The organism is Nonomuraea sp. NPDC059023, from assembly GCF_042740095.1.
Classification (GTDB): domain Bacteria; phylum Actinomycetota; class Actinomycetes; order Streptosporangiales; family Streptosporangiaceae; genus Nonomuraea.
This window is the reverse complement of record NZ_JBHYIO010000037.1, coordinates 104,060-145,370: the sequence shown is the minus strand read 5'-3', so window position 1 is coordinate 145,370 and position 41,311 is coordinate 104,060. Positions and strand designations below refer to the sequence as shown.

40 protein-coding genes and 5 pseudogenes (1 of these 45 only partly in view) are annotated in these 41,311 nt (G+C 68.1%); 13 read left to right on the top strand and 32 right to left on the bottom strand.

Going from position 1 to position 41,311, the window contains the following annotated elements:
* Window positions 1–143: pseudogene (locus tag ACFWYW_RS45035) on the bottom strand (IS3 family transposase); the annotation flags it as partial.
* A 7-nt stretch (window positions 144–150) separates the two neighbouring features.
* Window positions 151–1,342: pseudogene (locus ACFWYW_RS45030) on the bottom strand (IS30 family transposase).
* Between ACFWYW_RS45030 and ACFWYW_RS45025 the strand changes: the two are divergent.
* Window positions 1,314–1,715, top strand: a complete 402-nt coding sequence (locus ACFWYW_RS45025) for a hypothetical protein (RefSeq protein ID WP_379626629.1) — start codon at window positions 1,314–1,316, stop codon at window positions 1,713–1,715. The pseudogene ACFWYW_RS45030 and the gene ACFWYW_RS45025 overlap by 29 nt on opposite strands.
* Before the next feature lie 227 nt (window positions 1,716–1,942).
* Here the strand turns inward: ACFWYW_RS45025 and ACFWYW_RS45020 are convergent, their stop codons facing one another.
* From ACFWYW_RS45020 to ACFWYW_RS44985, 8 genes are all read right to left on the bottom strand, one after another.
* The gene (locus tag ACFWYW_RS45020; RefSeq protein ID WP_379626587.1) at window positions 1,943–3,004 is read right to left on the bottom strand and encodes a hypothetical protein; all 1,062 of its coding nucleotides are present in this window, start codon (window positions 3,002–3,004) and stop codon (window positions 1,943–1,945) included.
* A 66-nt stretch (window positions 3,005–3,070) separates the two neighbouring features.
* Window positions 3,071–7,561, bottom strand: coding sequence for a LamG-like jellyroll fold domain-containing protein (locus ACFWYW_RS45015; RefSeq protein ID WP_379626589.1), 4,491 nt, complete (start codon window positions 7,559–7,561; stop codon window positions 3,071–3,073).
* A 690-nt stretch (window positions 7,562–8,251) separates the two neighbouring features.
* Window positions 8,252–8,476 (bottom strand): hypothetical protein, encoded by a 225-nt coding sequence (locus ACFWYW_RS45010; protein WP_379626591.1) that lies wholly within the window; start codon window positions 8,474–8,476, stop codon window positions 8,252–8,254.
* 179 nt (window positions 8,477–8,655) lie between these two features.
* Complete coding sequence (locus ACFWYW_RS45005; protein WP_379626593.1) at window positions 8,656–10,083, bottom strand: ABC transporter ATP-binding protein; 1,428 nt, start codon at window positions 10,081–10,083, stop codon at window positions 8,656–8,658.
* Complete coding sequence (locus tag ACFWYW_RS45000) at window positions 10,080–10,820, bottom strand: energy-coupling factor transporter transmembrane component T family protein (protein WP_379626595.1); 741 nt, start codon at window positions 10,818–10,820, stop codon at window positions 10,080–10,082. The genes ACFWYW_RS45005 and ACFWYW_RS45000 overlap by 4 nt, the downstream gene beginning before the upstream one ends.
* Complete coding sequence (locus tag ACFWYW_RS44995; protein WP_379626597.1) at window positions 10,817–11,434, bottom strand: MptD family putative ECF transporter S component; 618 nt, start codon at window positions 11,432–11,434, stop codon at window positions 10,817–10,819. Before ACFWYW_RS44995 ends, ACFWYW_RS45000 begins: the two co-directional genes overlap by 4 nt.
* On the bottom strand, window positions 11,431–13,188 hold the full coding sequence (locus ACFWYW_RS44990; protein WP_379626599.1) for an ABC transporter ATP-binding protein: 1,758 nt from the start codon (window positions 13,186–13,188) through the stop codon (window positions 11,431–11,433). The genes ACFWYW_RS44995 and ACFWYW_RS44990 overlap by 4 nt, the downstream gene beginning before the upstream one ends.
* Window positions 13,188–14,948: an ABC transporter ATP-binding protein gene (locus tag ACFWYW_RS44985; protein ID WP_379626602.1), complete on the bottom strand. Its 1,761-nt coding sequence runs from the start codon at window positions 14,946–14,948 to the stop codon at window positions 13,188–13,190. Before ACFWYW_RS44985 ends, ACFWYW_RS44990 begins: the two co-directional genes overlap by 1 nt.
* Before the next feature lie 163 nt (window positions 14,949–15,111).
* On the opposite strand from ACFWYW_RS44985, the gene ACFWYW_RS44980 reads away from it, so the two are divergent.
* Window positions 15,112–15,750: a TetR/AcrR family transcriptional regulator gene (locus tag ACFWYW_RS44980; RefSeq protein WP_379626604.1), complete on the top strand. Its 639-nt coding sequence runs from the start codon at window positions 15,112–15,114 to the stop codon at window positions 15,748–15,750.
* 16 nt (window positions 15,751–15,766) lie between these two features.
* Here ACFWYW_RS44980 and ACFWYW_RS44975 read toward each other — a convergent pair.
* The 4 genes and pseudogenes from ACFWYW_RS44975 to ACFWYW_RS44960 all read right to left on the bottom strand — a co-directional run.
* Window positions 15,767–15,967 (bottom strand): annotated as a pseudogene (locus ACFWYW_RS44975) (ISL3 family transposase); the annotation flags it as partial.
* Between the two features lie 162 nt (window positions 15,968–16,129).
* Complete coding sequence (locus ACFWYW_RS44970) at window positions 16,130–16,450, bottom strand: nitroreductase/quinone reductase family protein (RefSeq protein ID WP_379626606.1); 321 nt, start codon at window positions 16,448–16,450, stop codon at window positions 16,130–16,132.
* 54 nt (window positions 16,451–16,504) lie between these two features.
* On the bottom strand, window positions 16,505–16,657 hold the full coding sequence (locus ACFWYW_RS44965) for a hypothetical protein (protein WP_379626608.1): 153 nt from the start codon (window positions 16,655–16,657) through the stop codon (window positions 16,505–16,507).
* A 337-nt stretch (window positions 16,658–16,994) separates the two neighbouring features.
* Window positions 16,995–17,648: a hypothetical protein gene (locus ACFWYW_RS44960; RefSeq protein ID WP_379626610.1), complete on the bottom strand. Its 654-nt coding sequence runs from the start codon at window positions 17,646–17,648 to the stop codon at window positions 16,995–16,997.
* A gap of 167 nt (window positions 17,649–17,815) precedes the next feature.
* Here ACFWYW_RS44960 and ACFWYW_RS44955 point away from each other — a divergent pair.
* A pseudogene (locus tag ACFWYW_RS44955) lies at window positions 17,816–18,100 on the top strand (helix-turn-helix domain-containing protein); the annotation flags it as partial.
* 50 nt (window positions 18,101–18,150) lie between these two features.
* Here the strand turns inward: ACFWYW_RS44955 and ACFWYW_RS44950 are convergent.
* The 3 genes and pseudogenes from ACFWYW_RS44950 to ACFWYW_RS44940 all read right to left on the bottom strand — a co-directional run.
* Window positions 18,151–18,367 (bottom strand): annotated as a pseudogene (locus ACFWYW_RS44950) (cytochrome P450); the annotation flags it as partial.
* A 46-nt stretch (window positions 18,368–18,413) separates the two neighbouring features.
* Window positions 18,414–19,457 (bottom strand): lipocalin-like domain-containing protein, encoded by a 1,044-nt coding sequence (locus ACFWYW_RS44945; protein ID WP_379626612.1) that lies wholly within the window; start codon window positions 19,455–19,457, stop codon window positions 18,414–18,416.
* Window positions 19,421–20,812 carry an MFS transporter gene (locus tag ACFWYW_RS44940; RefSeq protein WP_379626614.1) on the bottom strand — a complete coding sequence of 464 codons (1,392 nt, stop codon included), beginning with the start codon at window positions 20,810–20,812 and terminating at the stop codon, window positions 19,421–19,423. Before ACFWYW_RS44940 ends, ACFWYW_RS44945 begins: the two co-directional genes overlap by 37 nt.
* 553 nt (window positions 20,813–21,365) lie before the next feature.
* Between ACFWYW_RS44940 and ACFWYW_RS44935 the strand changes: the two genes are divergently transcribed.
* Window positions 21,366–21,653 (top strand): hypothetical protein, encoded by a 288-nt coding sequence (locus tag ACFWYW_RS44935; protein WP_379626616.1) that lies wholly within the window; start codon window positions 21,366–21,368, stop codon window positions 21,651–21,653.
* Window positions 21,654–21,935: 282 nt separating this feature from the next.
* On the opposite strand, the gene ACFWYW_RS44930 is transcribed toward ACFWYW_RS44935, so the two are convergent.
* Complete coding sequence (locus ACFWYW_RS44930; protein ID WP_379626618.1) at window positions 21,936–23,144, bottom strand: cytochrome P450; 1,209 nt, start codon at window positions 23,142–23,144, stop codon at window positions 21,936–21,938.
* A gap of 102 nt (window positions 23,145–23,246) precedes the next feature.
* Here ACFWYW_RS44930 and ACFWYW_RS44925 point away from each other — a divergent pair, with 102 nt between their 5' ends.
* Complete coding sequence (locus tag ACFWYW_RS44925; protein WP_379626621.1) at window positions 23,247–23,918, top strand: TetR/AcrR family transcriptional regulator; 672 nt, start codon at window positions 23,247–23,249, stop codon at window positions 23,916–23,918.
* A gap of 166 nt (window positions 23,919–24,084) precedes the next feature.
* On the opposite strand, the gene ACFWYW_RS44920 is transcribed toward ACFWYW_RS44925, so the two are convergent.
* The gene (locus ACFWYW_RS44920) at window positions 24,085–24,672 is read right to left on the bottom strand and encodes a dihydrofolate reductase family protein (RefSeq protein ID WP_379626623.1); all 588 of its coding nucleotides are present in this window, start codon (window positions 24,670–24,672) and stop codon (window positions 24,085–24,087) included.
* Between the two features lie 414 nt (window positions 24,673–25,086).
* On the bottom strand, window positions 25,087–25,812 hold the full coding sequence (locus tag ACFWYW_RS44915; RefSeq protein ID WP_379626625.1) for a siderophore-interacting protein: 726 nt from the start codon (window positions 25,810–25,812) through the stop codon (window positions 25,087–25,089).
* A 178-nt stretch (window positions 25,813–25,990) separates the two neighbouring features.
* Here ACFWYW_RS44915 and ACFWYW_RS44910 point away from each other — a divergent pair, with 178 nt between their 5' ends.
* Complete coding sequence (locus tag ACFWYW_RS44910) at window positions 25,991–26,980, top strand: ABC transporter substrate-binding protein (protein WP_379641279.1); 990 nt, start codon at window positions 25,991–25,993, stop codon at window positions 26,978–26,980.
* Between the two features lie 34 nt (window positions 26,981–27,014).
* Here the strand turns inward: ACFWYW_RS44910 and ACFWYW_RS44905 are convergent, their stop codons facing one another.
* Window positions 27,015–28,157 carry a FecCD family ABC transporter permease gene (locus ACFWYW_RS44905; RefSeq protein WP_379611131.1) on the bottom strand — a complete coding sequence of 381 codons (1,143 nt, stop codon included), beginning with the start codon at window positions 28,155–28,157 and terminating at the stop codon, window positions 27,015–27,017.
* Window positions 28,154–29,152: a FecCD family ABC transporter permease gene (locus ACFWYW_RS44900; protein ID WP_379611130.1), complete on the bottom strand. Its 999-nt coding sequence runs from the start codon at window positions 29,150–29,152 to the stop codon at window positions 28,154–28,156. The genes ACFWYW_RS44905 and ACFWYW_RS44900 overlap by 4 nt, the downstream gene beginning before the upstream one ends.
* A gap of 257 nt (window positions 29,153–29,409) precedes the next feature.
* On the opposite strand from ACFWYW_RS44900, the gene ACFWYW_RS44895 reads away from it, so the two are divergent.
* Window positions 29,410–29,619: a hypothetical protein gene (locus ACFWYW_RS44895; RefSeq protein ID WP_379611128.1), complete on the top strand. Its 210-nt coding sequence runs from the start codon at window positions 29,410–29,412 to the stop codon at window positions 29,617–29,619.
* 238 nt (window positions 29,620–29,857) lie between these two features.
* On the opposite strand, the gene ACFWYW_RS44890 is transcribed toward ACFWYW_RS44895, so the two are convergent.
* Complete coding sequence (locus ACFWYW_RS44890) at window positions 29,858–30,676, bottom strand: ABC transporter permease (RefSeq protein WP_379611127.1); 819 nt, start codon at window positions 30,674–30,676, stop codon at window positions 29,858–29,860.
* Window positions 30,673–31,647 (bottom strand): ATP-binding cassette domain-containing protein, encoded by a 975-nt coding sequence (locus ACFWYW_RS44885; protein WP_379611126.1) that lies wholly within the window; start codon window positions 31,645–31,647, stop codon window positions 30,673–30,675. Before ACFWYW_RS44885 ends, ACFWYW_RS44890 begins: the two co-directional genes overlap by 4 nt.
* A gap of 99 nt (window positions 31,648–31,746) precedes the next feature.
* Between ACFWYW_RS44885 and ACFWYW_RS44880 the strand changes: the two genes are divergently transcribed.
* Complete coding sequence (locus ACFWYW_RS44880) at window positions 31,747–32,343, top strand: TetR/AcrR family transcriptional regulator (RefSeq protein WP_379611125.1); 597 nt, start codon at window positions 31,747–31,749, stop codon at window positions 32,341–32,343.
* A 54-nt stretch (window positions 32,344–32,397) separates the two neighbouring features.
* Here the strand turns inward: ACFWYW_RS44880 and ACFWYW_RS44875 are convergent, their stop codons facing one another.
* Entirely contained in the window at window positions 32,398–32,682 is a 285-nt protein-coding gene (locus ACFWYW_RS44875) for a hypothetical protein (protein ID WP_379611123.1), read from the bottom strand.
* A 192-nt stretch (window positions 32,683–32,874) separates the two neighbouring features.
* Here ACFWYW_RS44875 and ACFWYW_RS44870 point away from each other — a divergent pair, with 192 nt between their 5' ends.
* The 3 genes from ACFWYW_RS44870 to ACFWYW_RS44860 all read left to right on the top strand — a co-directional run bounded on the left by ACFWYW_RS44870 (window position 32,875) and on the right by ACFWYW_RS44860 (window position 34,637).
* Window positions 32,875–33,225: a hypothetical protein gene (locus ACFWYW_RS44870; RefSeq protein ID WP_379611122.1), complete on the top strand. Its 351-nt coding sequence runs from the start codon at window positions 32,875–32,877 to the stop codon at window positions 33,223–33,225.
* A gap of 129 nt (window positions 33,226–33,354) precedes the next feature.
* A complete protein-coding gene (locus ACFWYW_RS44865; protein ID WP_379611120.1) occupies window positions 33,355–34,050 on the top strand; it encodes a TetR/AcrR family transcriptional regulator in 696 nt (231 codons plus the stop codon).
* Window positions 34,047–34,637, top strand: coding sequence for a GNAT family N-acetyltransferase (locus tag ACFWYW_RS44860; protein WP_379611119.1), 591 nt, complete (start codon window positions 34,047–34,049; stop codon window positions 34,635–34,637). The genes ACFWYW_RS44865 and ACFWYW_RS44860 overlap by 4 nt, the downstream gene beginning before the upstream one ends.
* A gap of 199 nt (window positions 34,638–34,836) precedes the next feature.
* On the opposite strand, the gene ACFWYW_RS44855 is transcribed toward ACFWYW_RS44860, so the two are convergent.
* The 6 genes from ACFWYW_RS44855 to ACFWYW_RS44830 all read right to left on the bottom strand — a co-directional run bounded on the left by ACFWYW_RS44855 (window position 34,837) and on the right by ACFWYW_RS44830 (window position 39,837).
* Complete coding sequence (locus ACFWYW_RS44855) at window positions 34,837–34,968, bottom strand: hypothetical protein (protein WP_379611118.1); 132 nt, start codon at window positions 34,966–34,968, stop codon at window positions 34,837–34,839.
* A gap of 119 nt (window positions 34,969–35,087) precedes the next feature.
* Window positions 35,088–35,669: a TetR/AcrR family transcriptional regulator gene (locus tag ACFWYW_RS44850; RefSeq protein ID WP_379611117.1), complete on the bottom strand. Its 582-nt coding sequence runs from the start codon at window positions 35,667–35,669 to the stop codon at window positions 35,088–35,090.
* On the bottom strand, window positions 35,656–37,086 hold the full coding sequence (locus ACFWYW_RS44845; protein ID WP_379611116.1) for an FAD-dependent monooxygenase: 1,431 nt from the start codon (window positions 37,084–37,086) through the stop codon (window positions 35,656–35,658). The genes ACFWYW_RS44850 and ACFWYW_RS44845 overlap by 14 nt, the downstream gene beginning before the upstream one ends.
* A gap of 398 nt (window positions 37,087–37,484) precedes the next feature.
* Window positions 37,485–38,156: a choice-of-anchor P family protein gene (locus ACFWYW_RS44840; RefSeq protein WP_379611114.1), complete on the bottom strand. Its 672-nt coding sequence runs from the start codon at window positions 38,154–38,156 to the stop codon at window positions 37,485–37,487.
* Window positions 38,157–38,164: 8 nt separating this feature from the next.
* Window positions 38,165–38,854, bottom strand: coding sequence for a L,D-transpeptidase (locus tag ACFWYW_RS44835; RefSeq protein WP_379611113.1), 690 nt, complete (start codon window positions 38,852–38,854; stop codon window positions 38,165–38,167).
* A gap of 743 nt (window positions 38,855–39,597) precedes the next feature.
* Window positions 39,598–39,837 (bottom strand): siderophore-interacting protein, encoded by a 240-nt coding sequence (locus tag ACFWYW_RS44830; RefSeq protein ID WP_379611112.1) that lies wholly within the window; start codon window positions 39,835–39,837, stop codon window positions 39,598–39,600.
* 387 nt (window positions 39,838–40,224) lie between these two features.
* Between ACFWYW_RS44830 and ACFWYW_RS44825 the strand changes: the two genes are divergently transcribed.
* Complete coding sequence (locus ACFWYW_RS44825; RefSeq protein WP_379611111.1) at window positions 40,225–40,590, top strand: hypothetical protein; 366 nt, start codon at window positions 40,225–40,227, stop codon at window positions 40,588–40,590.
* A complete protein-coding gene (locus tag ACFWYW_RS44820; RefSeq protein ID WP_379611110.1) occupies window positions 40,587–40,961 on the top strand; it encodes a hypothetical protein in 375 nt (124 codons plus the stop codon). The genes ACFWYW_RS44825 and ACFWYW_RS44820 overlap by 4 nt, the downstream gene beginning before the upstream one ends.
* A gap of 24 nt (window positions 40,962–40,985) precedes the next feature.
* Here the strand turns inward: ACFWYW_RS44820 and ACFWYW_RS44815 are convergent, their stop codons facing one another.
* Window positions 40,986–41,311 carry the 3' portion of a DUF1772 domain-containing protein gene (locus ACFWYW_RS44815; RefSeq protein WP_379611109.1) on the bottom strand. 142 nt of this gene lie beyond the right edge of the window, so only the last 326 of its 468 coding nucleotides appear in the window; its start codon lies off the right edge, out of view; it ends in the stop codon at window positions 40,986–40,988.

Sequence of the window (41,311 nt, the reverse complement as noted above, 5' to 3'; positions counted from 1 at the left end):
CCGCGGGGCTTGATCAGCTCGGTCTTGAACAGGCCGATCTGCGATTCCATCAGGGCGTTGTCGAGCGCGTCGCCGACGGTGCCGATGGAGGCGTCGATCCCGGCGGCTAGTAGGTGCGTGGTGAATCGGAAGGACGTGTACTGCTTGGGCTCAACCGGTGGTCGCAACACCGCTGGTTGTTGGCTGGGAGAGTAGCTCATTGAGGGCCTCGGCGGGTGTTTTCCAGCCGAGTGTCTTTCGGGGCCTGCTGTTGAGAGTGGTGGCGACGGCGTCGATCTCCTCAGCCGTCCATCGGGACAGGTCGGTGCCCTTGGGGAAGTACTGGCGCAGCAGGCCGTTCGTATTCTCGTTCGTGTCGCGTTGCCAGGGGCTGTGCGGGTCGGCGAAGTAGATCGCGACTCCGGTGTCGATCCGTAGTTGGGCGTGCTGGGCGAGTTCCGTACCTCGGTCCCAGGTGAGCGAGCGGCGCAGTTGCTCGGGCAACGTGGTGATGGTGGCGGCGATCGCGTCCTTAACGGCCTCGGCGCCGCGGCCGGCCAGCGCCGGGCCGTTGTGCACTCGTGGTTGGATGCCGTAGCCGTCCATCCGGGGCAGGTGCAGCAGCAGGGTGAACCGTGTCGTGCGCTCGACCAGCGTGCCGATCGCGGAGCGGTCGGTGCCGATGATGAGGTCGCCTTCCCAATGCCCAGGAATGGCTCGGTCCTCGGCCTCGGCGGGCCGTTGGCTGATCATCACCTCCGGCGTGACGTGGCCGATGGCGCGCTTACGGGAACGTGCTCGAGGGACGCGCAGCGCGCGTCCGGTGCGCAGGCAGGCGACCAGCTCCCGCTTGAGCGCTCCACGGCTCTGAACATACAAGGCCTGGTAGATGGCCTCGTGCGAGATCCGCATCGTCTCATCCTCGGGGAAATCGAGCTTCAACCGATTGGCGATCTGCTCCGGACTCCATGCCTGCGCCCACCTCCGGTCCTGCCGCCGTGGCTTGTTGCGGCCCTTCCACCGCGCGGCCACCGGCCCAGGCACCACCGTCCCGTCCGGGTGACGGACCTGCCCCGACAGCCGCTGCTGCACGTACTCGCGCAACCGCTCGTTGGTCACCAGCTTGGCTGCCTTGGGCCGCAGGGCCAGCAGTTCTGCCTTCCGCTGCGCCACCGAGGCCCGGTACTCCAGCTTGCCACCCCGCGTTGCGGCGCAACTCCCTGGAGAGAGTCGACGGCGCACGGACCAGCCGCCGAGCGATCTGCCGCACTCCCACTCCCTCGGCCTTCAGCAAGGCGATCTCTTCCCGCTCGGCAAACGACAGATATCGACCGGTGCGCGGACTGACCATGAACGTCGGCATCCCGCCACGCTCCCGGAACCACCGGCTCCCCGTGGCCGACGACGCGCCGACCGCGGCGGCAGCCTCTTCGCTGGTCACCCCTTTGGCGATCTCACGCCAGAACGCGCGCTCGATCTCCCGCCGCAGCGAAGGCGCCCCCGGAGACTTCATCGGCGCCCTGCCGGTCAACGCCTTCATCCAACCCGCCGGCCTGCCCATCAACACCTCCACGATCAAGGTGTTGCGACGACCAGTTGAATCCGCCCTGTACACCTCAGACGAGTTCGGCCGCTTCCTGGCCAGCCTGGACATCCGCCGCTCGGTGGGGCGCACCGGGGTCTGCTGGGACAACGCGATGGCCGAGTCGTTCCTCTCCGCGCTCAAGAACGAGTGACTGCATCGCTTCGTCTTCACCACCCGGGCCAAGGCACGACGGCAGGTCATCCGCTACATCGAAGGGTTCTACAACCACCGGCGCCTGCACTCGGCGCTCGGCTACCGCCCGCCCCTGGAAGTATTCAACGAGTCCCTTACCAACCAAACAGCCGCATAAGCTGCGACCATAAGGCGGCTATCCGGAATCACCATGGCCCCTCAGTAGTGCTTGGGGTATTGCTGCGCCTATCTAGCGATGATCTTCTTGGTGATCTGTGCGCGCAGTTCTGGCCATCCCTTTCCTGTGGCGCTTTTGGCAGCTATGAGCATCTCGAAGCTGCCCGTATCCTCGGCGAGGGCTTGGAGGGCGAGCCTTGTGGCGATACTCGCCTGCCATCGCATCCAGCGGCGGTCTTCTTCACGGGGAGTGCCGCCTGGCCCGTTGAACCATTCCCTTCCCAGGTTGATGCTGTGTTCGATAAGGCCTGGCATCAGTTCCCCTAGCGCTTGGACATCCTGGTTCACGCCAGCGTTCGCAGCCTTTACTACTTCGGTTGATTTAGCGAAGTACCGTTGGGCCATGCGGTTGAGAACAAGCAGGCATATCTGGCGGCGCTGAGTCGTATTTGCCTCCGACACGTGCCCATATAGTTCGGAATCCACATGCCGAAGGGATAGAGCCCGGTTGGGGTCTCCTTCAATTAACCGATCGGCTAGCAGAGCGCGTTGTGTGCCGATTAACATTGAGTCACGCAACTGGAAGCTGCTCGCGCTTTCTACGGTGGCCATGGCGGCGGCGCGCTTGATTAGCCGCTCGTTACTTGGGGAGCCGATCAGGATTCGAATATGGTCCTCCAGCAGTGGAGGTATCTCGCCATAGATTGTTGCGTCGTCCATGCGGAATTCGGGGTAATGGACGAGTAGTTGTCCGTTCTCCGCGTAAACGAATTGCTCGTGCCCGCGAGCGTGCCAGGATACGTGCCACAGGCGTGCATCTCTGCTCAGCCATCGAAGCCACTCAATTTTGCTGTGATAAATCCCGTCGCGCTCCAAGATGGACACGCAATTGCTGTCGACGCTAATGAATAGCTCGACCGTGGGGTAAAGATCGCTCTCCCGTATATCGACGTCGCGGTATACAGGGGACGCTCCTAGGGATTCGACTACTGCTTGTTCGGCTGAGCCGGTGGGGTCGAGACGGCAAACGACAGACCAGCCGAGCCCGCCGCGCGCGAGCCACTCGTGTTGAACCAGAAGGTCCATGTAGTGCTCGATGGTGCTGTCGGCGTCTGTCCGCAGTCCCGTCATGGTGCCGAGACTAAGGGGTGGCGGGTCGTGCTCGCCACCCCTAGCCTTCAGGTCGCCAGGTGGCAGTTATGGCACTGGCCTGCCGCAGAGTTCTTCCTTAGTCGGCGGGTTTTCGAGAGTGGTGTTGAGTTTGTTGTAGTAGATGTCCCCGACTATGACTCTGTCCTTGATGAAGAATCTGTTCTCCAGGAGCGTCCCGGCCAGGCCGTTGTGGTCTGCGCGGATGGGGCATAGCGAGAACATGCTGGGTGCTGCGTTTGCGCGCTCGAAGCTTCCCGCGAACGGGTACTCGTCGCATTCTTTGCCGGCTGGTGCGTATGAACCCCAGATGCCTGTGCAAGCCTTCCATGTCTTCTTGTGTACGCTCTCTGCGACTTCGGAGTCTTCTCGGTGGAGGTAGTTGTCTTTCATTGCGCCAGGTCGGTAGCAGCCCGGCAGTCGCTTGTCAGGGTGTACGGGGAATGTGTCGTGAGCCTGGTAGCACGCTTTCCAGTAGTGCTGATAGGCGGTGTCGTATCCTTGGCCCAGTTTCCAGATCATCATGGGAGTGGCGGAGTTGAAGACGCAGCCGCCTTGCGGCTTGATGTAGGTGGCGGAGTCGCAGCGTACAATCGACCCGCCTTCCGATGCTCCGAGCGAGTTGGCGTATCCGTACCCCCCTTGAGGAGAGGGCCAGTCCGGAGAATAGCCGTACATCTTGAAGCCGCTGATGCTCATCTTTTCGAGGTTGTACACTGTCTCATCGAAGAGCGGGCTCCATTTTATGTGACGCTGCGATGGAGCCTTGCTGTCGGGGCACCTCAACCTGAACCGGGCGGAGCCGAAGTCCTGCCAAAGACCGATCGGCTTGGTGCGATAGTTGATCGTGGGGCTACCGCCCCACGAGGTTACGTGCTCGCAGCCGGTTCCGACGGGCTCGACCCCGAGAGTGAGGTGCTTGGCAGTAGCGCCGCCTCTTGTGCGGACGTCGTAGACGTGAACATCAACGAATATGTCGCGACTGGTGCCGCCGTTGTTGGTCTCGACGCTGTTGTTACCGTTGAAAGTATAGGCCATGATGACGATCTTTGCGTGGAAATCCATGATCGTGGGAGTGCGGCCGGGCTGGTGAAATAAGTCCAGGTTTGACGTCGAGCACCAGGAGAAGTGATTCCGCGCATACCCCTCTGGACGATTCGATCGGCTGAAGTTTCGCTTACAATCATCCGGCGTCATTCTGCCGTACTCGTAGATGGCCGGCGGCGGTTGAGGGTTATTGTCATCAGCCGCCATCGCCGTCCGTGCCTTTTCCAGCGATCGTGCCTTGGGTGCTGACACCACAGGTGCGTTCATGTCTGTCTGGATTTGTGCGGGGGTCTGGGCGCGGTTGTAGACGCGGACTTCGTCGATGAGTCCCTTGAAGTATTCGCCCCACTTGGTGTTTCCGCCCAGGCGGAGAGTGCCGTTGTCATCGATCAGGCTGCCGGTCATGGCCGTGGTCGCGACTTGGGTTCCGTTTACGTACATGTGGGCGTTGGAGCCGTCGTAGGTGACAGCCACATGGCTCCAAGTGCCGGCGGGTAGTGGGGATGGTCCGCTCAGGCTGTTGTGGCTGCTGCCGTCGGGCTTGAGCAGCCAGCTCGATGGCACACCGTCGCCGTCGGAGGAATACAGGCCGTAGGCCGAGCCGTTGGTGTGATCTTTCATGACCACGGTGCGGTAGCCATCAACGGCGGCCGGGTTCACCCAGGCTGACAGTGTCATCCCGTCGGTCAGTCGGAGCGATGAGCTGTGCGGCACGGTAACGGTGGCGTCCACACCGTTAAACGACAGCGCGTTGCCGTGCTTTCCGGTAGCCCAGGTGGTGCTCTGGGCGACGCCGGAGTTGTTGTTGCCCGATGCGTCGGCGACCGTCGAACCGGTGCCCTCTTCCAAACCGAAGGCAGCCACCAATCCGCTCTCTGGCTCGGGCTCAGGGCCCGGTGGCGCAATGGCGGTATTCATGTCTGTCTGGATTTGTGCGGGGGTCTGGGCGCGGTTGTAGACGCGGACTTCGTCGATGAGTCCCTTGAAGTATTCGCCCCACTTGGTGTTTCCGCCCAGGCGGAGAGTGCCGTTGTCATCGATCAGGCTGCCGGTCATGGCCGTGGTCGCGACTTGGGTTCCGTTTACGTACATGTGGGCGTTGGAGCCGTCGTAGGTGACAGCCACATGGCTCCAAGTGCCGGCGGGTAGTGGGGATGGTCCGCTCAGGCTGTTGTGGCTGCTGCCGTCGGGCTTGAGCAGCCAGCTCGATGGCACACCGTCGCCGTCGGAGGAATACAGGCCGTAGGCCGAGCCGTTGGTGTGATCTTTCATGACCACGGTGCGGTAGCCATCAACGGCGGCCGGGTTCACCCAGGCTGACAGTGTCATCCCGTCGGTCAGTCGGAGCGATGAGCTGTGCGGCACGGTAACGGTGGCGTCCACACCGTTAAACGACAGCGCGTTGCCGTGCTTTCCGGTAGCCCAGGTGGTGCTCTGGGCGACGCCGGAGTTGTTGTTGCCCGATGCGTCGGCGACCGTCGAACCGGTGCCCTCTTCCAAACCGAAGGCAGCCACCAGACCTTCCAGCGATGCGTTGGCTGTCGTGAAGGCCCAAGAGTGGGGGGCCATCACGTTGTCCGCGTAGTCAGTGGCTTTCGTAACCTCGACCGTGTACCTGGTGTCTGCTGCAAGCGGTGCAGAAGGGGTGAACGTGAGCGTCCTATTAGCGTAAACAGGCGTTCCCGCCACAGCGCCGCCATCCTGCTTCTTCACCTGGATGTCGCTGCCTCTAACCGCTTCGCCGAAGGTAGCCCTGATGGTCGTGATGATGGGAACACCAGTTGCATCACGAGCGGGTGAAGTCTCCACGACCGTCGGAAGAGTTGTATCGGGTTCCGGTTCGACAGGCGGATCCGACTCATGTGGCAGGGGCGTCTGCTGCTCCGCGTCCTGGATATCGAACTCGCTACCTGATTCCTTGGCTTGCTGCGCTTCCTCCCAACTCGGGCCGACGGGATCAGGACCGACGGATTGCGTAGCCCGCGCGCGAGCAGGATCGTTGGCCAGGGCCTCGATCTCGTCATAGGTGCTTGCCTCGGGCTCTGTGTATCGCCAAGCAACTGCGCTCACTGGTCGGTCGGCGGGCGTGTACTGGATGAACAGGACGGGGCCGCGGGGGGTGAAGGGGTAGGTGTCGTAGCCGCCATATTCGTGGGAGCGGTAGTAGCGCCAGTTCTGTGTGCTGTCGGGTTCGATGACGGAGTTGAGGCGGACGCCGAGGTCGGGGGTGCCGTTCATCCAGGCCTGGACGATGAGCTCGATGGAGTAGTAGAGCTCGCCTTCGCCCTCGGGGCAGCGGGTGGCGCTGTAGGCGCCGCGGTTGGCGACGTGGCCGGACAGCACGGTGGAGGGCTGGTTGTTCCAGCTGATCGTGCCGGTGTTCCAGGGGCTGGTGACGCGTTGCAGGTCGATGCCGGGACTGTCGGTGTCGCTGCAGGTGTGGGAGTCCTGGTTGTGCAGGCGCAGGTCGGCGTTGTGGACGGTGCCGCCTTCCAGCGGGGTCCCGCTGATGTGGAACATGATGTATGTGCGGTGCGTACGAGAGCCGCTGTGCGACTTGCCGGCCAGCAGCCATGGCAGAGTGGCGTTGGCGCTGCCGTCCGGCAGCACGTTGCTTACATGGGTGTCACCCGCGATCCCTGTCCCCTCCCATGTCTCCGACGCTGTGGTCACTGTCACTGGGTAGGTGGTGGTTGGATCGTTCAGGAAGGTCGCCGGCGCGGTGTAGATCACGTTGTTGCCGTCTATTTTGGCCTTGGCTTGGCTGATGTTGCCCTTGTCGGGATCTCTCATAGCTGCTGCATCGATCACTGGTGCGGCCGCAAGATCCGCGGCTTCTTCACCTGTCGCATTCAGAAGACCGGGGGTCTTGTCCGCCCCGATACCAAGCTTCGTTCCACTAGACAGGCGCATCGGCACACGTAACTCTAGGGCGTTGGTGGGTCGCTGGCGGATCACCACGTCGTGCCGGAACCCGCTGGGCATGACGGAGACAACCAGGTCGATGCCTGGCCCATATGCGGAAGGATATGTGGCTACATTCCCTTTAACAGTCGGCTTGGGCAGCGTGCTCGGAGAGGCGAAGGCCATGCGGCCTTTTTCGCCGGAGAAAGTCGCGACGGTAGAGTCGTTGCCACGCGATAGGACCAAATCGCCTGGAGCGGTCTTGGGTCGCAGCGCACCATCCTTTTCGACCAAGGTGAGGTCGATTGGGCGCCAGCCGTCGTCTGTCTTGACCCGGATCGGGACACTGGACAGTTCGGCACGCAGGGTCTTCCCGTCCGGATTGGCATAGTAGGTCGCAGTCGCCGAGCGTAGCGCCTCGACCTCGACTCGCTCGTTGACTTCCTTGGCCTTTGCCAACGCGACATCGGTCGGGTTCGGGGCGGCGGTCCGCGCTACCTTGGCGCTGGGAGGCGGGGATGGCGGCGGTCCTTGCGCGATCGCCGGAGCCGTAAGAAGCGATACCGAGAGTGTCAGAGCAGCGATCATGTAGAAGTACCGGCGTGCGCGAGACAGTAAGCCGGACGCTAATCGATAGGTAGACACCGTAGCCTCCCGTCGAGGTTGGCAAAACAGTCCCGATCATCACATAAGATACGAATAAATGAAAGAGCGCCTTTAGTAATGGGAAGGGCGCACTCCGTTAATGTCGGACCGCCGTGTAGAATAAATGTAGATGTACTGTTGTAGTGTGCCGCTCGAATATTGAGTTGCGTACGCTGGGCTGCAGTTAAGCAGCGTGTTGGTATTCGCTGATCATGCCTGCGACGATGGATCTTCGGCGGATGGACCGCAGGGCGTTGAGATGGGTCGCGTCACGGACGGTCTAGGTACCGAATATGTGTCACGGGGCTTGATCTGGGGTTTTGCTGTGTTCGATGGCTCGGCTCCTGCAGGATCGCAGGATGGCTCTGCGGCTGTGGTACTTGATCGTTTTACGGGTATTCGGTTGGATCGCGCTGCTCGCCCGATCGCAGGCGTGTCCGATGCCAAAGCTCTGCGCCTGCCGAAAATTCATCCGTGCAGTTCAAGCAGCATGTGCGTACTGGCGGAGGACTCCAGCCGTTACGGGAGTTGACGCGCTGGTCGGACACCTCGCCGTAGCCGGCACCGCACCGCTGCCCGACCTCGGCGTCCACCATCATCTGCGTCTGCAGGCGTGGGCATGACGCCGTCCCATCAGATCGCCGTGCCGGCCCTCCTCGACGTCAGCGGGACGGCAAGGAGGGCACGGTCCTCGGGAGCGAATCTCGCCCTGGTGCCGGCGCCAAACTGCCGTTCGCGAACGGTGATCTGGTGGCGGAGGGCGATGATCTCGATGTCCTTGTCTCGATCGCCCCTACGCAGGAGCCGCGACGCGGCGAAGGCGTTCGTGACGGCGAGACAGGCCAGGCGAACCAGCACGGCCGATCATCGTTCCGCATGCGTCTCCGTCTGCCGAGGGCCGGAGCCGGCGCACGCCGTGCAAGGCCAACTTCGCTGTGAGCTGGGCGGACGCAGGTATCAACAGGAGCATGGTGCGTCTGGCCCAGCCCCACCGACGCGGATGGCTCGGCCGGCCAGGTGATCGACACCTTGCTCGCTCACGCTCCGTCGAGGGCCCTGAGCCTGAGTTCCTGGTCGGCGGCGAGGGCCAGGAGTTCGTCGTCGTGGCTGATGACGAGCACGGTGATGCCTTCGGCGGCGAGCTCGCGCATGATCCGCGCGACGGAGTGCAGGTGACGGCGGTCGACGCCGGAGCTGGGCTCGTCGAACACGACGATCCGGCGAGCGCCGAGCCGGGCTGCGGCGACGACCAGGCGTTGCTGCTGCCCGCCCGAGAGGGACAACGGGTGCCGGTCCCGCAGGGACTCGAGGTCGAGGTCACGCAGGAGGCCGCCGACCTGCTGCGCGCCGGACCCGCTGAGTCTGAGCTCGGCGCTCACGCTGTCGGTGAACAGTTGCCGTTGCACGTCCTGCATGACGAGACCGCTCACGCGCTGGCGTTCGGCCCGGCCGAGCCGCCGCCCGTCCAGCGACACCTCACCCTCGTGCCGTTGCAGGCCGGTCAGTACGCGGGCGAGCGTGCTCTTGCCGGCGCCGTTCTGGCCGGTCACGGCGGTGATCGCGCCGGCTGGCAGGTACGCCTCCTCGATGTCGAGCACCCGGCGGCCGTGGAAGGCGCACCGGACGCCGCGCAGGGTCACGCCTGCCCCCGAGCGCCGCGCCGAAGGCGTGCCCGGGTCGACGCTGGGGCCCTGGGCGAAGACGCGGGGTGCCTCCGGGCGCCGGACGGGCTTGAGGGAACGCAACCCTTCGGCCGCCAGGGTGTCGTCGTCGAGGGCGGCGAACTCCGCACCCCGCCACTGCGCGTCGACGCGGCCCTCGCGCAGGGCGACGACGCGGTCGGCGACGCCGCGCAGGAAGTGCAGGCGGTGCTCGGCGATGACGATGGTCGCGCCGCTCGCGCGGAGCCGGGCCAGCGTGGCCGTGAAGCGCTCGATCGCGGCGGCGGACAGGTTCGAGGTGGGCTCGTCGAACAGCAGCAGCGACGGATCGTGAGCGGTCGCGGCGGCACATGCAACCTGCTGTTGCTGTCCACCGGACAGGTTCTGCAGCCTGCGTCCGACGAGAGGGCGCAGGTGGTGGCCGGTGGCGACTGCGCTCACACGTTCCCTGATGCGCTCGGCGGGCTCGCCGAAGTTCTCCATCGCGAAGGCGAGTTCGGCCTCGCACTCGTCGGTGAAGAACTGGCGGCGGGGATGCTGGAGCACGGTGCCGGTGCGGCGGCCGACCTGGTCGAGCGTCAGGTCGGCGACGGCCTGCCCGTCGAGGTGCACGGTGCCGTCGAGTTCGCCGTCGTGGAAGTGCGGGATGAGGCCGTTCATGAGCCTGAGCGCGGTGCTCTTGCCCGATCCGCTGGGTCCGCACAGCACGACCGTCTCCCCTTGCCGCACGTGCAGGGTGAGGCCGTCGAGCGTGGGGCTTGTCGCGCCGGCGTAGGTCCAGCGCGCCCCGTCGATCCGGATCACCACAGGACCGTGGCCGTGCCCAGCGCCAGCGCGGCGAGAACGGCCGCGCCGTCTGCGGCGGCGAGCCGCGGCGGGCGCATGGCGGTGGGGCGCGCGGTCGAGCCGAGCCCGCGTAGCAGAGCGGAGGCGGACAGGTCCTCGGCGACGCGCAGGCTGGAGGCGATGAGCGGGACCGTGAAGCGTTCGATGCCGAGCACGGGGTGGCGCAGCATGCCGCTCCATCCGCCGATCCCCCGTAGCCGCATGGCGTCGTACACGGCGCGGGCCTCGGCGAAGATCGTCGGCAGGAACCGCAGCATCACGGCCGCGGAGACGGTGATCGCTCTCGGCACCCGGGCGGCGCGCAGCGCCGCCGTCAGCTCCGTGGGAGAGGTCGTGGAGATCAGGTGCAGGGCCACGCCGCCGATGGCGACGAAACGGACGAGGTACGCGGCCAGGGTCGCGACCATGCCGACCGCCGGATGCGGGAGGAGTACCGGTAGCAGGTAGGCGACCGTTCCGATGGCGGCGGCACCGGCCGGCAGGGCGAGCGCGCGTACCCAGGCACCCTCGTTGAGCGCGAGCAGCACGCCGAGGACGAGCGCCGCGAGCACGAACGAGGCGCCCTGCGGGGCCATGACCACCAGGCTCGTCGCGAACACGAGCAGCGCTTTGGTCCGCGGGTCCAGCCGCAGCAGCGGGCTCGGGCGAGCCGCCGTCGCGGCGCGCCCGCGCGACGCCATGGTGCCAGTGCTCACGCCAGGCCCGCCTTCTCGAAGTGCTTGCGGGTCAGCCGCACGCCGAGCAGCCCGCCGAGCAGGCCGAAGACGATCGTGGAGACGTCGAAGGCGAGCAGGACCGGCGGGGAGAGCAACGTCTGCATCTGGCTGACGAAGTCGGCGCCCATCGCCTGCATCGAAGGTCCGGTGAAGTAGGCGTCGCGGTCGTAGAAGATGGGCATCATCGGCCCGGCGTACCAGGCGGAGTAGACGGCGTAGGCGAGCACGCTCAGGCGGCGTGAGGCGTACCGGCCGGCCCAGATGATCAGCTCCGCGGCCAGCGCGCATCCGATGGTGATAACGAAGCTGATCAGCGGATGCCCGGTGAGCATGAGGAACCCGCCGGTGATGATCGCGAAGACCGTGACCATGCCCGCGTGCCGTACCCGGGTGAGGAACAGCATGAACGGGACTCCGGCGGCCACGATGCTCGCGACGAGGGCGGCCAGCATGACGGCCGGGTTGAGGAAGCCCAGCATGTTGATCGCGAACACGACGGCGAGGTAGAGGGCGCCGAAGACGCCGATGTTGATGAGGTCTCTCGGGCTCATGCGCAGGTCGAGACGGCGCTCGGGCGGAGTGGTCGTGGTCACGGTGTTCCCTTCGAGGCGAGTTGCCAGCCGCGGGCGCGTACCCGCTCGTTCCAGAAGCGGGCGTAGGTGCCTCCCGCGGCGAGGAGCTCGTCGTGGTCGCCCTGCTCGGTGATCTTTCCTCGGTCGAGGACGAGGATGCGGCCGGCGGCGACCACGGTGGACAGGCGGTGGGCGACGACGATGACGGTGCGGTCGCGGGCCAGTTCGGTGATGGCGTCGGCGACGGCGGCCTCGTTGGCCGCGTCGAGGGCGGCCGTGGCCTCGTCCAGGAGCACGACGGGAGCGTCCTTGAGCAGGGCGCGGGCGATCGAGACCCGCTGCTTCTCGCCGCCGGACAGGGTCGAGCCCGCCTCGCCGACCCGGGTGTGCCAGCCGTCGGGGAGGCGTTCGACGACCTCGTCGAGCCGCGCGATGGCGGCCACGCGGTCGAGGTCGGCGTCGCTCGCGTCCGGCGCGGCCATGCGGAGGTTGTCGGCGATGGTGCCCTCGAACAGGTAGACGTCCTGGAACACCTGTGCCGTCAGCCGGGACACGCCCGCGCTCCCGAGCTCGCGGACGTCCCGCCCGCCGATGGCGACCGTGCCCGCGTCGACGTCGAAGAAGCGGCCGATGAGCTTCAGCAGCGTGCTCTTGCCCGCGCCGGACGGCCCCACGATGGCGGTGAAGCTCCCCGGCGGGATCGTCACGTCGACGCCGTCGAGGACGACCGGGCCGTCCTCGTAGCCGAAGCGGACTCCGCGCAGCTCGATGCCGGAGCCCGCGGGCTCGGCGGGGCGCTCCGGCTCGGGCAGCGGTGGCACCGCCAGCAGCGCGCGGACGCGCCCGATGGCGTCGGCGTTGACCTGTACGTGCCCGGCCAGCTCGCCGAGCTGGGTGATCGGGTCCAGCATGCGCAGGGTGACGATCAGTACGCCGATCATGACCGGAAGCGCGATGGCGCTCTGCAGGGTGAGTGCGACCGCGAGCGCGATGACGGCCGTGACCACGAGTTGCAGGGTGCCGAAGAACACGATCAGCCCCCACGCGCCGCGGATCGTCAGGCGGGACTGCGACCCTTCCTGACGGATCAGGGACTCCTCCAGCGTGCCCATCTCCGGCCGGTCGAGCACACCGTAGGCACGCAGGACCGGCTGCTGGCGGGCGTACTCGACGATGCGGGAGGACGTCGCGCCGATGTCGTGCTCGTAGTCGTCGTCGTTACGGCGGACGATCACCATGAGCAGCCGCAGCGCCAGGGCGCACACCACCGCGCCGGCGGTGAAGGCCAGGCCGATCCGCCAGTCGAGCAGGAAGCTGCCGATGATCATGACCGTGGGCGCGGTCACACCGACGACGACATGCCTCAGCAGGTGGGCGGGGATGTTGGCCACGTCCATGGTGCCCTTGCCGAGTATGCGCCCGACCGGTCCGGTACGGTCGCCGCCGAACCAGCCGATCGGGAGCGTGGCGAGGTGGTTGCCGATGCGCTCGTGGAAGCTGGTGAGCACGTCCGTGCCGACGAGGTAGCCCAGCGAGGTGCTCTTGGCCAGCAGCACGTGATGGACGCCGACCGCGGCGACGATCGCGCCCAGCCAGAGCCAGAACCGGCTCCAGTCCACGGGCGGGCTCGTCAGGCTCGCGACGAGCGGCGCCACGAACAGGAAGCCCAGTCCCTGCAGGACTCCCTGCGCCGCCTGTGCCATGAGCATGACCCGCAGATGACGCCGGCCCTTCTCGTCCAGCACCTCGGACAGGTATCGGATCATGGTGATCATCAGCGCGTCTCCGTTCCGGCCACGATGTCCTCGCGCGTGCGCTGATCGTGCTCCCACAGGCGCGCGTAGAGCCCGTCGAGAGCCAGCAGTTCCTCGTGCCGCCCCCGCTCCACCACCCGGCCGCCGTCCAGCACGACGATCCGGTCGGCGCCGCGCACGGTGCTCAGCCGGTGGGCGATGACCAGCACGGTGCGGTCGCGGGCGACCTCGCTCAGGGCGTCCTGGATGCGGGCCTCGTTCTCCGGGTCGGCGCTCGCGGTCGCCTCGTCCAGCACCAGCACCGGCCGGTCGGCGAGGATCGCGCGGGCGATGCACACCCGCTGCCGTTCGCCGCCGGACAACTCGGCGTCCTCACCGGCCACGGAGTCGAGTCCGCGGGGCAGTTCGTCGAGGCGGTCAAGGATCTGTGCCTTGGCGGCGGCGGCGCGAACGGCCGCGTCGTCGGCGTCCGGGCGGGCCAGGCGGATGTTGTCCCTGATGCTCATGCGCAGCAGCGCCGCGTCCTGGAAGACGAAGGCCACGTGGCGGTACAGCTCGGCGGGGTCGATGTCACGCAGGCCGACGCCGTAGAGCTCGACGGTCCCCTCCTGCGGGTCGTCGAAGCGGGGCAGCAGCTTGGCCAGCGTGGACTTGCCCGAGCCGGACGGGCCGACCAGCGCGGTCACCGTGCCGCGTTCGAGGTCCAGGTCCACTCCGTCCAGCGCCACGGTGTCGCCGTAGGCGAAACGGACCCCGCGCATCCTGACCACGGGGCCCGGCGTGTCCTGGTCGGGCACGACCGGGCGGGCCGGGACGGGCAGTTCGGGGCCGGAGAGCACGTCGCGGATGCGCCGGGCCACGCTCATGGCCGTGACCAGCGGATGGATCGACATCATGACCGTCATCAAGCCCGCGGTGGTGACCGTACCGAACACCAGGAAGGCGATGAAGCTCTCGACCGGCAACTGACCCGCCGCGGTGAGCGCGCCTCCCGCGCTCGCCATGACGACGAGCACGCTGGGCGGCGACAGGAGGATCTCCGCGATGACGCCCGCAGAGCTCGTCGAGCGGGCCCAGTCCAGGAAGAACCGCGCGAAGCTCCGCGAGACGTCCCGGAAGCGGCTGCTGGCGGCGCCGGGCGCGCCGAACGCCTTCACGACGCCGATGCCGTTGACGAACTCGACCGCGGCGCCGTTGAGGCGGGTCAGCCACTCCATGAACTCCGGGTACTTCGTGCCCGCGTCGGCCATCGCCCGCTGGTAGACGACCAGCCCGACCACCATGGGCAGCAGGCCGACCAGAGCCATGCGCCAGTCGACGACCACGAGGTACACGATCGCCACCACCGGCGGGACCGCAGCCGCGGTGACCTCCACCACGGAGTGCGCGATGAGCTGGTGAAGTGCCGCCACGTCGTCCTCGACGGTCTTCTTCACCGTTCCGGAGTTGCGATCGGTGAACCAGCCGAGGGGGAGCCTGCGCAACTTGCCCAGCAGGGCGCGGCGGATGCCGAAGGAGACCCGGATGTCGGCCAGATGTGTCAGAACGCCCGCGCCGAAGGTGCCGAGCTGCTTGACCGCCAGCGCCACGAGCGCGACTACGATGATCGGCCACACGTCCGTGTCACCGCCCAGCAACCGGCGGCTGATCTCCACCACGGCCACCAGGGGCGCCATGCCGGCGAGCGCGCTGACCGCGGTCAGGAGACCGCAGCCGATCAGTGTGGCGCGTGCCGGAGCCAGCACCGATGGCGCCCGCTGCGCCGTTGCCATCAAGGACATTCCCCCACCTTTCACCTCAAGCCGGACAGCGAGAGAGTAACGATAATCATTTTCGAGCGCTAGAGGCATCTCGCTTCGCGAACTCTTGCGTACTTAGTACACTAAAGCAAGGGTAGCCTTACTTCAGGGTCGGCAGTAGGCTCGCGCCACTACAGTGGAGGGAGTGATCGCCCGTTCGAGTGCCAGCCGACGCCGCCAGTTCCTCACCCGCGAGGTGGTGGTGGCCGCCGGGCGCCGGGTGGCCGAGTCCGAGGGCATCGAAGGGCTGACCATCCGCCGGGTCGCCGCCGAACTGGGCGCGGCGCCGATGGCGATATACCGGCATGTCGAGGACAAGCGCGAACTGATCCTCGCCCTGCTGGACGACGTGGCGAAAGGGCTGCCGCCGCTACCAGGCGACGAGGGCACGCCGCAGGAGCGCCTGGTCACCGCGTTCGCCGGGCTGGACGCCTATCTCGCGCGGCATGTGTGGGTCGTCGAGATCCTGCGGCAGGGCGAATGGTTCGCCCCCCGGGCCACCTTGATGTTCACCTGGGCCCTGGACCGGTTCGGCGACCTCGGCCTCGACGACCACCGCGCCACCGACGCCTACCTCCAGCTCTGGTGGTACGTTCTCGGCCACCTGAGCTTCCTGCCCGCCGCCACCCCCGAACGACGCAGTTCCCGCGAGGAACTGCTGGCGTCCGCGGCGGAGGATCCGGAACGCATCCACCGCGTGTTCCGCGCCTTCGACCACGAGAGCGCCTTCCTGACCGGGCTCCGCACTCTGGTGAACGCCCTCGCCCGTCCCGGCCGCGACTGATCCGATCATCGGGACCATACCGATGCCGTCGTTTGAGCGCGAAGTCATCGACGCCCAGCACGCGTGGGGTCCGCAGCGGTGGCAGCGGCACTCGCATGAGCAGGCGCAGTGCCGTGGACCTCGAGATCGTGATGGCCAGGACCACTGACAGTCGGGCACCCGCCCGGCCGGCCAGTTCCTTGACCACCGCGCCTACCTGGCCGGTGAGCCTGTTCGTCCAGACCCGCAAACACCACACCCGTAAGATCGTCGATCTTCAGCACGGCCCAGGCCGGCAGATGATCACTCAGCGCCACCACCGATTACGGAGCCAGAGCCGACCATCCGCGAAACGATCAAACCCGCGTCCACCGCAACGAGCCGGAGGATAAAGAACAGCTCAGGCGTATCCCTTTGACCAGGGGTCGCCGTCGAGCGGGGTGAGCTCGAAGGCGGGGTGGAGTCCGGCTTCGGCGTTGAGCACCCAGGCGACCTCCCCGTAGGGAGCGACCAGCCAGCGTCTGCCCTCGTGTTCGATGACGGTCACGGGCTGGGTGCGCAGGCGGCCGCTCTTGCGGCCCCGGGTGGTCAACAGGTGGCAATGGGGGATCAGACCGGCACGGATGAGCACGCCGACGATCACGTTGCCCGCCCGTGTGATCCGGCTCGCACGGTACGGTCCGGTCGGCCCGGCGACCTTGCCGGAGTGGCCGGTGGTCATGTCATGCACCTTTCATCGGTCGTGTGGTGGAGGCGTCGCTCAGAGCGGCCTTTGTCATCTTTTGCCTGCTCTCTTCGGCTTCAACGCGGCGGCGATGACCGCGGCGACGTCGTACTCGTCGACCGGTGCCGGCGAGGCGTCGGGGAAGGCGTTGTACACCGTGTCCTCGGTACGGATGGCGGGCGCCCATGACAGGTCGTTGGCCATGAACGCGGGCCGGAGGCGCGTACGGCGTCCTCGTTGGCGCGATGCTGCCGCTCGATCACGCTGGGCTCACCGGGGAGGGAGGCCGAGGACAGCAGGACGATCCTGCGTACACCGGCCATACGCGCGTTCGCCAGCAGGTCGGCGAGGGGCCAGCCCGGTACGGGGAACAGATAGACCACGTCCACGCCCTCGAACGCCACCCCGGCGGACGCCGCCACCAGGAGATCGCCGGGCATCGTCGGGACGTCTGGTCAGCGTCCGTACTTCCGCGCCTGCCGCGGTGAGTTCGCGAACGACCCGGCTGCCCGGCCACAAGGATCATGTGCTTGCTCCTCCCTCAGATGTTCAGCAGGGCAATGCTGTAGACGACGATCCAGGAGGCCCAGCCGAGCCAGCCGAACAGGCCCGTCAGTGCGATGCGGTTGGTGCTGTCGGCGTTGTACGGGGCGGCCGTGGAGGAAATGAACAGCAGGGCGGCGCTGATCCAGCCCAGCCACGCGTGCCAGGCGGGGATGAACGCGAGGCCGGCTCCCGCGGCGGTGAAGCCGAGTACCGCGATGGCCAGGAAGACCTGGTTGAACCCGAAGAGCACGTTGCTGAACGCCCACAGCCCGGCTACCGAGCCGCGGTGATGTCGGGCGGCCGCGGTCATCCCGAAGCGCAGTGATTCGACCACCATGAAGGTGGCGTTCTGCATGAGGACGCCGGCGAAGCCGGTCAGGGCCCAGATATTGCTGGCGGTCTGGTCGCCGCGCCAGAGCACGGCGAGCAGACCGGCGGCGAACAGGGTGGTGAACAGCCAGCTGGCCGGCGCGAAGACCGAGGGGAGGTTGATGCGTTTGCCGACGGCGGCCAGCGCGTCGGTGTTCGCCTCCAGGGATTGGCCGGAGGTGGGGAGCGGGAGCCCGGCCCGGACGTAGATGACGTTGATGACGACTGCGAGCAGGACGAATCCGATGCCTGCCGCGCCCGCCAGACTGGTGACGGTCACGGCGCCAACCAGTTGAATTTACGATACATATATTGAATATAAGCGGCGGAAGGGCTTGATGCAATCATGGAGAACGAGCCAGGACGACGCCGCTACACCTCACTGCGCCGCGTGGCACAGGCACATCAGACGCGAGCGGAGATCGCCGACGCCGCGCACAAGGATGGGGGGCGACCACCGTGCGCGACGTCGCTCGGGAAGCCGGGGTCGCCGTCCCGACCGTGTACGCCGCGTACCAGAACAAGGCAGGGCTGGTCTGGGCACTGGCCGACGCCGCGGACCTGGCCGCCGACCTGCCCCAGGCGATCGACGAACTGGAAGCCACCACCGACCCCCGGCGACACCTGGCCGCCATGGCCGGCTACGACCGGCGCCTCTCTGACGGCCACTCCCTCCAGCCCCCGCTTGTCCTGACATGGATCTCAGCGGACTTTGGAGAGGTGGCCTGGTGAGGGGCTATCCGATCTCGCGTACGCGCCGTGGATGGCCTGGCTGGCGCTGGCTACCACTCGACCAGGAGCTGGTCCACGCCGTAGACCGCCCTGTCCGTCCGCATCGGCACCTGCTCGGGGAGCACAGCGAGCTTCAGCGTCGGGAAGCGCCGCAGCAGCGCGGGATAGGCGATGCGCATCTCCATACGGGCGAGCTGCCGGCCGAGGCACTGGTTACACGCCGTGGCCGAACAGGTCCGAATCGGTGAAGCGTGCGGGGTCGCGGTTGACTCCGGTCATGGGGAACTTCTTGGTACGTCGACGTGGTTCATGATCATCTCTGTCGGGCCCAGTCGCCGTAGAGTTCGACGTAGGCCTGCCCGCTCACCGGCCGGCCGGCGTAGGTGCCGGTGACGGCCGAGTCCGCCTCGTACAGTCCGGAAGGCTGGCCGGGGTAGCGGATGTCGAGCTCCTGGTCGGTGACGAGAGACCGCACGGTGAGATCGGCCCGCAGGCCCGGGATCTTCACCTTCCATCGGGTGGGATAGTTCTGCCCGGTCAGGGGGCTGCGCCAGTGTCCTCCGGCGTTCTTCGCGAGAGGGACCATGGGCGCGATCGTCTGGCGCCCGTCGCGGTGCAGGATCGTGGCGTACGCTTTCTCGTCGCGGGTGCCGACCAGGTCCCAGACGTTGAGGCGGTCACCGTTGCCGAGGTGGACGGCCATCCAGGTCCAGCGCTTGATCTTGGACCATTCCCAGTCGCCCCATTGCCGGTCGAGCCATGACTCCCCGCGTACGGCGTGGGTCGTTCCCTTGACGGTGAGGTGCCCGCTCGTCTTCAGGCTGGGAAGTGAGTAATAGTAACTCTGGCCTTCGGCGAACGGGATCAACCCGGTTCCGCCTGGGTAGAGAGCCGGTCCCGAGTGTCGCAGGACGAGCTCGACGCGGCCGTCGGGGAGGGTCGCCTTGAGGGTCATCGCCTCCATCGGGCCGGTCAGTGATGCCTTGGGCGTACGAACGTCGAGCTTGGAGTCCGAGAAGCTCACCTCCTCCAAGGGGAACCGTTCAACGAGGGAGTAGTGTTTTCCGTTCTTCTCGTCGGTGATGGCCGCGTGCACCTCCGGTCCGGCGCTCGACCGGTTGATCGTGACCTCGTAGCCGAAGCGACGGTCGCCTGCCCGCACGTGCCCGACGACGTACCACCACTCGAAGGGGGACGACGGGTGGTTCGCCTGGTCCGCCGGCAACCGGACGAATTTCGGAAATCCCCGGTCCGGCTGGGACACCTTCGTCATGGGCGCCGCCGATGCCGGGGTCACCGCTCCGGCCAGCCCGACGGCGGTCAGGCAGAGAGCGACCGCGATGTGCTTCTTGCGCATGGTCCTTCGTTCCTTTCAGGGTGGGTGTGTTGAACCGCCGGCCGTCTGGTCCACCAGGTGGCCACGGCCGTGGCGAGGAGCACGGCGACCACCGTGTACAGCGCGGCGGGCATGGCCTGGACCAGGTTCGTCCCGGTTTGCAGGAGCGCGCCGACGACGGCCGTGCCGAGCACGGTGCCGACCTGGCGCAGGGTGCTCACCACTCCGGACGCCGCCCCGGCGAGCTCCGGCGGGACCTCCCGCATGGCCAGCGTGTTGGCCGGCGCGAACACCGCGCCCGCGCCCACTCCGCACAGGAGCATCCCGGGCAGCAGCGCGAGGGCGTTCGTCTGCCCGTCGCTGAACAGCGCCAGCAGGACGAACCCGGCGGCGAAGACGGACAGGCCGAGCCCGAAGATCAGTCGCGGGTTCACCCGGTCGGCGAGCCTGCCGGCGAGCGGCGAGATGATCAGGGTTGCCAGCGACGGCGGTGCCAGCATCAGTCCCGCCTGCGTCGGCGAGAGCCCGAGCACCGACTGCAGGTAGAGGGTGTAGGTGATCAGCAGGCCGGCCGTGGCGAACAGGGCGGCCATGAGCACGGCGTTCATCAGCCCGAAGTTGCGGTCGTGGAAGAGCCGGAAGGGCAGCAGCGGCGTGCGCTCTTGCGCTGAGCGTTGCTGGGCCAGGAAGGCGCCGAGGAGGAGGCCGCCGAGGCCGGCCAGGTAGAGCTCGCCGCCCAGGAGCGCGAACACCAGCACGGACAACCCCGCCGACGACAGCAGCACGCCGATCGGATCGAACCCGGCCGCCCGCCCCTGCCGGGGGGCGCCGCCCGGCGGGATGACGATGCGGGCGGCCACGAACGCGAGCACGCCGAGCGGCAGGTTGATGAGGAACACCGACCGCCAGCTCAGGGTGTCGACGAGCACGCCGCCCACGGCGGGGCCGGCGATGGTGGCCAGCCCGGCGACGCCGCTCCACACGCCGAAGGCCGCGCCGCGCCGTTCAGGCGGGAAGGCGGTCATGATGATCGACAAGGTCTGCGGCATCAGCAGCGCGGCCCCGGCGCCCTGCAGCACGCGTACGGCGATGAGCTGCCCGGGATCCTGCGCCAGGCCGCACAGCCCCGAGGCGATGGTGAACACCGCCAGGCCGGCGAGAAACACGGCACGGTGCCCGTAGCGGTCGCCAAGGCGGCCGAAGGTCAGCAGCAGTCCGGCGAAGGCGAGCGTGTAGCCGTTGAGCGCCCATAACGCCTGGCCCAGTGAGGCGCCGAGGTCGGCCCGCAGGCCGGGGATCGCGATGTTGACGATGGTGGTGTCCAGCATCGTCATGAAGAAGGCCAGGCAGACGGTGGCGAGTACGCCTCTCCTCAATTCAGTGCTCCCTTCCGAAGCGCCTTCAGCATGATTTTACGCACTATATATTCAATATAGTCACCGGAAGCTCGACCCGGACGCCGGGGTGCGAGACGTGTACCGCTCGGAACATCTCACTGCGATCAGGCGGTGGCGATCGACGCATTGACGGCCAGGCCGTTCGAGGTCGCCGTGCTGATCTTGATGGTGACGGTCTGCCGGGTGGTGGTCAGCGGCGGGTGTAGATGACGGTCGAACTGGTGGGCGGCAGGTACGCCAGATCACCCGGCGCGGCCTGTGCCGGTACGGCGGCGAAGATAGTTGTTTCGTGATCTGCTGAGGCCAGGATGTGTGGCGGGGTTCAATGGCGACCATGATGCGTAGAGGTCTATCCGCCGCTGTCGTCGCTATCGCGTTCGCCGCTCTCACATCGTGTTCTTCGGCTTCTTCGGACGGGTCCCGCTCCGGGTCACTGGCGTCCGACTCCACGTCTTCTCCCCAGGAGACGGCCACGCCGCCACCCTCGCCAACGGGGCCGTGCGCTGGCGGAACGTGTGAGGTCAAGGTCGCCGTGGGCGACGTGGTGACAGTGCCGGAAACATACGGCCTCGGGCCGATCGAGGTGAAGGCGATCACCCGCGACGCGGTCGAGATGGCCGCGCCGCTGACGGGGTCGGGCTACAGCCTTTCGGGCTGTAACGGTGGTGGCGGCGTATCGGCGTCCAAGGACGGCGTGGTCGGCGGTGTCAGCTTCAGCTGCGGCAAGGGAGCCGTCGCGACCATCAACAACAGCATGAGCCTGGAGATCGTCAAGATCCACGACACCACCGCTGTCCTCCGCATCAAGCCCGCCGGGTGATGCACCGCCCAGCCCGACCATGCGCCGCCGACAGATCCGCGGTCGAGACTGACCTGCGGACGCACCGTTCGCCGTGCGACGGCGGGACGGCTCGCCGGCCCGTCCTCCAGCGTCGGACACGACCGGTCGGCGGTGAACCGGGTCCCGCAGCCGGGAGGGTCCGGTAGGAGTACCGCGACCAGTCCGTCGCCGTCGCCCTGGTCGAAGACCTCCGGCGCGGTGAGCGCGCACATGCCGGCGCCGATGCGGACGGTGGTGTCGGCGGTGATCCGCATGGGCCGTCTACCAGGTGACGGGCAGCTCGTGGATGCCGTACGCGAGGTTGCCGTGCTTGTAGGGCAGTTCGTCCACCGGAACGGCGACCCGCAGGGTGGGGATGCGCGCGAACAGAGTGGAAAAGGCGATCTCCAGTTCTGCCCGGGCGAGGTTCTGCCCGAGGCACTGGTGTACGCCGTAGCCGAAGGCGACGTGGTGCCCGTTGCCGCGGTGCACGTCGAGCCGTTCGGGCTCGGGGAACACCGCGGGGTCCCAGTCGGCGGCGGCCAGCAGGGCGAAGACCCCCTCGCCCGCGCGGATCCGGGTGCCGCTGAGCTCGGTGTCCTCGGCCGCGATGCGGGTGGTGACGAGGTCGGCGATGCTGAGGTAGCGCAGCAGTTCCTCGATGGCAGCGGGGAGCAGCTCGGGGTTGTCCCGCAGGGCGGCGAGCTGGTCGGGGTGCTCCAGCAGGGCCACGGTGCCCAGCGAGATCATGTTCGCCGTGGTCTCGTGGCCCGCGTTCAGCAGCATCAGGCACATCATGAGCAGCTCATCGCGGCGGAGCTCGCCGGCGGGCTCCAGGCGCTCGGTGACCAGCTTGCTCAGCAGGTCGTCGCCGGGTTCGTGCTGCTTGCGGGTGATCAGGCCGTCCATGTAGGCGCGCAGCCCACCCAGCGCGGCCGCGAACTGCTCGGCGGTGCTGGTCCCTGACACGCCGACCTTGCTCATGCTCTGGAAGAACTCGTGGTCGTCGTACGGCACGCCGAGCAGCTGGCAGATCACCAGTGACGAGACGGGGAGCGCGAACGCCTCGACCAGGTCCACCGGCGGAGTCATGGCGACCAGGTCGTCGAGCAGCCGGTCAACGGTGGCCTGGATGCCGGGCCGCATCGTCTTGACCCGCTTGAGGGTGAACTCCTGGATGAGCATGCGCCGGTAGAAGCTGTGCTGCGGCGGATCCATCCGGATGAACGGCGGGCGCCGCAGGACCTGCGCCTGCCCCGGCAGGAGCGTGGGGAAGCCGGGCCGGGTGCCGTCGGCGCTGAACGCCGGGCTGCTCAGCACGGTCCGGACATCCTCATACCGGGTCACCAGCCAGGCGGTGCCGCCGGTGGGCAACCGCACTTCAGAGACGGGTTGCGTGGTGCGTAGCCGGTCGTATTCCGGAGGCGGGGCGAACGGGCACCGCCGCGGGAGCGGGAAGCTCCCGCTGTCAGGAGTCGTGGTCGGGGACATCAGCCTCACCTCAGTAAACGGAGGAGAACCCTTCGCTTGCATTTGGCGCTAAGCTAGCACAACCGAAGGGATTGCCTCCACATCAACGAGATGGGTGCCGGTTTGACCGAGAACACCACCCGGCTGCGGGCCGACGCCCGTCACAACCGTGAGCAGATCATCGTCGCGGCCCGCGAGGTCTTCCTCGAGCAGGGCATCCACGCGCCGCTGGAGGAGATCGCCCGCCGCGCCGGCGTCGGCATAGCCACCCTCTACCGCCGCTTCCCCGACCGCCACACGCTCGTCCTGCAGGTCGCCCTGGAGAACCTGACCTTGGTCGGCGAGGAGCTGGACCGCGCCACCGCCGCGCACCCCGACGCCTGGGGCGCTCTCGTGCAACTCGTACGCCGCCTGGTGGAGTTGCGGCTCAGCGTCATCATGCCGGTGCTGCTCCCCGTCCTGGAGGAGGACGCACGCGGCGAAGGGGGAGCACTGAAGGCTCGACGCGACCAGCTCTACGAGCGGATGGAGCAGCTCACCCGTGCCGCCCAGCAGGAGGGGCGGCTCCGCCAGGGCATCAACCCCATCGACATCTGGCTCGGCGTCGTCAAGCTGTCCCGCCCGCTGCCCGTCATCGGCGCCGAGCTGAACGAGCTCATCACCGGCCGGCAACTGGAACTGTTCCTCGACAGCCTCGGCGGGCTCCACCCCACGACGCCAGACACCTACGAGCCGCTACGCCGGCAGCCGCTCACCCTCGACCACCTGGACCGCCACCTCAGAACGGCAGACTAACGGCGACCCAGCACCCCGTGACGCACAGGGATTGGGCCAGGGGGCGACCCGCCGTTTAACGTGGGCAACATGCCATGATCACGCGGCAGCCACGAGCCCTGGCCGGCCGGACCGCGACGACGGCCCCATCGGGGAGCTCACGCTTCCGACCGGCCCGGACAGAGGGCTAGCGACGGACCGGATACCGCAGGTGCACGGCACGCCGGCTCTGGATGACGACCGGGTCGTCGAGCAGGAGATGCCCGCTCTCGATCTTGGAGAAGTACGGGATGCCCTCGCCGAACAGCACCGGTACGAGGCTGACGCACACCTCGTCCACCAGACCGAGGGCGAGCGCCTGCTGCGTCACGTTCGCGCTGGCGATCGTGACGTTCCGGTCACCGGCGATCTGTTTCGCCCGATCGATCGCCGCTTCGACGCCGTTGACGAACGCCGTGGTCGGCCACTTCTCGGCAGCATCCGCCGGTGGCCGGTGCGTTACCACGACAACGGGCGCGCCAGCCGGATGCTTGTCGTTCCAGCCCTTGGCGATGTCGAACAGGCGGCGGCCGGCGATGAGCGCGCCCGTGTTCTCGGTCAGCTCCCGCCATGCCTCCGCACCCGCGTCATCGACCTTGAGCAAGATGTCCTCGTTGGGGTTCGGCACGGCCACATCTCCGGACTCGTACCAATCGAACAGCTCGCCAACCTGGTCATCCGGTTGCGCGATATATCCGTCCAGCGACATCGTCATGTGGCTGACGATCTTGCCCATGAGCGTCCTCCTCTTACTGCTCGGTCCGGTGGCTCCCGGCCCGTCTTACACGGTCCTGAGGTAGACCACTTTCAACGGCCGAACTCATCGCGCCCAGACAACTGATCACAACCCCACGGTGCGAGGCCGAGCCAGCCCCGCTGCGTCCCACCCCGGATCCGATCACAGACCCCGGTCGAATCATCGACCCGCACATCCGCCGCCGAAACCTGCTCGAAGGCGTCCGCCACGAATACACACATGCCGCTTGACCTGAACGGACGTAGTTTTCGGCAGCCACAGTGCCCAAGGCGTCGAGATACTCGTCGAGCCGCGGCGGCGCGGCAGGCTTCGCGCAGTTCGTCGTCGGATGGGGGGTGCCCAGGCGCAAGCAGCCGTAGTCCGTCGCGGGTGGCGCCGTTGGGTGGCACTGGGTCAGAGTTCGCTGTCCTGGGTCTCGCCCTTGGTCCAGTAGGCGGTCAGGTGCGTGGCGGCGCGGTCCAGCCCGGCGGTGCTGGTGTAGTGGCGCCGCAGCGCCCGCATGCTGTCGCGCTCGCCGCCGCCCCACACGCGTCCGGCGCCCGGCGGGAGGTGTAGTGCGGTCGCGTGCTCGTACAGCAGGCTGCCGTGTTCGCGGTCGTGGCGGTGGAGCCAGGTGACGGTGGCGTCGGCGCGGGTGGGCAGCGGCTGTTCCTCGTCACGGTCGGCGACCTCAATGGCGGCCAGCACGCGGTGACCGGCGGGAAGCTCGTCGAGAATGGCGCCGATGGCAGGCAGCGCGGTCTCGTCGCCCAACAGGAGGGTCCAGTCGGTGACGGGGTCCAGCGGGTAGGCGGGGCTCGGGCCGAACCAGATCACCTCGTCACCCGGCCGGACGCGCTCCGCCCAGCCGGAGGCGAGCTGGCCGGGGCCGTGCAGGACGAAGTCCATGTCAACCTCGAGGCGTTCTGGCCGGTGGTGGCGGATGGTGTAGCGGCGCAACCTCGGCTGGGCGAAGGGCAGCAGCGCCTTGGCGGCCTCGGTCGTGAAGGGGCGGGGCAACTCGACGCCGGGCTCGTAGAAGTACAGGGCGACGTGCTGGTCGCTGCCGTTGCTGCGGAACTCCGCCAGGTCCGGGCCCGTGAGGGTGAGGCGGGCCGTGCGGGGTGTGATATGCCGCACAGTCCGCACGGTGGTCACGTGGATACGCCCCGGCCTGCGGCTCCGGCGCTCTCCGGTCGAGGTCGTGCTCATGACGTACGGGCTCCCCACGGCTGGTTCGTGATGATCTGTTCATGAAGATACTGCCGCGTCGCTATAGGTTAGGCAAACCTAAGTTTTCAATGGCGAAGGAGTGACCGTGGAGCGTTCGCGTATTTTGTCGGGGCCGGTGGGACGTAGACGGTTCCTCGTCGGGCTCACGGGCGCCGCGGCGGCGTTGGGGCTCACGGCCTGTGGCGTGAGCGCGTCGGAAGGCACTCGGCAGGCCGGCCGTTCCGTGCCGCCGGGCGGCGGCGCCACCCGTGGCCTCGTGACGGACAACGGAACGATCCAGGTGCCCGAGAACCCTCAGCGGATCGTGGTCCTGGCGAACTACGAGGCCCTGATGCTGCTCGACCTCGGTCTGGTCCCGGTGGGCATCCCCGACGGGACGGCCAGCGAGCAACTCCTGCCGCCGGAGGTGTACGCGCGGCTCAAGGACGTCCCCACGATCGGCGCCGCGGGCACCCCCAACGCCCAGGCCATCGCCGCGCTGAAGCCCGACCTGATCATCGACCAGTTCTACAAGGACAAGTCGGCCGCGCTCACCACGATCGCCCCCGTGGCCTACTTCGACTGGGCCTCCAGCCGCGCGCTGTGGCACGAGCAGATCGCCAAGGTGGCCAAGGCGGTCAACCGGGAGACCGTCCTGGCCGAGAAGAAGACGGAGTACGAGCGCCGGCTGGCAGAGGTCAAGGCCGCCTACGCCAAGCAGATCGCGTCCACCACCTGGGCGCCGCTCAGCGGCGGCCCGAACGGGAAGTTCTTCCTCGGAACGCCGCTGGCTACCGTGATGCGCGACGTGGGGCTGCGTATCGGCGCCGGGCTGCCGGAGAACGAGGCGGGCTTCGTACCGAAGAGCTATGAGGAGATGGACGTGCTCGACGGCTGCGACGCGCTGATCTACCCGGTGCAGTTCGACGGCAAGCCGACGCCCACGACCCAGCAGTTGCTGGACCACAAGCTGTGGAAGGGCGTGCCCGCGGTCAAGGCCGGGCACGCCTTCTCCTCCAAGCACTTCGTGATGGCCAACTACAGCTTCGCGATCAGCACGGTCGACGAGATCGAGGGCATGCTGAAGCAGCTGTGACGGCGCCGCCCCGCCACGGCGGGAGCGGCCCTACTCAGGCCACACCGGTGCCGCGCCGCCTGAACAGCACCCAGGCCAGATACATCCCGCCCAGCACGGCCGTGGTCACTCCGACCGGGAGCAGGTTGTTGCGCTGCGACTCCCCCGCGACCTCGACCCAGCCGATCCGCTCGTCGATCCACACCAGGGCCGGGAAGAACTGGCTGGAGACGAAATGGGCCGCTGACAACAGCGCGGCGCCCACGCTGGCGGCCGACATCAGGCTGACGCCGGGGGCACGACCGGCCAGCACCGCGATCTGCGGCGCGGCCAGCGCCACGAACGGGATGGGCCCGGCGCTGGCCACCGCCACCCCGCACAGCCCGATGCCCACCATCGTCAGCGCGAGCCGCGAACCATTCACCGCGACACCCAGTCCGGTCGCCAGTTCGTCACCGAGCTCCAGCATCCGCAGCCGCCTGCCGAGCAGCAGCGCCACGGGCAGCAGGACCGCCATCGCCACCGCCATGATCCGCACCGAGCTCCAATCCCGCCCGTTCAGCGTCCCGACGAGCCAGACGTGGGCGTTCTGCGCGTCGTTGAGCGCGGACCTGGTGAGCAGGTAGGAGTTGACCGAACCGAGCATGGCCGTCACACCGAGCCCGATGAGCACCAGCCGGATGCCGTGCAGGCCTCCCCGGCTGGCGAGTACGGACACCAGCAGGGCCACGACGAGACCGCCGGCGACCGCGCCGGCGGCCACCGCGGCGGCGGCTCCGCTGAACAGCACGATGACCAGGATGGCGCCGGTCGCGGCGCCGCTGTTGAAACCGATCACGTCCGGGCTGGCCAGAGGGTTGCGTGAGACGCTCTGGAAGATCGCGCCGCTGGTGCCCAGCGCGGCACCCGCCAGGATCGCCAGCAGCGCCTGCGGCAGCCGTTCCTGATTGACGAAGTGGACGGCGAGCCGGTCCCCCGTCCCGTGGAACAGCGCCTCGGCCACCTCCGGCAGCGTCACCGGGTAGGTGCCCACACACAGGCTGACCAGCAGAAGAAACCCGGCCAGCAGCAGGGCCGCCGCGCTGATGAAAACAGTACGCCGGTGCGCGCGGAAGCTGATCCGCCCTGACCACAGCCGGACCGGCCAGGCCCGGCCCCCGAGGAACCCGCCCTCGCGACGGGTCTCGGTCGTCGTCACAGTGACGCCTCCCTGCGCCTGTACACCATCGCGATGAAGACGGGCGCGCCGATGATCGCGGTCACCGCGCCCACCTCCAGTTCGTCATCCGGCAGCACGACCCGGCCGATGATGTCGGATGCCAGCAGCAGCACCGGCGCGAGCAGCATCGAGTAGGGCAGCACCCACCGCAGGTCCGGCCCGGTCAGCCGGCGCGCCACCAGCGGGACCACCAGGCCGACGAAGCCGATCGGGCCCGCTGCCGCCGTCGCCGTTCCGCACAGCAGGGTCACGGTGACCACGGCGAAGGCTCTGGTCCTGACGATCCGCGTACCGAGAGCCCGGCCCAGTTCCTCGCCCAGGGCGAGCGAGTTCAGCGGTCTCGCGAGGAACAGGGCGACCACCAACCCTGCGGCCACGAAAGGCACCAGTTGCACGACGAGCTCCGGCTCCCGCCCGGCGAGCGAGCCGACCATCCAGAACCGCAGGTAGTCATAGGTGGCCGAGTCGAAGACGGTCAAACCGGCGATCACGCCGCTCAGGCAGGCGCTCACCGCGGCCCCGGCGAGCGCGAGACGCACCGGAGTCGGCCCGGCCCTGCCGGACGCGCCGAGCATGTACACGATCACCGTGGTGATCGCCGCGCCCGCGAACGAGAACCAGACCAGCGAGCCGAAGCTCGCCAGGCCCACCACACCGATGCCGAAGACCACCGCTGCGGACGCTCCCGCGTTCACGCCCAGAAGTCCCGGATCGGCGAGCGGGTTGCGGGTGATGGCCTGCATCACCGCTCCCGCCACCCCGAGCGCCGCGCCCGTCATCAGCCCGGCGAGCGTGCGCGGCAGGCGAAGCTGCCGGATCACGTCGGTGGTGTAGGAGCCGTCGCCGTTCCAGATAGCGGTCCACACCTGGGCGAGCGTGGTGTCCTTGGCGCCGATCCAGGTGCTCAGCACGACGAGGAACAGAACGAGCACCGCGAGCGCCAGCACGCCGCCACCGCGTAGCACAGCATGCACGGGGCGCGGCTTCCTCCGGCCGGCGCGCGAGCCCGGCGCCCGGATCGGGACCTCGCCCGGGCCTCGCCGGACCCGCCTGCCGAACACAACCACGCGCACGATGCAGCCTTCCCTTGCGTCCAGGAATCGCGACGGGTCCGCCGACTCGGCCGACTCGTAGCAAAGTTAGGCTAACCTAACCGCTCAGCCGAGCATCCCCGGAGCCGCACATCGAGACCCTCGGGATCGCCGCGGCGAGTGACAAGCTCGGGCCGCTCGTGTCCCGTGCCGTCCACGCCCACCGCCCCACCCGCATCAAGCGGTCCGCCGACGAACACGCCGACCTCGTCGCCCTCCGCCGTGCTCGCGACGCCGCGCAGGTGCGTGAACTGATGGCGGCCGCAGGTCGCGGTGATGTCGAGATGACCGTCTACACCTCACAGGCAGAGGCGTACGCCGACCTCGGGCTGGGCGGCTCCGACCGGTGAAGCTCCCCCTCCACATCGCCCCCAGGTTCGAGGGGCCCTTCAGCCGATCGCGCCGACGCTTCGTGTCTCCATCGTTGCTACGCTGCTCGACCTCGCCGGCGACCCGACACCGCCTGGAGCCATACCGTGCGCCGACATTCCGGGTGCCTACGAGCTAGTGACGCCGGACTTCCGCGCGCTGTACACCTACGGCCCCGACCTCGCACATGTATCGGTGTGGGTGCTTCATGGCTGGGGCTCAACGGCTCAGGTTGCGGAAGCGGCGCACCGACAGCGGGAGGAACACGGCGATCAAGGCGAGCGGCCACACGACCGCCATGAGGATCGGGTTCTGTGCGAGCCATGAGTCGCCCCCGACGCCGGGGTTGTCGAAGAGCAGCCGGGCCGCCGCCACGGTGGACGACAACGGGTTGGCCTCCGCGACGGCCCCGAGCCACGAAGGCATGAGCTCCGGCGCGACAAAGGTGTTGGTGATCATCGCGAACGGCAGCACCAGCGGGAAGAGCACCGCGGCGCTCTCGACCGACCGCAGGAGCAGGCCGATGTAGATGCCCGCCCAGATCAGGGCGAAGCGCAGCAGCAGCAACAACCCGACGGCGGCCAGGAACGCGAGGACTCCCCCGTGCGCCCGCCACCCCACCAGCAACCCGCACGCCACCAGGACTCCCAGGTCGGCAGCGGCGCGGACCATGTCGGCCAGGCTCCGCCCGGCGACGATCGCGAAGGGCGAGATGGGCATGGAACGGAATCGGTCGGTGATCCCCCGTCCGGAGTCGGCGGCGACCGCGGACGCGGTGATGACCAGACCGAAGACCATGGTCATGCCGAACAGCCCGGGCATCAGGAACTCCCGGTAGTTGCCCCCGCCGGGGACGACCATCGCGCTGCCGAAGACGTACCCGAAGAGCAGCACCGACACCACCGGGAACAGCAGCCCGCCGACGACCTCCTCCGGCGAACGCAGCCAGCGGGTCAGGTCGCGCCGTGTGATGGTCCAGCCGTCGGCCAGGGCCCACCGCGTCCTGGCGGCTCGGGTGCGGGGTGTCACGATCGTCATCGGCCTGCCTCTTTCTCATCGGTGGCCGTCTCGTGGCCGGTCAGACGGGCGAAAACCTCGTCGAGCGTGGGGCCGCGCAACGCGACGTCCCGTACGGAGACGCCGGCGTCCTGGAGCCCGCGTAGGGCGTCGGTCAGCGTGCCGGTACGGTCGCGTACCGGCACGACGAGCCGGTTGGCCTCGATGTGGATCCGCGGCGCGATCCCCGTGACGGCCGTGAGCACCTCGGCCGCGCGCTCGCACGCGTCCGCCCGGTCCACCACGATCTCGAGCCGGCCGCCCCCGACTGCCGACTTCAGCTCCCCCGGAGTGCCCTGCGCGATGACGCGACCCCGGTCGATGACCGAGATCTGGTCGGCGAGCTGGTCGGCCTCGTCGAGGTAGTGCGTGGTGAGCAGGACGGTGGTGCCCTGGGCGACCAGCGTCCGCACCTGGTTCCACACCTCCATGCGGTGCCGGGGGTCCATGGCCGCGGTCGGCTCGTCGAGGAAGAGCACCGGCGGCGCCGTGATGAAGCTGATCGCGAGGTCCAGCCGCCTGCGCATGCCTCCCGAATAGGTCTTGGCGGCGGCCCCGGCCACCCCGACCAGGTCGAACTGCTCCAGCAACTCCCCCGCCCGGCGCCGTGCCTCCCGGGCGCCGAGGTGGTAGAGGCGGCCGAACATTTCCAGGTTTTCCCGGCCGGTCAGCACCTCGTCCAGGGCGATACTCTGGCCGGTCAGCCCGATTCGGTAACGCGCCTCGGCGGTCTCGCGTACGACGTCGAAGCCGCCGACCATCGCCCGGCCCACGTCGGGGCGCAGCAGCGAGGTCAGGACGCGTACCGCCGTCGATTTTCCCGCCCCGTTCGGGCCCAGCAGGGCGCACACGGCGCCGTGGGGCACCGCGAGGTCGAAGCCGTCCAGGGCTTTGGTGGTGCCGTAATGCTTGCACAGCCCGTCGGCGAGGATCGCGTACCCGGCCGTTGCCATGACCGCACCTCCTGATGTTAACTCCACTAAGTATATGCGTCGATATACTTACATGAGAGTACGCTTGGGAGCAACAAAGTGAGCGGACCGGAGGAGCCGATGGCAGCGCACGAGGACCAGGCGGAGCCCCGGCGGCGGCTGCCCCGAGCCGAGCGGCGTGAGCTGATCCTGGCCGCCGCCACCCGCGCCTTCGCCAGGGCCGGCGGCTTCGCCCCGACCAACCTCGACGACGTCGCCGAGGAGGCGGGCATCTCGCGGATGATCCTCTACCGCCACTTCGAGTCCAAGGCCGACCTCTACCAGGCGGCGATCGACCGCGCCGCCGGCCGGCTCCACGAGGCGGCCACCGGAGGAGGCGGGCTCGGCGAGCACAGCGTGCCCGCCATGGTGGAGTGGGCCGCCCAGGACGCCGACGCGTTCCGGCTGCTGTTCCATCACGCGGCCCGCGAGCCCGACTTCCGCGACGAGATCGACCAGTTGCGCGCGGGCATGGTCGCCGCCGTCCACCCGCACATGCGCGAGCTGACCACGGACCCGGAATGGTCGAGATGGGCGGCGCAACTGGCCACCACGACGGTCATCGAAGCGATCATCATCTGGCTCGACAACGGCCGGCCCGACCCCGACCTGGCCGCGGAGCGCATACTGACCGCCGTGGACGGCGCCTATCGGGCGATCGGCCCGCAACCGCGATGACCTCGGCCTGCAACACCCCGGCACTGCGCCTGCCGAAAATTATGTCCGTGCAGATCAAGCGGCGTGTGAGTATTCGCGGAGGATTCCGCCGAGCCGGTCATGTCGGCGGATGTTCAGGTGGATGATGCGCGCCGGTTCGGTGATCGGATCCGGGGCGACGCGTCGTGGGGCCGCCTGGTCGAGGGTTTGATGGGCGCGATGTTCGTTGGAGAACTTCTCGTACTCGGCCAGGGCGTGGCGTGATGGCGATGGTGCCAAGCACACGGACGCGCCTGGTGGCGTGCTCGATGACGGCCAGGATGTACTGGCGCTGCGCCCGTTCAGGGTGACGGTTTCCATGAAGTCGCAGGCCAGGAGCGCGTCGGCTTGCAATCACAGGAGCCCCACCGGTCCTCCCCCACTAACGAGCGGCAAACGCCCATGCCACCCAGGGCTTCGCAAGGCCATGACCTGGCCGGACGGGATTTTCGGCAGGCGCAGAGCTGACCACCCTGACCTTGGGACGGCCGGGCATGGGACAACCGCGGCGTATTGTCGCGCTTCGTCCTGCGGCTCATCCGCGTGGCCACCGAGGATGTCGAGCTGCCGTCCGGCAAGGTGAAGAAGGGTGAGGGCGTCATCGCCTCCTTCACCGGAGCCGACTTCGACCCGAGTGTCTTCCCCTCCCCCGGCACCCTGGACCTCGACCGCACTCCCGATCGACCCTATCCCGCCTTCGGCCGCGGCCTCCCACTACTGCCTCGGCGCCGACCTCGCCCGAGCCTCCTCGGCGTTCTCGTCCAGCGCCTGCCCGATTTGTCGCTCGCCGTACACCCCGACGACGTGACGTGGACCTTGGACAGCCTCGTTCTTCGCCCGCCGAGCCTGCCCGTGAGCGAATGAGCGTACTTCCCAGCGCCAACTCCTTTTCTGTATGGCGTACAGTGTAGGCTGTACTGTGTATGTCATGAACAGTTAATTAAGGAGCGCGCCATCGACGAGGAGTTCGAGATTCCGACGGTCGTCGCCCGGATGTGGGGGCGGGAGCCGAGGACATCCCAGGGGCCGCGGCCCAGCCTGAGCCTGGAGCGGATCACCGAAGCCGCCATCCGCCTCGCGGACCGCGAAGGGCTGGCAGGCGTGCGGATGGGCAGCGTAGCCGCACGCCTCGGCGTGTCCACGATGGCGCTGTACGGATATGTCGCCAGCAAGGATGACCTTCTGATCGCGATGGCCGACGCGGCCACGCCTGAGCCTCCCGAGCCCGGCGAACTGTCGTGCCGGGCCTACCTGTCCGCCTGGACGCGAGCCAACCGCGACTTCCTGCTCGGTCACCCCTGGCTGCTGGAGGTGTCACCGCTGGCCCCGCCAACCGGGCCGCGGGCGCTGCGATGGCTGGACCACCTGCTGATCGTGCTGACCGGCGCCGGAGTGGCTCCAGGTGAGGCGGTCAACATCGCCACCAGCCTGTCCACGTACGCCGTCAGCGCCGCGTCTCTCGCCCACAGACTGCGGGACGGCACAGGCATGACGGGGCCAGGGGCGTACAGCGCACTGCTCTCCCATCTGGTCGACAGGCCCCGTTTTCCGGGCCTGTCGGCAGCCCTCGACGCCGGCGCCATCGGCAGCGCCCCCGAGTGGGCGGACGACGACCACGCCTTCGGGCTCAGCCTGTTGCTCGACGGCATCGAAGCGCTCATCACCAAGCGAGCGGAGGAAACACAATGATCGACGTAGTATGCGCCGCCGACCTCCACGAAAGCTACCGCCGGTCCATCGCCGAGATTTTCGTCGACGGATTCGGCCCCGATTTCGCCTTCTTCTCCACCGACCACGGAAAGCTCACCGACGTTCTCCAGCACACGCTGGTGCTCGACCTGTTCTACGTCGCTCTTGTCGACGACCGGCCGGCCGGGATCGCCGCGTGCACCAATGGCAGACAGTTGTCATTCCGGCATGACAAGCGCGAGTTGCGCAGGCATCTCGGCTTCTACAAAGGCACCATTGCCCATATCGTCTTCGGACGGGAGTTCTACAAGCCTCTCCCCTACACCAGGGACAGGCTGGCCAGCCTCGAGTTCGTCGCCACCGGAGCGAGCTACAGGGGAATGGGCGTCGCCACCACCCTGCTGACCCACCTGCTCGCCCTCCCCCAGTACGACGAGTACGTGCTGGCGGACATCGCCGACACCAACACGGCCGCTCTGGGCCTGTACGAAAAACTCGGCTTCCGCGAGTTCAAGCGTGAGAAGGTGAACCACACCAAACGGACCGGCATCAACGCCTACGTGTCCATGCGGCTCGTTCAGCCCTGAGCGGGCGTTCCGCGAGTTGACGTCTCTTTCGGCGCTTGGGCAGGGTAGGACGGGCAGACGGGGGATGTCGTTGCCGAGCTATGGACGTGGCCCGGGCTCGGTCTCAACGAGGACGCCCTGGCCGACCAGGCGTTTGAGCTTGGCGCGGATCTTCTCGGTGTTCTTGGGGATGATAGGCAGGTCCAGGGCCTGACACAGGTCACAGGCGCGAACCTGAAGGACCTGCGCAAAAGGTACGGCCGCGCAGGTCCCAGAGCCGCAGAAGGCCGTCCCCGTCGGCGGTCAGCGCGATCGGCCTGCCGTTGACCGTGGCGGGCACGATGCGGGGCACCGGGCGGACGGGACCGGCCGATTCCGTCCCGTGCCCGGGTCCCACAGCCTGATCGTGCTGTCCGCGCAAACGTGGATGCCCGACTGGAAGATCGGATTCGTGCGAGCCCTCAAAGCGGACTATGTCGCCATCGGTGCTTGGTGGTGGGTCAGGAGAGCCCGTACGGCGGTGCGGATCAGCTGGCTTGGGGACTCGGGCACGCCTGTGGTGAGAGCGGTGAAGAGAACGCCCAGCACGCTCATCTCCAGAAGCATGGCGTCGTCCTGGCTGATGTCGATTCCGGCGGCGCGGCATTGGCGGACGATGAGATCGCTTCGGCCGTGCAGGGCGTCGGTCAGCGCGTGCCGCAGGCGGGGGTTTCTGGTGCTTTCCAGATGCAGCTCGAACAGGGCCAGCGGATGGTGCCGGCCGTCGGTCAGCATCGTGGTCAGGACGGCGACCAGCGCTTCCTCCAGATCGGCTGGCGAGATCGGCCGGACGGTGTAGGCGTCCACGCGTTCGCCGAGCCGGTGGGTGATCCGCTCGATGACCCCGTTGAGCAGCGCGTCGCGGGTGCGGAAATAGCGTGAGGTGGTGCCGGCCGGTGCGGCGGCGGCGGTGTCGACGGCTCGGTGGGTCAGCCCGCGTGACCCCTGCTCGGCCAGCACCGTGATGGCCGCGTCCGCTAGGTGGTCGCGGCGCTGTGGGTTAGGCGGTGGCACGGTTTCCTTCCCTGTCGGTGCGGTTGGCTGGACCACACCATTTCACCAGAGCCGCTGCTATACCGGTGTGATCCCCGGCCCAGGCCACGTAGCCGTCCGGGCGGATCAGCGTCGCCTCGGGCCCGGTGCCGTGAAGGGGTGTGGCGTGCCGTACGCGATCGCGCCAAGGGGTGGGCACGCCCTCGTCGGAGAGCAGAACGAAGGTGCCGGCGCGCAGCACCTCATACAGACGGCCCGCGTCTGTCGGGCCGTCGGCGGCGCGGCGTCCGGCCAGCGGGTGGGCGTCCGGTTCGCCGGATGGGTAGGCGAACTCCAGGCCGGACAGCCTGCCGAGAATGCGGCGGCGGCCTGGACCGGTGTGGAGCAGGGTCGCCATGACGCGCCGACTGATTTCCAGGCGCACTCGGGAGCCGCTGAGCACCAGCCCGGTGAGGTGGTCGGTCATGGCCAGGACGGCGGAGCCCACGGGGTGCCGCTCGGCGTGGTAGGTGTCGAGCAGCCAGGGCGGGGCCCAGCCGTGCAGCGTTGCGGCGAGCTTCCAGCCCAGGTTGGCGGCGTCCTGGATGCCGGTGTTCATGCCCTGGCCGCCGATGGGCGAGTTCACATGGGCGGCGTCCCCGACCAGGAAGACCCGCCCCGATCGGTAGCTGCGGGCCTGGCGGCGTTCGGCGGTGAAGCGGGAGAACCAGCGCGGCTCGCTCATCCCGTAGTCCGTGCCCGCGATGGTGCGGAACGCCTCGCGGATCTGGGCGAAGTCTGCGTTCTTCTGTTCTTTGCGCAGCCACGCGCCGACCCGGAACCAGCCGTCGCCGAACGGGAGGGTCACCACCACACCCTGAGTGCCGACCTGGGTGATGGGCGGCGGCTCGGAGGTGGGGATGCGGACGTCGGCCAGCAGCATGGGCAGGCTGTAGGCCGCGCCGGCGAAGCCCACGTCGACCAGGTCGCGGACAGTGCTGTGGGCGCCGTCGGCACCGATGACGTACCTGGCCTCCAGCTCGCCCCCGTCCTGAAGCTTCAGCCGGACGGATTCGGCGTCCTGGGTCAGGCCGGCCACATCGGCGTTGCGGCGGATCTGTACGCCGAGTTCGGCGGCGCGCTGCTGAAGGAGCATCTCGGTGCCGTTCTGGGGGACGAGCAGCAGCATCGGATATCTGGTGTCGAGCCGCCCGAAGTCGACCCGCGAGGCGTAGGCGGGATACACCGTCCTGAGCGGGTTGCCTGCCGCGACCAACTCGTCGCCCATGCCCCGGGCATCGAGCAGTTCCAGGGCTCGGGCGTGCAGACCGAAAGCCCGCGTGACGTTGGACTCGCTGCCGCGCTTGTCCACGATCGTGCAGGGAACGCCCGCCAGCGCGAGCTCGCAGGCGGCCATCAGCCCGGTGGGACCGGCTCCCACGATGACGACGTCGTGCATAACTCTCCCCTGTTCGCTATTTATGTATCGCTACATTTATAGCGCATGGATGGCTCGCGACACCCACCCTGTTCGCCAAGAGCCCTCCCGTCGCTGTGCGTTCATCAGCCGATCGGATGCGTCGTCTCGCGGTTGTCCCCGGAGGCGAGTGATCCACTGCTTGGCCGCGTGGTAGACGTGGTGCAGGTCATCTCGTTCGCTGACAACGCTGGCCATCCTCGCCATCTGCGCCCTGCTCGACGTCGGCATGATCCTGCCGCCGTAAGGCCGGCCGCCATCCCGCTCAGGACACACAACGTGATCGTCAGCCCCATGCATTCTGCGCCGGTGGGTGGTGCGCGGGGCGCCATCGCCCTGGACGGAACGGAGCTATCCGCGCACCACCTCGACTGGAATGCTCAGCCTGCGACGGGGAGCCTGCTGTTGGAGGTCACCGGAGGCGCCGCCTCGGGCAGCGGCCCCCGGTCGTCGACCGCGACCGGCACGGATGTGACGGCGCCGCCGCAGGTGGCCGAGGCCAGGTCGACGGTCCGGTACTGGCCGCCGCCCACCGGCACGGCGACCGAGACACCGGTGACCGTCATACCGCCGTCGGCGTTGCGCTGCTGCTTGTTCAGCGTGACGGTCGCGGTGCCGTAGCCCTTCAGCCTGACCGGCACGGCGGTGTTGGGAGGCGGCGCCGACCCGACCTCGGTGCCGTCGACCACGGCGCCCACCATGTTCGCCCTGCCTTGCCCGCCCGTGCACTGCACCTGCACGGCCTCGGCCGTGAGCTTGGACTCCAGGCCCTTCACTCCCACAGCCCGCGAGTCGGCCCGCTCACCCTGCGCGTTCACCTCCAGCGCCTCGGCGTTGATCAGCTTGTTCTCCGGCTGCTCCGTCACACTCATGCGGGCCGGCCTGCCGCCTTCCGAGCGTACGGCGGGCATCGGCGCGATCCCGAGCAGGTCGGTGGCCGCCAGCCCGAACGCGCTGGCTCCCGGAGGTTCCGTGGCCGCCTGCGAGGCCGGCGCGAGCACCGCCATCGCCAAGATCGCGGTCGAGACGACGAAAGCAGATTTCTTACCCATCATTCCCCCTACATGGATATGAGGACGACAGTGCCGAGTGGCACCTTCGCCAGTGCACGCAGTGCCGCTTCGGGCACCCGCACACACCCGTGACTGATCGCCTTGCCGTACACGGAAGGGTCGGGCCAGCCGTGCAGCGCCACCGTGCCCGGGCCGCCGCCGTAACTGTCCAAGGTGTCGGAGTGGGCCCCGGTGGGCAGCACCAGCGAGCCGCCGGCCAGCAGCGACCCCAGCACGAACGTGCGTCCCACCGGCGTCGGCGTCTGCCGCGCTCCGACGGCCACCGGCCAACCGCCGATCCTGTGCCCGTTGCGCAGGAGCGTCAGCCGGCGCTCGGCGATGTCCACCCGGACCAGATACGCCGAACGAGCCAAGCGCGCCCCGGGGCCGGTGACCACCCACCCCGTCGAACCGTTCGGCCGGGCGGGCAGCAACACGCGCGCCCATCCCGGCACCCGCTCCACCACGGGAACCCACGTCGGATTGCCCAACTGACGCGCGGGCAACATCGCGACCGCACGCCCCGCCGGCCGCTCCCGGACAACGGCCGCGCCGACAGGATGCAGCACAACGCCATCCCAGGCACTGAAAGGGGCAGGGTCGGCGGGCAGGGCCGCGATGGTGGCATGGGTCGTCGCGTACGGCAAACGCGTCGCTCCGGCCGGGGCAGCCCCAACCGGCAGCAGCAACGCCGCCACGACGATTCCGGCATTCCTCACCCGTACTGGCAACACCCGCTTGACGCTATGGGCCCTGCCACGCCTGCCCGGCGATATGACAGAGACAGGAACCACCGTTTACCCGCAACATTCCCTCAACGCTGGCGCTGACGGGCGATACACGCCGCCCACACGCATGTAACCGGCATGTTCCGCCCTCCTGCCCGGACAAGGCGGCTGCGCGTCGCCACCGCCCTGGTGCCGCACCTGAGCCGAGACACCTCGCTGTGGAACGAGGATTCCCGCCGGGCGAAGTCATGCAAGCGCTCCGTCGCGGTAGGGGCCCATGTCCGCCAAGGCGCGCTCCCAGTAGAAAAGGGCGCCAGACGTTCTCCGTCCGCGGATGGGCCAATCTGCTCGGTGACGCCGGTCATGCCGTTCTTCCTTGTCGAAACCAGACGTGGTGCGTGTCAGGGTCCGGCCCGGGGGGCGGACAACGCAGCCAACCCCAAAGATCACATCGGCCGGATCTGAGCTGAAGTGGCTGGATCTGCGGCTGCGGGGCGGTTCGGGCTCGTACCTTCGTTCTGCAGGGACGAAAACGCAGGGCGATCTGCGGGGTTCCGGGGGTGCGCTGGCGGTTTCGGGGACGGCGATCAGGACGGTCCCGGCCGCCGCCAGCCGAGCTTGTAGAGGTTGTAGAGGAAGGTGGCCAGGGGAAGGTTCTCCAGTCGGGTCGCGGGTGTGCGGAGTTCCCGGATCAGGCTTGCTCGGCTGGACGGTCAGAGGCTGGCGTGGCCGTTCCGGAAGTAGCCGCGGAAAGTGATGTCGGATCGGGGCACCCCGCGTTCGCCGACCAGATGCCTGCGTACGCCGGTAGCGAGCGAGGACTCGCCCGCCGTCCAGGTGTAGAAGCGGCCGTCGGGAAGCTGGGCCTGCCGTACCGCCTGCAGGACGAGGGCGCCGGGCTTGGCAGCAGGGTCGTTCCTGGGCAGCCAGTGGATCGTGGTGCCCGCGGGCACGCATCCGCGGCATCCGGATGCCGGTGAGTACGGTTTGGATGCCGATGCTGGCGAGGATCTCCTCCACGAGGGTAAGGAACTTGCCGTCTCGGTCGCGAATCAGGAACCGTGCCCGGCAGCCCGCGTCCTCCAGATCCTTGACGAGATTCCTGATCGTCTGGGTTACCCAGGCGGTGGAGGCTCGCTCGGGTGCTGGGTCGATGCCTTCGCGCTTGAGGATCTCCCAGACCTTGGATGGCGCGACCTTCAGGCCGAGCGTGGTGAGCTCGCCGTGCACCCGCCGATATCCCCAAGACGGGTCCTCCTGGACCAAGCGCAGCACGAGCGCGCGCGGACGGAGCGGACCGTGCGCGGGCGCCCTCCCCGCTTTGGCCGGCAGGTCCGGGTATGCTGCCGTTTCACGATCTCGGGATGCCAGCGCAGGATGATGTCCGGGCGGACGACAAGCCGAAGCCGGCACAGGACCGCTCGGGGCAGCGAAGTCAGGAGCGCCGCCAGGAAGAAGCGGTCTTCAGGGGTGAATCTCACCCGCGCATCGGCGCCGAACTGCCGTTGCAGGACCATGAGCTGATGACGCAGCGCAAGAATCTCGACATCCTTATCCCGATCACTCAGGTGGATAGCCGGGTGGTGCAGGAGATCGCCGGTCACGCCTCAGTGACCTCGCAGGATCCGTACTCCCATGTAACCGACTCCGACAGCGTTGAGGCCGTGGAGATGGTGGCCGCCAAGAGACGGCAGAGCCGTTCGTGAGCGGCCCCCGCCGTTACTGCGGCGGCAGCGCCCACCCCCCGGCGAACGCGCCGACGCGGTCGACTGCGGCGACAACCGCCGACGCCGCTACAACCGCGAACGCTTCCCAGCCGAGCCGCTTCCGCGGCCTCGGTCTCGACGACCACCGCGCCACCGACTCCTTTCTCCAGTTCTGGTGGTGGGTTCTCGGCCACCTGAGCTTCTTGCCCGCCTCCTCCGAACGACGCAGTTCCCGCGAGGAACTGCTGGCGTCCGCAGCGGAGGATCCGGAACGCATCCATCGCGTGTTCCGCGCCTTCGACCACGAGAACGCCTTCCTGACCGGGCTCCGCACTCTGGTGGACGCCCTCGCCCGTCCCGGCCGCGACTGATCCGATCATCGGGACCTCCGACACTCAGCCGCGGTCGAAGGTCTGGGCGACGACCAGGCAGGCGAACGCCGCCAACGCGAGTGCGCTACGGACAAGGTGCAAGCCCAGCCACCGCCGGCGGCTCTCTTCCCAGCCGTCGGGCAGGAGGTCGGGATCCCAGCCGTCCACGACCCGGTTGAGGGAATCCAGGCCCGTCAAGGTGAGGACCACGCTGAGGATCACCATGACCAGGGCCGCCGCGACGAGACCGAAGGCGAACCATCCGCGGCGCCACGACCAGGCCGCCACGACGACCAGGGCAGCGATGCCGGCCAGCAGCAGCGGCGGCATGGCCCGGCCGTAGTCGGTGT

What these genes read in the sequence shown, in the direction of transcription:
- ACFWYW_RS45020 (WP_379626587.1), bottom strand. Translation starts at nt 3,004, where the DNA reads ATGACGGGACTGCGGACAGACGCCGACAGCACCATCGAGCACTACATG.
- ACFWYW_RS45015 (WP_379626589.1), bottom strand. Translation starts at nt 7,561, where the DNA reads ATGATCGCTGCTCTGACACTCTCGGTATCGCTTCTTACGGCTCCGGCG.
- ACFWYW_RS44990 (WP_379626599.1), bottom strand. Translation starts at nt 13,188, where the DNA reads ATGATCACCATGATCCGATACCTGTCCGAGGTGCTGGACGAGAAGGGC.
- ACFWYW_RS44985 (WP_379626602.1), bottom strand. Translation starts at nt 14,948, where the DNA reads ATGTCCTTGATGGCAACGGCGCAGCGGGCGCCATCGGTGCTGGCTCCG.
- ACFWYW_RS44970 (WP_379626606.1), bottom strand. Translation starts at nt 16,450, where the DNA reads ATGACCACCGGCCACTCCGGCAAGGTCGCCGGGCCGACCGGACCGTAC.
- ACFWYW_RS44965 (WP_379626608.1), bottom strand. Translation starts at nt 16,657, where the DNA reads ATGGCCAACGACCTGTCATGGGCGCCCGCCATCCGTACCGAGGACACG.
- ACFWYW_RS44945 (WP_379626612.1), bottom strand. Translation starts at nt 19,457, where the DNA reads ATGCGCAAGAAGCACATCGCGGTCGCTCTCTGCCTGACCGCCGTCGGG.
- ACFWYW_RS44930 (WP_379626618.1), bottom strand. Translation starts at nt 23,144, where the DNA reads ATGTCCCCGACCACGACTCCTGACAGCGGGAGCTTCCCGCTCCCGCGG.
- ACFWYW_RS44920 (WP_379626623.1), bottom strand. Translation starts at nt 24,672, where the DNA reads ATGGGCAAGATCGTCAGCCACATGACGATGTCGCTGGACGGATATATC.
- ACFWYW_RS44890 (WP_379611127.1), bottom strand. Translation starts at nt 30,676, where the DNA reads ATGACGATCGTGACACCCCGCACCCGAGCCGCCAGGACGCGGTGGGCC.
- ACFWYW_RS44885 (WP_379611126.1), bottom strand. Translation starts at nt 31,647, where the DNA reads ATGGCAACGGCCGGGTACGCGATCCTCGCCGACGGGCTGTGCAAGCAT.
- ACFWYW_RS44880 (WP_379611125.1), top strand. Translation starts at nt 31,747, where the DNA reads ATGGCAGCGCACGAGGACCAGGCGGAGCCCCGGCGGCGGCTGCCCCGA.
- ACFWYW_RS44875 (WP_379611123.1), bottom strand. Translation starts at nt 32,682, where the DNA reads ATGGAAACCGTCACCCTGAACGGGCGCAGCGCCAGTACATCCTGGCCG.
- ACFWYW_RS44865 (WP_379611120.1), top strand. Translation starts at nt 33,355, where the DNA reads ATGTGGGGGCGGGAGCCGAGGACATCCCAGGGGCCGCGGCCCAGCCTG.
- ACFWYW_RS44860 (WP_379611119.1), top strand. Translation starts at nt 34,047, where the DNA reads ATGATCGACGTAGTATGCGCCGCCGACCTCCACGAAAGCTACCGCCGG.
- ACFWYW_RS44845 (WP_379611116.1), bottom strand. Translation starts at nt 37,086, where the DNA reads ATGCACGACGTCGTCATCGTGGGAGCCGGTCCCACCGGGCTGATGGCC.
- ACFWYW_RS44840 (WP_379611114.1), bottom strand. Translation starts at nt 38,156, where the DNA reads ATGGGTAAGAAATCTGCTTTCGTCGTCTCGACCGCGATCTTGGCGATG.
- ACFWYW_RS44825 (WP_379611111.1), top strand. Translation starts at nt 40,225, where the DNA reads ATGCTGCCGTTTCACGATCTCGGGATGCCAGCGCAGGATGATGTCCGG.